The organism is Nocardioides okcheonensis (genome assembly GCF_020991065.1).
Lineage (GTDB): Bacteria > Actinomycetota > Actinomycetes > Propionibacteriales > Nocardioidaceae > Nocardioides > Nocardioides okcheonensis.
The window spans coordinates 1,756,525-1,811,845 of sequence record NZ_CP087710.1 but is presented as its reverse complement, the minus strand read 5'-3'; the positions used below and the strand labels follow the sequence as shown (position 1 = coordinate 1,811,845).

Sequence of the window (55,321 nt, the reverse complement as noted above, 5' to 3'; positions counted from 1 at the left end):
TCCCGCCCACCGAGGAGCACCCGCTCCGCGTCGAGTTCTGGGGCGACGACGTGGAGGAGATCCGCGCCTTCTCCGTCGCCGACCAGCGCACCCTCGAGACGGTGCAGCGGCTCTGGGCCCCACCGTGCCGCGAGCTCCTCCTCACCGACGAGGTGCGTCGCCGTGCCGCGGCCCTCGGCGAGGCCCACCCGCAGCTGCTCGAGCTCACCGACAAGATGGCGGCCGGCATCGCCGTCGAGGGCATGGAGTCGCTCGCCCCCGCGCTCGTCGACTCGATGGAGCTCCTCGTCGACCTGGTGCCCACCGACACCACGGTCCTCGTGCTCGACCCCGAGCGTGCCCGCACCCGCGCCCACGACCTCGTCGCGACCAGCGAGGAGTTCCTCGGGGCCTCGTGGGCCGCGGCCGCCGGCGGCGGCACCGCGCCGATCGACCTCGGCGCCGCGTCCTACCGCGAGATCGCCGACGTGCGCCAGCACGCGATCGGCCTCGGCCTGGCGTGGTGGTCGGTCAGCCCCTTCGGGATCGAGCAGGACGGGACCGGCGAGGCCACCGACCCGGTCGACGCGCAGACCGCCGGTGTCCCGAGCCGGCTGCTCCCCACCCACGCGGCCGACGCCTACCGCGGCGACCTGCAGAAGGCCGTCGACGACATCCGCACCTGGGTCACCGACGGCCTCGACGTGGTCGTGGTCCACGCCGGCCACGGCCCGGCCACCCGCTTCGTCGAGCTGCTCGGCGAGAACGACATCGCCGCGCGCGTGGTCGAGGAGGGCGACACCGCCGGACCGGGCGTCGTCACCGTCACGTGCGGCCACCTCGTGCACGGCCTGGTCGACGACTCCGCCGGCGTCGCCGTCCTCACCGGCGACGACCTGTCGGGCCAGAAGGCCTCGACGCGCGACATGCGCCGGATGCCCGCGCGGCGCAAGCGGCAGATCGACCCCCTCGAGCTCAAGGCCGGCGACTACGTCGTGCACGAGCAGCACGGCGTGGGCCGCTTCGTGGAGATGAAGCAGCGCGAGATCGGCGGCGCCGTCCGCGAGTACCTCGTCCTGGAGTACGGCCCGAGCAAGCGCGGCGGGCCCAACGACATGCTCTACGTCCCGGCCGACACCCTCGACCAGGTCACCCGCTACGTCGGGGGCGAGAACCCCAGCCTCGACCGGCTCGGCGGCGGCGACTGGACCAAGCGCAAGAACAAGGCCCGCCGCGCCGTCCGCGAGATCGCCGCCGAGCTGATCAAGCTCTACGCCGCCCGCCAGGCCACCCAGGGCCACGCGTTCGGCCCGGACACCCCGTGGCAGCGCGAGCTCGAGGACGCGTTCCCGTTCACCGAGACCGTCGACCAGCTCACCACGGTCGACGAGGTGAAGGCCGACATGCGCCGCGTGGTCCCGATGGACCGCCTCGTGTGCGGTGACGTCGGCTACGGCAAGACCGAGATCGCGGTGCGCGCGGCGTTCAAGGCCGTCCAGGACGGCAAGCAGGTCGCGGTGCTGGTGCCGACGACCCTGCTCGTCACCCAGCACCTGTCGACCTTCTCGGAGCGGATGTCGGGCTTCCCGGTCGTGATCAGGGGCCTGTCGCGCTTCCAGACCGACAAGGAGGCCGCGGAGGTCGTCGCCGGCCTCGCGGACGGGTCGATCGACATCGTCGTCGGCACCCACCGCCTGCTCAACCCCGACATCCGGGTCAAGGACCTCGGCCTGATCATCGTCGACGAGGAGCAGCGCTTCGGCGTCGAGCACAAGGAGCAGATGAAGCGGATGCGCACGTCGGTCGACGTGCTCTCGATGAGCGCGACGCCCATCCCGCGCACCCTGGAGATGGCCGTCACCGGCATCCGCGAGATGTCCACGATCACCACCCCGCCGGAGGAGCGCCACCCGGTGCTCACCTACGTCGGCGCCTACGAGGACCGCCAGGTGGTGGCGGCGGTGCGGCGCGAGCTGCTGCGCGAGGGCCAGGTCTTCTACATCCACAACCGGGTGCAGTCGATCGAGAAGGCGGCCGCACGGATCAAGGAGCTCGTGCCCGAGGCGCGGGTCGCGACCGCCCACGGCCAGATGAACGAGCGCCAGCTCGAGCAGGTCATGGTGGACTTCTGGGAGAAGCGCTTCGACGTCCTGGTCTGCACGACGCTCGTGGAGTCGGGGCTCGACGTGTCCAACGCCAACACGATGATCATCGAGCGCTCCGACACCCTCGGCCTGTCCCAGCTGCACCAGCTGCGCGGTCGCGTGGGTCGCTCGCGCGAGCGCGCCTACGCCTACTTCCTCTACCCCGCGGAGAAGCCGCTCACAGAGACCGCCCACGAGCGGCTCGCGACGCTGGCCCAGCACTCGGACCTCGGCGGCGGCATGGCCATCGCGATGAAGGACCTCGAGATCCGCGGCGCCGGCAACCTGCTCGGCGGCGAGCAGTCCGGCCACATCGCCGACGTCGGCTTCGACCTCTACGTCCGCCTCGTCGGCGAGGCGGTCGCCGACTTCAAGGGCGGCAACGACGAGGAGCTCGCCGAGGTCCGCATCGAGCTCCCCGTCGACGCCCACCTGCCCCACGACTACATCCCGTCGGAGCGGCTGCGCCTCGAGATCTACAAGCGGCTGGCCGAGGTGCGTGCCGACGCCGACGTCGACGAGGTGCGCGCCGAGCTCGTCGACCGCTACGGCACGCCGCCGGAGGTCGTGGAGTCGCTGCTGGTCGTGGCGCGGTTCCGCGCCCGCTGCCGCCAGGCCGGGGTGAAGGAGGTGACCCTCGCGGGCAAGAACGTCCGGTTCGCGCCGGTCGACCTGCCCGAGTCGCGCGTCGTACGCCTCCAGCGGCTCCACCCGCGCAGCATCGTCAAGGCACCGGTCAGCACCATCCTCGTGCCGCGCCCGCAGCCGTCGGGTTTCCCCGTGCAGCCCGTCACGGGCGTCGCCCTGCTTGAATGGGCCCGGAGTGTGATCGACGACATCATCGACGTGCCGGCGCCGGCCGCGCCCGCCACCGCGAGCAAGGAGTGACCGTGAGGCAGCAGAGCAAGGTCAGGACCCGCCTGATGACGGCCGCGACGACGGTCGTCGCCGGACTGCTGCTGTCGAGCTGTGGGAGCGCCGCACCGGGGGTCGCGGCGAAGGTGGGCGACGACGAGCTCACCGTCCGCGAGGTCGACCGGGCGGCGGGGGAGATGTGCACCGCGCTGGGCGACCAGTTCGAGCAGCAGAGCACCGTGCTGCCGATGAGCTTCGTGCGCCAGGGCACCATCCAGCTGATGATCCTGCGCGCGCAGGCGCTGCAGGTCGCCGACGACTACGGCATCGAGCCGGGTTCGGGCTACCGCAACGACGTCGCGCAGCGCCAGCGCTCGGCGGCGACGATGCCCGAGGCCGTGCGCGGCACCTACGTCGAGCTCACCTCGGCCAACGCGCTGGCCACCGACGTGGTCGACCAGGTCGGCGCGATCGTGCTGGCCGACCAGGGCGTCGCCGACCCCACCGAGGAGCAGACCACCCAGGCCGGCGTCGACGTGTTCAACCAGTGGCCCGACGCCAACGGCATCGAGATCGACCCGCGCTACGGCCTCGAGGCCGTCGACGGGGTGCTCCGGCCGATCGACACCAACACGTCGGTGGCCGTCGGCGAGCTGGCGAAGAAGGGGCTGGAGACCGAGCCCGACACCGCGTTCGCCAAGACCCTCCCGCTCAACCAGCGCTGCGGCTGAGCGTCGTGGACGCGGACGGCTCGGCGCTGGAGGCGTTCGCCGACCAGATGCGGGTGCTCCAGCGCGAGTGCCCGTGGAAGCGCCAGCAGACCCACACCTCGCTCATCCCGTACGTCCGCGAGGAGGCCGAGGAGGTCGTCGAGGCGATCGAGTCCGGCGACCCCGCCGCGCTGTGCGACGAGCTCGGCGACCTGCTGCTGCAGGTGGTCATCCACGCCGTGATCGCCGAGGAGGCGGGGGAGTTCACCCTCGACGACGTCGCGCGCGGCGTGATCGCCAAGATGGAGCGGCGCAACCCCCACGTCTTCGGCGACGCCGTCGCGACCGACGTCGCGCAGGTCGAGGCGCTCTACGACGCCGCCAAGGCCGCGGAGAAGGCGGGACGGGCGGCCGCCGCCGGACACCCCGGCGACGCCACGGCCCGACCTGACTAGGCTGGCGGACGTTCCCCGGTCGTCCCCTGTCAGGAGCCCTCCATGTCCATCATCTCTGCCGTCGGCGCCCGCGAGATCCTCGATTCGCGCGGCAACCCCACCGTCGAGGTGGAGGTGCTCCTCGAGGACGGCGCGTTCGGCCGCGCCGCGGTGCCCAGCGGCGCGTCCACCGGCCAGTTCGAGGCCGTCGAGCTGCGTGACGGCGGCGACCGCTACCTCGGCAAGGGCGTCGAGAAGGCCGTCGACGGCGTCATCGACGACATCGCGGGCGCGGTCGTGGGGCTCGACGCCGACGACCAGCGCCTCATCGACCAGGTGATGCTCGACCTCGACGGCACGCCCAACAAGGCCAAGCTCGGCGCCAACGCGATCCTCGGCGTCTCGCTCGCCACCGCCAAGGCGGCCGCGGAGTCGGCCGGCCTGCCGCTCTTCCGCTACGTCGGTGGCCCCAACGCCCACCTGCTGCCGGTGCCGATGATGAACATCCTCAACGGCGGCGCCCACGCCGACTCCAACGTCGACGTGCAGGAGTTCATGATCGCGCCGATCGGGGCGCCCACCTTCCGCGAGGCGCTGCGCCAGGGCGCGGAGGTCTACCACGCGCTCAAGTCGGTGCTGAAGAAGAAGGGCCTGTCGACCGGCCTCGGCGACGAGGGGGGCTTCGCGCCCGACCTGGAGAGCAACCGCGCCGCGCTCGACCTGATCGCGGAGGCCGTGCAGGCCGCCGGCCTCACCCTCGGCACCGACATCGCCCTGGCGATGGACGTCGCCGCGAGCGAGTTCCACGACGCGGGCTCCTACACCTTCGAGGGCGCGAAGAAGTCCACCGACGAGATGGTCGCCTACTACGCCGACCTGGTCGCGGCGTACCCGATCGTGTCGGTCGAGGACCCGCTCGACGAGGAGGACTGGGCCGGCTGGAAGGCCATCACCGACGCGCTCGGCACGAAGACGCAGCTGGTCGGCGACGACCTGTTCGTCACCAACGTCGAGCGCCTCCAGCGCGGCATCGACGGCGGCCAGGGCAACGCGATGCTGGTGAAGGTCAACCAGATCGGCTCGCTCACCGAGACCCTCGACGCCGTCGAGCTCGCGCACCGCGCCGGCTTCCGCAACATGATGAGCCACCGCTCCGGCGAGACCGAGGACACGACCATCGCCGACCTCGCCGTCGCCACCAACTGCGGCCAGATCAAGACCGGCGCGCCGGCCCGCTCGGACCGGGTCGCCAAGTACAACCAGCTCCTGCGCATCGAGGACGAGCTGGGTGACGCGGCTCGCTACGCCGGGGCGCGCGCGTTCCCGCGTTTCCAGGGCTGAACGAGGCACACTGGTCCGCATGCCTTCCCAGCGCCGTACGCCCCGGGGCGGGGCCGGCGGGAACGGCCCCCGCGGACCGGGGCAGAGCAGCTCCACGCGCCCCGGCGCGCGCGGTTCCCGACCGCGCGCGGCCGGGGTGCGTCCCGCCGCCACCCGCGCGACCGACACGTTCGCGGCCGTCCCGGGTCCGTCCCGTCCCCACCCGAGCACGCGACGGCCGCGGTTCACCGGCCGCGCCGCCGTCCTCGTCCTCGTCCTCGCCGTGCTGACCGTGTCCTACGCCTCGTCGCTGCGCGCCTACCTGCAGCAGCGCTCCCACATCGGCGACCTCAAGACGCAGATCGCCGAGCGCGAGGCGAGCATCGACGCCCTCGAGCGGGAGAAGTCGCGGTGGGACGACCCGGCCTACGTCAAGGCGCAGGCCCGTGCCCGCTTCGGCTACCTCATGCCCGGCGAGTCGGGCTTCGAGGTGATCGGACCCGACGGCAAGCCGCTCGAGGCCCAGGCCACGCTCAACGACCCCGACGACGTGATCAAGACCGTGCCCAAGGCATGGTGGACCGCCGCGTGGGAGTCGATGGAGCTCGCCGGCAACCCACCCCCGCCCGAGGAGCAGCCCGCAGACGTGATCGACGGTACGAAGCAGTGAGCCACAAGAAGGTCCCCCCGCACGAGCCGGGGGTGGTCCACCGCGACAACCCCCGCATCGACGAGGCGGACGAGCGCGTCGTCCAGGCCCAGCTCGGTCGGCGTCCGAGCGGCATCGACTCGATCGGGCACCGCTGCCCGTGCGGCAACCCGGACGTGGTGACCACCGAGCCGCGGCTGCCCAACGGCACGCCGTTCCCGACCACCTTCTACCTGACCTGCCCGCGCGCGGCCTCGCGCATCGGCACCCTCGAGGGGTCGGGCGTGATGAAGCAGATGCAGGAGCGCCTCGGCACCGACGAGGAGCTCGCCGCCGCCTACCGGGCCGCCCACGAGCGCTACCTCGAGGCGCGTGCCGAGGTCGGCGAGCGCGCCGGGCTCGACGTCCCCGAGATCGAGGGCATCACCGCCGGCGGGATGCCCGACCGGGTCAAGTGCCTCCACGTGCTCGCCGGCCAGTCGCTGGCCATGGGGCGCGGCGTCAACCCGCTCGGCGACGAGGTCCTCGACGCCCTCGGCGACTGGTGGGCGTCGGGGCCGTGCGTGAGCGTCGGGGCCGACGGGGCCGACGGGGCGTCGTGAGCGAGCCCGGGCTCGTCGCCGCGATCGACTGCGGCACCAACTCGATCAAGGTCCTCGTGGGCCGGGTCCGGACCGACGGCGGCGTCGACGTCGTGCTGCGCGACTCGCGCGTGGTGCGCCTCGGGCAGGGTGTCGACCGCACCGGCGAGCTGGCCGACGAGGCGCTGGCGCGCACGTTCGCCGCGATCGACGAGTTCGCCGCCGTGGTCGCCGAGCACGGGGTGGCGGCCGGGCGGCTCCGCTTCTGCGCCACCTCCGCCACCCGCGACGCGAGCAACGCCGCGGTCTTCGCCCAGGGCGTACGCCGCCGGCTCGGGGTCGAGCCCGAGGTGCTGTCGGGTCCGGAGGAGGCCGCCCTGGTCTTCGCCGGCGCGATCGCCGGGCGGGCCGCGGCGCCCGAGGAGCCGGTGCTGGTGGTCGACATCGGCGGAGGCTCCACCGAGCTGGTGCTCGGCGAGGCCGGGGAGCGGCAGGCGGTGTCGATGGACATCGGTTCGGTGCGGCTGCACGAGCGGCACCTGCACGGCGATCCGCCCACCGCCGACGAGGTCGCCGCCTGCGTCGCCGACATCGACCGCACGCTCGACACCTCGGGCGTCCCGCTCGACCGGGCGCGCACCGTCATCGGCACCTCGGGCACGATCAAGACCCTCGCCTGCGGCGTGCTGGACCTGCCGGCCTACGACCGCGAGGCCTTCGACGGCGCAGAGCTCTCCAACGCCGACACCTCCCGGTTCGTCGCCGACCTGATCGCGCTGAGCGTCGAGGAGCGCCGGGCGCTGCCCTACATGCACCCCGGGCGCGCCGACGTGATCGACGCCGGGGCGCTGATCTGGGACCGCGTCCTCCGTCGCGTGCCGGTGCCGGTCCACCTGGTCTCCGAGGCCGACATCCTGCACGGCATCGCGGCCGCGATCGGGCGGTGAGTCGTGACGCTCCTGCCGCACCCGGTGGTGGGCGGGGCGTTCGACAGCCCCGTGACGCCGGGGACGGGGTGGCCGGACGACCCGGCGACCGCGGCCACGCCGGTCGCGCGCGACGCCGACGACGTACGCCGCCTCGCCGCGGACGCCGACCTGGCCGGGCTCGAGGCGCGGGTCAGCGTCTGCGCGGCCTGCCCGCGGCTGGTGCAGTGGCGCGAGGACGTGGCCCGCGACAAGCGCGCGTCGTTCGCCGACCAGCCCTACTGGGGCCGTCCGATCCCCGGCTGGGGCGACCCCGACCCGTCATTGCTCGTCGTCGGGCTCGCGCCCGCCGCCAACGGCGGCAACCGCACCGGGCGGATCTTCACCGGCGACCCGAGCGCCGACTGGATCTTCGCCAGCCTGCACCGCACCGGGTGGGCGACCCAGCCCGGCAGCGAGCACGCAGGCGACGGCCAGCGGCTGCTGGGCGCGCGGATGGTCGCCACGGTCCGGTGCGCGCCGCCCGACAACAAGCCCACCGTGGTCGAGCGCGACACCTGCGCGCCGTGGATCGCGGCCGAGCTCGCGCTGCTCCCGTCGGTGCGCGCGGTGGTGGCGCTCGGCGCGTTCGGCTGGAACGGCGCGGTCCGCTCGCTGGTCGCCGCGGGCGCGCCCGCCCCGGCGCGACGACCGCGGTTCGGGCACGGCGAGGAGGTCCGCCTCGGCGACGTCACCCTGCTCGGCTGCTACCACCCGTCACCGCACAACACCTACACCGGGCGGCTCACCGCGGACATGACGGACGCGGTCCTCGAGCGGGCTCGCGCGCTGACCCGTCCCGGCGTCTGAGAAGGTGACGCCGTGACCTCCCACGCCATCACCGTCCTCGGCCACGACCGCCCCGGCATCATCGCCGAGACCACGGGTCGGCTCGCAGGACTGGGCCTCAACCTCGAGGACTCCACGATGACGCTGCTGCGCGGCCACTTCGCGATGATGCTGGTCTGCGCCGGCGAGGTCGCCGACGCCGAGATCGAGGCCGCCCTCGCCCCGCTCGCGGCCGACGGCAGCCTCACCGTCTCGGTCCGCGAGGTGCCGGCCGGGCCGGCGGTCGCCGGCGCCGGGTCGTCGTGGGTGCTGTCGGTGCACGGCGGCGACCGCCCCGGCATCGTGTCCTCCGTGGTCGGCGTGGTCGCCGGCGTCGGCGGCAACATCACCGACCTCACCACCCGACTCTCCGGCGACCTCTACCTCCTCGTCGCCGAGGTCGACCTGCCGGCGTCGGCCGACGTCGACGCGGTCGAGCGCGACCTCGCGGCCGCGGCGTCGGACCTCGGCGTCGGCGTCTCGCTGCGCCCGGCCGACACCGACGAGCTCTGAGCCCGGTGAGCGTGAACCCCACGGTCCTGGCGTGGACCGAGGCCGACCTCGGCGTGACCGGTGCGCTGCGCGAGGTCGTACGCGCCCCTGCCGCCGTGCTGTCGACCGCCGGTGCGACCGTCGACCCGACCTCGCCGGAGGTGGTGCGCCTCGCCGCCGACCTGGTCGCCACGATGCGCGTCTCGCCCGGCTGCGTCGGCCTCGCCGCGCCGCAGGTGGGGGAGGGCGTGAAGGTCTTCTGCGTCGACGTCTCCGAGCACCCCAAGACCCGCGAGCACCACGGCACGTTCGTGCTGTGCAACGCCGAGGTCGTCTCGTGCAGCCGCAACGAGAAGGCCCGCGAGGGCTGCATGTCGGTCCCCGACTTCACCGGCGACGTGAAGCGGCCCAGCCGCATCGTCGTGCGCGGCCAGCTGCCCGGCACCGGCGAGGAGGTCGAGCTCGAGGCGGACGCCTTCGAGGCCCGCGCCCTGCAGCACGAGATCGACCACTGCGACGGCCTGCTGTTCCTCGACCGCGCGGCCGGCGCCCACGCCGTCTACGCTCGCAAGACCTACCTCTGAGCCGTCCCACGGCTCGCGCCCCGGTATCCCAACCGGTAGAGGAAGCGGTCTTAAAAACCGCGCAGTCTGGGTTCGAACCCCAGCCGGGGCACCCAGGTCGACAGCCGCACGGGTGGCGCGTCCGACCCGACCGGGCAGGATGGGTGCCATGAGGCCGGGGGGTTGGTGGGTGCTGGGCGTGGCGGGGTTCGCCGTCATGGTCGCCGCCAGCGCCTGGGCGCCGCTGCAGCCGGAGCTGGTCACCGGCGGTGCCTGCCAGATCGCCCCGTGCGGCACGCTGGAGGACCCGGACAGGTGGCGCCGGGCCTGGCGCCTGTGGTGCCTCGGCGCCGCCGTCGCCGCGCTCGCTGCCGGGTTCGTCCTCGAGCCGAGGCGGCCTCGTCCGCGGGGCGTCCTGGTGCTGGTCGTGTCCGCCGTGCTGGCGGTCCTGCCCCTGGCGCTGGTGACCCTGGTGCTGTTGGTCCTCACCTCGGTGCAGGGTGTCGCCACCGCCGCGGTGCTGGTCCCGCTCGCGGGCCTCGCGGTGCTGGGGTCGTGGGTCCGCGGGCGGAGCCTGGGGCCTACCGCCCCAGGTGGTGGTCCAGGGCTGAGGCCCAGTCGCCATCCGCGAGCCCTGCGTTGACGAGGACGTCGCGCCAGTCGGTCCCGGCCAGCGCGGCCTGCCGGGCAGCTTCGCGCGCGTCGCCGGCGGCGGCGAGCACGATCGCGGCCTGCACCCGCTCGGACGTCGCCGCACGTGCCACGACGCGGGTGACCGTCTCGACGTCGTGCGGGTCGAAGTCGTGCTCGATCCGCCGGGCCAGGCGTCGCGTCATCGGGGCCACAGGTCGCCCCGCTCGCGCACCCGCCGGATGACCTCGGTCGTCGACAGGGCGCTGGTGCGTGGCACGGTCACGAAGGTGCCGGCGGCGACGGCGGGTCCGTAGACCTGCCTCGCCCCCTCGAGCGACAGGTCGTCGCCGTGGACGACCGTCGCGATCCGGTGCGCGGCGAGGAACTCCTCGGTCAGCCGGTCGGGCGCGCCGGCGACCACCTCGTCGACGTACCTGCAGGACTCGATGACGGCGACCCGCTCGGCGAGGGTCATCACGGGTCGCCGCTTGTAGGACGCTGCGGTCTCGTCGGAGAGCACGCCCACGACCAGGTGGTCGCCGTGGGCGCGCGCGGCCCGGAGGAGGTCGACGTGGCCGGCGTGGAACAGGTCGCCCACCATGTCGACATAGACACGCGCGCCGGGCGCCTGCTGGCTCAGTGGTCCCATCGACATCGCTCCCTGCTTCTGGCCAGGCGTTCCGACCCCATGTCTACCCGTGCGAGTCGCCGCGCCGCACCAGGCACGTCCGGTGGATCGTGACGATCTCTCGATGGGCGATGTCGGTGGCCAGTGTCACAATAGAACTAGTGATCGATCAAGGAGGTGGGGGGATGGCGCATCGCTCGGACTGGCCGGCGGAGGAGCTCCACGCCCTTGCCGACCTCCTCGGCGACCTGACCGTGACCGGCGGCCCGGTCGACCTGCTCGACGGCATCGAGGCCCTCGAGCGGATCAAGTCCGCCGCCGCGGGGGCCCAGGTCCTCCTCGCCGCCACCTTCGCAGACCTCGCCGACACCGACGACGTGCCGGCCACCGGCCGACGCACGCCTCCGCGGGCGATGTCCGTCGGCGCCGAGGTCGCGCGGGCGACGCTCGCCAGCCCGCACCAGGGCGAGCAGCGCGTCCTGCTCTCGCGTCGCCTGCGTGACGACCTCCCGCTGGCGCTCGCCGCCCTCGCGCGCGGCGAGCTGACCGAGGACCGCGCGTTCGCGATCGCCCGCGAGGTCGCCCACCTCGACCCCGACCAGCGCCGTCGGGTCGACGACGACCTGGCGCCCCGGCTCGCCGGGCTGGGTGACGTCCGGCTGCGCCAAGCCGTACGCCGCTCCTGCCTGACCGTCGCGGCCGAGGCGGAGGCCCGCCGCCACCGCCGCGCCCGGGCCGACCGCCGCGTCACCACCCAGCGCCTCGACGACGGCACCGGACGGCTGGTCGCCACGCTGCCCCTCGAGGACCTCGCCGCGGTCCGCGCGGCCCTCGACGCCGCCGCCGCGAGCGCCCGGTCGCACGGCGACGACCGGACCGACGGACAGGTCCGCGCCGACACCCTCGTCGCCCGCGTCACCGGGCGCGACCCCGTCACCGACGTCGCGCCGGTGCGCGTCAACCTCGTCATCGGCGTCGAGTCCCTCCTCGGCGACGGCACCGAGCCCGGGCTCGTCCAGGGCGAGGGCTTCCTGCCCGCCGCGCTCTGCACCGACCTCGTGCGTCGCGCCAGCTCCGCCGCGAAGGCCGCGCTGCGCCGACTCTTCGCCAGCCCGGCCGACCGCGCGCTCGTCGCGATGGAGTCGACCGCCCGACACTTCGACGGCGCGCTGGCCGAGCTCCTCGACCTCCGCGACGGCGGCACCTGCCGCACCTCCGGCTGCAACGCCGCCATCCGCCACCACGACCACGTCGTCCCCGTCGCGCGCGGAGGCTCGACCACCGCCGCCAACGGCCAGGGCCTGTGCGAGCGCTGCAACTACCTCAAGGAGTCGCCCGGGTGGACCTCGTGGGTCATCGAGCCGCCGGACAGCGGGCTCCACGAGGTCGGCACCGTCTCGGAGCACCTCCGCCTCGCCAGGTCGACGGCCCCACCCCTGCCCGGAGGTCCGTCGGGCGGGATCGACTACTCACCGGCCGAGCGGCGGCTCGCCAGCCTCTTCACCCTCGCGTCCTGATCGGCGCGGGGCGATGCTCCGCGGCACCCACGCGGACGCGGCGGCCGGGAAGAGCGGGAGCGGCTCGTGCCCCTCGCGTGCCCGGCCCGCGCGGCCTACTCTCGGCAGCCGAGGGGGAACCATGACCGGACGCACGACCATCACGCGCCTGCTCGCGGCGGGCACGCTGGTGCTGGCGTCGGCGACCGCGGCGCACGCGGGGAGCACACGCGCCGCCGCCACGTGCGACGGGCTCACCGCGACCATCGTCGGCACCGCTGACGACGACGTGCTCACCGGGACGCCCGGAGACGACGTCATCGCGGCGCTCGGCGGCAACGACGAGGTCGACGCAGGAGCGGGCGACGACGTCGTCTGCGGCGACGCGGGTGCCGACGTGCTGACCGGCGGCGAGGGCGACGACCGCCTCTTCGGCGGCACCAACGGCCGGGTGCCGCTCTTCGAGAGCGAGCCCGAGCCGCAGGGCGACACCGTCGTCCCGGGACCCGGCGACGACCTGGTCGACGTCGGTGTCAACACGGTGCTGCGCAGCGACGGCTACGGCAGCCCCGACACGATCGACTTCTCGCCGTCGCCAGCCGGCGTCGTCGTCGACCTCGTGGCCGGCACCGCGACCGGTGACGGCGCCGACACGGTGGTGCTGGCCCAGCCGGTCCCCACCAGCGGTGCGGTCGTCGAGGTCCTCGGGTCGACGCACGGCGACACCCTGCTCGGCACGGAGGGCCCGGACCAGCTGATCGGCAAGGGTGGCGGCGACCGGATCGAGGGCCGTGGCGGCGACGACTTCGTCGTCAACGACTGGGACGAGTACGCCCCCGCGCGCGGCGAGGACGCCGACGACGTCTTCATCGGGGGAGAGGGCGACGACTACCTCGACTCCACCGGCGGCACCGACGTCCTCCTCGGCGGCCCCGGCATCGACGGACTGCGCAAGGAGGGCGGCCCCTCGACCCTCGACGGCGGTCCCGGCCGCGACCGGCTCGAGGTCTACCTCGGCCGCGGGCGGCACGCCCTCACCGGTGGCCCCGGACGTGACGAGGTGCTGCTGGCGGTGCTCGACACCGGCCCGCTCACCCGTGGGGTCCTCGACCACGCCCGCGAGCGGTTCGCGGTGCGCTTCGGCCACCGCGACCCGGTGCGGTCGGTCGTCGCCGACGTCGAGCGGGTCGTGATGCCCCACAACCGCGGCCGCTGGACCTACCTCGGGACGCCGGGCGACGACCGGGTGGGCGGGGGAGCGCCCTACACCGCACGGGGCCGCGGCGGCGACGACGTGCTGGTCGGGTCGTACGCCGACGACGTGCTGCTCGGCGGCCCCGGCGACGACGTCGCCCGCGGCGGTGGCGGCACCGACCGGTGCCGGGCCGAGGACGCCCGGCACTGCGAGCGGCGTCGCTGAGGACCGGCGTTCCTGAGAAGTTCCTGTGACGGGAACAGTGCCCCCGCGGCGCACGTTTGACCCTGTGTCATCCCGGCTAGAGTGGGATGACATGACAGGCGCCGTCACCACGACGGCGTCGCGACCTCCGGAGACTCCGGAGGAGGCCTCCAAGGAGAGACCATGAGAAGCAACAACCCCGTGTTCGCCCGTTCGGAGGAGTTCAACCGCTCCTCCAACGCCTTCGGCAACCAGACCTACGCCGGCGGGGGCGCTGCCTACCCCGGCTACGGCGAGACCCCCGGCCAGGTCGACCAGCGCCGGATGACGATCGACTCGGTCGTGCAGAAGACCGCGATCTCGATCGCGCTCGTCTTCGCCGCCGCATTCGCCACCTGGTACGTCATCGGCGACGTCTACACCACCGACTCCTTCGGTCGGACCGTCACCGACGACGCCGCTCTCGGCACCGCGACGACGCTGATGATCGTCGGCTCCGGCGCGGCGTTCCTGCTCTCACTCGTGAACTCGTTCAAGCGCGTGATCAGCCCGGCGCTGGTGATGGCGTTCGCCCTCTTCGAGGGCGTCGCGCTCGGCGCGATCAGCAAGTTCTTCGACGCCAGCTTCGGTGACGGCATCATCACCCAGGCCGTCCTCGGCACCTTCGCGGCCTTCGCCGGCACGCTCGCGGCCTACAAGTTCTTCGACATCAAGGTCGGCGCGAAGTTCCGCACGTTCGTGATGGCGGGCGTCCTCGGCATGGTGGGCCTCGGCCTGCTGTCGCTGGTGCTGAGCTTCTTCGGCATCCAGACCGGCCTGTTCGGCTTCGGTGCCCTCGGCCTGGTGATGTCGTTCGTCGGCCTGGCGCTCGGCGTCTTCATGCTGATCCTCGACTTCGACTTCGTGGAGAACGGCGTCGCCGCCGGCCTCCCGGAGCGCGAGTCGTGGCGGGCGGCCTTCGGCCTGACCGTCAGCCTGGTCTGGATCTACACCAACCTGCTGCGCATCCTCGCGATCCTGCGCGGCGACTGACCGCAGCGACCGACCACATCTGGTCCCGAGACGGCGGCCCGCCCGAGCACTGCTCGGGCGGGCCGTCCGTCGTTCGTGCCCGGTCCGCGGGCGTACGAGCCCGGGAACCGCGCCTGGCGGTGCGCCACCCACAGTCCCGGCGCTGAGAAGGTGGGTGGGACACCGCTCGCGGGCGGGAGGCTGCGCGCGTACGACCCCGGCGGTGCGCCAGCCACGTTTCCGGCGCGCAGAACGTGGGTGGGACACCGCTCGCGGGAGGGCCCGAACCCGCCGGCGAGGGTCAGGCGGTCTCGTCCTCGACCGACAGGCCGACCTCGTGGTCCTCGTGCTCCTCGGGCGACTCGGCGTCGGTGGAGGGGCGGCGCCGACGGTGGCGCAGCTCGACCCAGCGCCCGCGCAGGCCGCGCTGGTTGCCGCCGACCTCGGTGCCGTCGACCTCCGTGCCGGGGGTGCGCGCGGCGCGGACCGCGGCGGCCGCGACCGGCAGGATGCCCTCGCGGCGCAGCGGCTCGGGCAGCGCCTCGTCGTCGGGCAGCAGGTCGAGCGCGGCGAGGCAGGACGGGACGAGCACCGACGCGAGCTGGCGGTAGCCGTCGGCGGACGGGTGGAACCGGTCCGGGCCGAACAGCACCGCGGGCGCGGCGTCGAACTCCGGACCCAGGATGTCGCCGAGCGAGACCGAGCGGCCGCCGTTCTCGACGACGGTGATGGTCTGGGCGGCGGCGAGCCGGCGCGACCACTCGCGCGCCACCTGCTTGAGCGGCGGCGGGATCGGGCGGATCGTGCCGAGGTCGGGGCAGGTGCCGACGACCACGACGACGCCGGCCTCGCGCAGGCGGCGTACGCCCTCGGCGAGGTAGCGCACCGACGCGGACGGCAGCACGGTGTGGGTGACGTCGTTGGCGCCGATGAGCAGCACGGCGAGGTCGGGGTGGGTGCCGAGCGCGGCGTCGACCTGGTCGGCGAGCGCGCTCGACTGGGCGCCCACGACCGCGAAGGAGCGCAGGTGGACCCGACGGTCGGCCTGTGCGGCCAGGCTGCTCGCGAGGTGGGCGCCCGGGGTGTCCTCGACCCGCTCCACGCCGTAGCCGGCGGCGCTCGAGTCGCCGAGCAGGGCGATCCGGATCGCCGGGCCGGGGCGGCCCCGGCCGTACCAGCCGGTGGCGTCGGGCGGGGCGTCGGTCGCGTTGCCGATGACCTTCCGAGCGAACTTCGCCTCGGCCACCAGGACGCCGTAGAGCCCGGCTCCGAGCACGGACAGTCCGCCGCCGCCCAGGGCGGCGGCCGACGCCAGCTTGCGTGCTGCTCCAGTTGCCCCCACGCCACGATGCTACGCACCCGCGGAAGCGGGTTACGGCCCGGTAGGTGGCTAGATTGACCCGGTGCAGTACGCGAACTCCGTCATCGACCTGATCGGCAACACCCCGCTCGTCCGGCTCGGCCGGACCCTGGACCTCCCCGAGACCGGCTCCGACGGTCCGCTGGTCCTGGCGAAGGTGGAGTACCTGAACCCCGGCGGGTCCGTGAAGGACCGCATCGCCACGCGGATGATCGAGGCGGCCGAGGCGTCCGGCGAGCTCCAGCCCGGCGGCACGATCGTCGAGCCGACCTCCGGCAACACCGGCGTCGGCCTCGCGATGGTGGCCCAGCAGAAGGGCTACAAGTGCGTCTTCGTGTGCCCCGACAAGGTCAGCGTCGACAAGCGCAACGTGCTCAAGGCCTACGGTGCCGAGGTCGTGGTGTGCCCGACCGCCGTCGCGCCCGAGCACCCCGACTCCTACTACAACGTCTCCGACCGCCTCGCCTCCCAGCCCGGCGCGTGGAAGCCCAACCAGTACGCCAACCCGCACAACCCGCGCTCGCACTACGAGACCACCGGCCCGGAGATCTGGGAGCAGACCGAGGGCCGGATCACCCACTTCGTCTGCGGCATGGGCACCGGCGGCACGATCAGCGGCGTCGGGCGCTACCTCAAGGAGCAGGCCGCGCTCGCCGGCCGCGACGTCCAGGTGATCGGCGCCGACCCGGCGGGATCGGTCTACTCCGGTGGCACCGGCCGCCCCTACCTCGTCGAGGGCGTCGGCGAGGACTTCTGGCCCGACACCTACGACCGCACGGTCGCCGACCGGGTGATCGAGGTCTCCGACGCCGACTCCTTCGCCTTCACCCGCCGCCTCGCCCGCGAGGAGGCGCTGCTGGTCGGCGGTTCCTGCGGGATGGCCGCGTGGGCGGCGCGGCAGGTCGCGCAGGAGCTGGCCGCCGAGGGCCGCACCGACGCGGTCGTCGTGGTGCTGCTGCCCGACTCGGGCCGCGGCTACCTCACCAAGATCTTCAACGACGAGTGGCTCGCGCAGTACGGCTTCGCCACCGGCGCGCAGGCCGACCACCGCACGGTCGGCGAGGTGCTGCGCGGCAAGTCCGGCCGGCTGCCCGACCTGGTCCACACCCACCCCGGCGAGACCATCGCCGAGGCGGTCCACATCCTCCAGGAGTACGGCGTCAGCCAGATGCCCGTCGTGCGCGCCGAGCCGCCGATCGTGGCCGCCGAGGTCGCCGGGTCGGTCTCCGAGCGCACCCTGCTCGACGCGCTCTTCGCCGGCACCGCCAAGCTCACCGACCAGGTCGAGGACCACATGTCCGGGCCGCTGCCGACGATCGGCTCGACCGAGGCCGCCACCGACGCGGTCACCCTGCTCTCCGGGGCCGACGCGGTCCTCGTCCACGAGGACGGCAAGCCGATCGGCGTGCTCACCCGCCAGGACCTGCTGACCTTCGTGGCGGCGCCGTGAGTGCCCGGCGCCGTGCCGCGGGCACCCTGGTCGCCCTGGCGGTGCTCGGTGGCACCGCGGCCTGCGGTGGCGACGACGTCGACACCAGCACCGACCCGGTGGAGGTCGAGGTCGGCAAGTCGTTCTCGTGGAACGGCTTCACCGTCGACGACGGCTGGACGCTGAAGGGCGTCGAGCGCTCGGTCAACGGCAACGCCGTGACCACGCCCAACGTCGAGGGCTCGATCACCAACACCCTCGAGGAGGAGCGCGCGGCGATCTTCGAGATGGTGTTCTCGACCGACGGCTCGCCGATCGCCACCCTCAGCTGCTCGGCGGCGACGATGGTCCAGGACCAGTCCCAGCAGTTCGAGTGCCCGGGCCTCAGCGCCACCATGCCCGACGACTACGACGCGGTCGTGGTGCAGGAGTACGTCCGCGAGGACGGCTCGAGCTCCAGCTGACCGTGGCCGACCTGTCGCTCGAGGTCGTCGGCTTCCTGGTGCTCGCCGCACTGGTGGCGGGCTTCGTCGACGCGGTTGTCGGTGGCGGCGGGCTGGTCCAGCTGCCCGCGCTGCTCATCGGGCTGCCGGGCGCCTCGGTGGTGCAGGTCGCCGCCACCAACAAGCTCGCGTCGTTCTGCGGCACCTCGATCAGCGCGGCGACGTACGTCCGACGCATCCGGCCCGACCCGCGGACCTTCCTGCCGCTGATGCTGGCGGCGTTCGTCGGCTCGGCGGGCGGCGCGCTGGTCGCCTCGCTGCTGCCGCGCAGTGCGTTCGACCCGATCATCCTGGCGGTGCTGGTGCTGGTCGGTGCCTACGTGTGGTTCAAGCCCGGAGTCGGGGATCTCACCAGGCTGCGGTTCCGGGGCGGGCAGCACCTCACCGCCGTGGTGCTCACCGGCGTCACGATCGGGTTCTACGACGGGGCGATCGGTCCCGGGACCGGGTCGTTCCTGGTGTTCGCGCTCGTGGGCCTGCTCGGCTACAACTTCCTCGAGGCCTCGGCCAAGGCCAAGCTGGCGAACTGGGCGACCAACCTCGCCGCGCTGGTGGTCTTCGTGCCCCAGGGAGCGGTCCTGTGGCAGCTCGCCCTGCCGATGGCAGCGGCCAACGTCGCGGGCGGCTACCTCGGCGCCCGCGTGGCCATGGCGCGGGGAGCGCGGTTCGTCCGGGCGTTCTTCCTGGTGGTCGTCTCCGGGTTCGTCGTGCGACTCGGCGGCGGGCTCCTGGGCTGGTGGTGACAGGCTCGGCGGGGCGCGACCGGTAGCCTCCACCTCGTGGGTGCGGTGGCGGCGGTCGACGGGTTCCAGCGGCGGCATCCCGTGCTGGGGTTCCCGATCGCGGTGATCTACAAGTACTTCGACGACCAGGGTCCCTACCTCGCCTCGGCGATGACCTACTACGCGTTCGTCGCGATCTTCCCGCTGATGCTGCTCGGCACCTCGATCCTGGGCCTGATCCTGCGCGGCGAGCCGCAGTGGCAGGAGCAGATCCTCGACTCCGCGCTCGCGCAGTTCCCGATCATCGGCGACGAGCTCGGCCGGCCCCAGGGCCTGCAGGGATCCGTCAGCGGTGTCGTCATCGGTGCCCTCGCCGCGCTCTACGGCGCGATGGGCCTGGGCCAGGCGCTGCAGAACACCCAGCACGTCGCCTGGTCGGTGCCGCGCAACAGCCGCCCCAACCCGTTCTACGCGCGGGTCAAGACGCTCATCCTGCTGCTGACCGCGGGGCTCTCGCTGCTGGCGGTGACGGTCGTGTCGACGATCGCCAGCACCACCGACGTCTTCACCGAGGTCATCGGCGGCGGGCTCAAGCAGCTGCTGCCGGTCCTCACGGTCCTCGTCGTCGGCACCGGCCTGAGCTACCTGTTCCGCTTCGCCGCCACCGGCCAGCACTCGTTCTGGCGCGCCGCGCCGGGCGGGTTCACGCTCGCGGTGATGTGGCAGCTGCTGCAGATCGGCGGCGCCGCCTACGTCGACCGCACCCTCGTCAACACCTCCTCGATGACCAAGACCTTCGGACTGGTCCTCGGCCTGATCGGCTTCCTGTGGATCGGCTCGGTGATGGCGGTGCTCGCCACCGAGGTCAACGTCGTGCTCGCGCGCCGGCTGTGGCCGCGCGCGCTGCTCACGCCGTTCACCGACAACGTCCGCCTCACCGAGGCCGACAAGCGTGCCTACGTCTCCTACGCCCGCATGCAGCGGCACAAGGGCTTCGAGAAGGTGGTCGTGCGGTGGGAGCCCGGACCCGCCGAGAAGCCCGCCGACCAGGACGAACCGGCCGAGGAACCCGCCGAGGAACCGGCCGAGGAGCCGGCCCACGAGCCCGACCGGGCGGCAGCGCAGCCGGAGCCCGAACCGGACGGCTCCGGCACCCGCGCGTGACGTCGTACGTCACCGTGGCGCGTGCCGCGCAGGCCGTGGTCGAGGACCGCGGCTCGCGGTTCCTGTGCCGCGTGCGACGGGTGGGCGACGAGGACGCCGCCCGCGAGCTGGTGGCGACGCTGCGGCGCGAGCACCCGGACGCGCGGCACCACTGCTCGGCCTTCGTGCTCGGCCCCCGCGGCGAGCTGCAGCGCGCGTCCGACGACGGCGAGCCCGCCGGCACCGCCGGTGCGCCGATGCTGGAGGTGCTGCGCGGCGCGGGGGTGAGCGACGTGGCGGCGGTGGTGACGCGCTGGTTCGGCGGGACGCTGCTCGGAGCCGGTGGGCTGGTGCGGGCCTACGGCGACGCGGTCCGCGCCGCGCTCGCGGAGGCCGGCACCCTGCGGCGCTCGCTGCTCACCGAGGTGGCGCTCGACCTCGACCACGCGGACGCCGGTCGCGTCGAGGGAGAGCTGCGGGCACGCGGGGTGAGCGTGCTCGACGTGGCGTACGACGCCCGCGTGCGGCTGCTGCTCGCCACCGCGCCGGACAGTCTCGACCGGCTCGGCCAGGTCGTGGCCGCCGCGACGTCCGGGGCGGCAGAGCCGGTCGTGGTGGGGGAGCGCTGGGTCGACGGCCCGGGTCAGTCCACGTCGCCGTCGACGTAGACCCAGCGTCCCGCGCGCCGCTCGAAGCGGCTCACCTCGTGCATCCGCCCGCCGTCCCACGAGGCCACGAACTCGACCGTGTCGCCGCTCGCCGCGAGCACCTCGAGCCCGGTCCACCGCGTGCGCGGGTCGGGGGTGACGTCGTCGGGGCGGGTGCGCGGGTGCCAGGTGCGGAAGAGGTGGTCGGCGTCGCCGCGGACGTGGGCGGTGTAGCGCGAGCGCATGAGCTGCTCGGGCGTCGCGGCCTGCACCCGGTTGTCGAGCAACGGGCGGCAGCAGTCGTCGTAGGACCCGCCGGAACCGCACGGGCAGGAAGGGGTCGTCACGGCCCCGAGGGTAGTCGGGAACAAACCTGTGGCGACCGGCGTTCAACGGTGTAATCATGTAAGTACTGCAACAGAATCCATGAGGAGACTCCATGATGACCGAGAACGATGACGAGGGCCGCGGACGCCGCGGCCGGGGCCGCAGTGACCGTGAGGGACGCGGCCGACGGGGCGGGTGGCAGGTCGCCGACCTGCCGCCGGCCGACGACGCGGGCGCCTGGTTCCGCGGGCGACTGCCCGACGGCTGGTTCAGCGAGGTGGACGTGCGCGTCGACCGCGAGGAGATCACCGTCGTGGGCACGCTGAGCGAGGAGCAGGCCGCCGGCGCCGACGGCGCGGAGGCCGAGGGCCGGATCAGCCGGTTCCGTGCCGACACCAAGGCCGAGCGGATCGAGATCGCGCTCGAGGCGCAGGGCCGCTACCAGCGCAAGGTGTCGTGGGGGGTGCGCCTGGGCGAGACCGAGGCGCTGTTCACCCACGTCTCGGCGCCGGTGATGACCCGGCTGCGCCAGCCGGAGCGGCAGGTGCTCGACACCCTGGTCGACGCCGGGGTGGCGCGCTCGCGCTCCGACGCGCTGGCCTGGTCGGTGCGCCTGGTGGGCCAGCACGCCGAGGAGTGGCTCGGCCAGCTCCGCGGCGCGATGGCCGAGGTCGACAAGCTGCGCGGCGAGGGCCCGTCCCTCTGAGCGCAGCAGACGCGCGGACAGAACCGGGTCCGGTGGTCCGCCACGAGCGTGGCGACGACCGGATATCCGGTGTTCTGTCCGCGTGTCCACGCACTACGGTGCCGGCCATGACGATCGAGCGGGCCGAGCCGCCCTACCGCACCGACGAGGTGGGCATGCTGCGCGCCTTCCTCGACCACTACCGCGCCACGATCCGGCTGCAGGCCTCCGGCCTCACCGACGACCAGCTCGACCAGGCGCTCGCCCCGAGCGACCTCACGCTCGGCGGGATGCTCAAGCACCTCGCGTTCGTCGAGGACTACTGGTTCTCCTACAACCTCGCGGCCCACGAGCCCGCGCCCCCGTGGGACTCCGCTCCCTGGGACGACGACCCCGACTGGGACTGGCACAGCGCATCGGGCGCGACCCACGCCGAGCTCGACGGCCTGCTCGCCGCGGCGATCGAGCGCTCGGACCGCTTCCTCGACGAGGCGCTGGCGGCCGACCCGGACCTCGACCGCCGTGTCGCGCGTCCGCGGCCGCCCGGGAAGGGGGAGACGGCGACGCTGCGCTGGGTGCTCGTGCACATGGTCGAGGAGTACTGCCGCCACGCCGGCCACGCCGACCTGATCCGCCAGTCCATCGACGGCGCGACCGACGTATGACCATCCGGCTCGCGACCGAGGCCGACTGGCCGGCGATCTGGCCGTTCTGGCGGGAGATCGTCGAGGCGGGCGAGACCTACGCCTACCCGCTCGGCGCGACGTCGGACCAGGCTCGCGGGTGGTGGTTCGACGGTAGCCGCGTCGTGGTGCTCGAGGACGACGGCCGGATCCTGGGATCGGCGAAGATGGGACCCAACCGACCCGGGCGCGGCGCCCACGTCGGCACCGCGTCGTTCATGGTCGACGCCGCCGCCCGCGGCCGCGGCGTGGGACGCAGGCTCGGCGAGCACGTCGTGCAGTGGCACCGCGACGAGGGCTTCGCCGCGATCCAGTTCAACGCGGTCGTCGAGACCAACACCGCAGCCGTGCGGCTCTGGGAGCAGCTCGGCTTCCGGGTCCTCGCGACGGTGCCCGAGGCGTTCGACAGCACCACCCACGGACGGGTCGGGCTGCACCTGATGCACCTCGACCTGTCCTGAGGGGGCGCCAAGCGGCGCGAGGTCTGGTGGAATGGTCCCCATGGCCGACACCATCCGCGTGTACCTCCTCGACGACCACGACGTCGTGCGCCAGGGACTGAGGTTCCTCCTCGAGCAGCAGGACGACATCGAGGTGGTGGGCGAGTCCGGGACCGCGACCGAGGCGGCCGCGAGGATCCCCGCGCTGCGGCCCGACGTCGCGGTGCTCGACGCGCGGCTGCCCGACGGCTCCGGGATCGAGGTCTGCCGCACCGTCCGCGCGGTGGACCCCTCGATCAACGCGCTCATCCTGACCTCCTACGACGACGACGAGGCGCTGTTCGCCGCGATCATGGCCGGCGCCGCCGGCTACGTGCTCAAGGAGATCCGCAGCTCCGACCTGGTCGCGGCCGTGCGCCACGTCGCGGCCGGCAAGTCGCTCATCGACCCCGCGATGACCGCCACCGTCCTCGAGCGGATCCGCAACGGCCCCGAGACCCCGGACGAGCTGGCCTCGCTCACCGACCAGGAGCGCGTCCTGCTCGGCCACATCGCCGAGGGGCTCACCAACCGCCAGATCGCCGAGCAGATGTTCCTCGCCGAGAAGACGGTGAAGAACTACGTCTCGAGCATCCTCTCCAAGCTCGGCCTCGAGCGCCGCACGCAGGCCGCGGTGCTCGCCTCGAAGCTGCTCGGCGACGCCCCCCAGCGCTGACCGGTCCGGCGCTGTCCGGCCGGGTTCGGGACCTATGGCCCGGACGTTGCGTGACCGCAGGCCCTGACCGGGCACGCTCCTCCCACGCGACTGTGGTGGTGACCCCGACTGGGGCACCACCACCGAAGGAGGGGATGACGATGAGCGTCATCCATCGCCACCGCCACGAGGCCGAGACCCGGACCCCGCCCGTGGTGGCACAGGCCGGAGCCCCGGCCGCCGAGAGCCACGACCACGACCACGGACCCTGGTTCGACCGGGCCCTGGCCACGCTGCGGATCGCCTACGGAGTGACCTTCCTGTGGGCCTTCCTCGACAAGACCTTCGCGCTCGGCTTCCACACCGGCTACGACCAGGACGGCGTCCTGGACCGGTTCGGCCCTGCCGCGTGGATCAACGGCGGCAGCCCCACCGAGGGATTCCTCTCCTTCGGTGTCCCCGCCGACAACCCGTTCCACGGCTTCTTCACCGGGCTCGCGGGCCAGGCCTGGGTCGACTGGCTGTTCATGGCCGGCCTGCTCGGCATCGGCGTGACGCTCCTGCTGGGAGTCGGCATGCGGATCGGAGCCGCGGCGGGCGCGCTGATGTACGCGTTCATGTACGCCGCGTCGCTCCCGCTCGAGAACAACCCCGTCGTCGACGACCACCTCGTCGGCATCATCGTGATGGCGGTCCTCGCCCTGGGCGCGGCCGGCACCACCTGGGGGCTGGGTCACTGGTGGAGCAGGCAGGAAGTGGTGAAGCAACACCCCGCCCTGCGCTGACACCAGGCCCCCGGAGGCCCGACGCATCCCCCGCGTCGGGCCTTTCCGGTGCTTCTGCCCCGGTCAGCCGAGCGGCACCCGCCACACCAGGAGGGTGCCGCGCTCGCCCGGCGCCGAGATCTCCAGGCTGCCGCCGAGGTCGTCGGCCCGCCGCCGGGCGTTGCGCAGCCCGCTCTGCGGGGCGTCGTCGGGCACCCCCACGCCGTCGTCGGCGACCCGCAGCTCCAGCCGGTCGGCTGTGACCGTGACGTCCACCTCCGCGCTGTCGGCCAGCGCGTGCCGGGCGACGTTGGAGATCGCCTCGCGCAGCACCGCGACCAGCTGGGAGCCGAGCTCCGGCGAGACGGCCGTGTCGACCGGGCCGGCGGTGCGCACCACGGGCGTGAAGCCCAGCACCGGGACGTACTCCTTGACCAGCTTGCGCACCGCCGCCCGCAGCGAGTCACCGCGACGGTCCTGCAGCTCGAAGATCGTGCCGCGGATCGCCTTGATGGTGTCGTCGAGGTCGGACACCGCCGCGTCGAGGCGCTCGGTGACCGCGCCGGCGCCCGACATCGACGCCACGCCCTGCAGCTGCAGGCCGGTGGCGAAGAGCCGCTGGATGACGATGTCGTGCAGGTCGCGGGCGATCCGCTCGCGGTCGGAGATCAGGGCGAGCTCCTCGCGGTCGGAGAGCGCCTGGGTCCGGTCGAGCGACAGCGCGACCTGGTCGGCGAAGACCGCGAAGAGCTCGCGCTCCTGCACGTCGAGCAGTCCAGCGCCCGGCTCGGTGACGGCCACCAGCGCGGACACCGGCGCGAGGTGCGAGCGCAGCGGCACCACGACGAGGCGGGCGTCGTCGACCTCGACGGTCGACACGGGGCTGCCGGCCCCGACCTCGGCGTGCTCCCGCGCCCGTGCCAGCAGGTCCGTGACCGGCGCGCGGTCGGCCTCGCTGACGACGCTCACGGTGTCGTGGTCCGGGCCCGCCGACGACCACAGCGCGACGGCCCGTGCGCGCGAGACCTGCCGCGCCGTCGACACGATCTGGTGCAGCGCGGACGGGACGTCGACGGGCGGCTGCAGCACCTCGGAGAGGTAGCCGGAGGCCTCGAGCCACTGCCGCCGCCGCTCGCTGATCGCGAACGAGCGGGCGTTGCTGACGACGTAGCCCGCGGTGCGGGCGAGCTCCTCGACCAGCAGCTCGTCGGTCTCGGTGAAGGGTCCGCCGCCCTCCTTCTCGGTGAGGTAGAGGTTGCCGAAGACGGTGCCGCGGATCCGCACCGGCATGCCGAGGAAGCTGCGCATCGGCGGGTGGTTCGGCGGGAAGCCGACCGACCTGGGGTGGGCGCCGAGGTCGCTGACGCGGAGCCCGGAGGGGTCCTCGATGATGACGCCGAGGATGCCGCGCCCGCGCGGGAGGTCGCCGATCAGCCGACGGGTGTCGTCGTCGATCCCGGTGGTGACGAACTCCGCGAGGAGCCCGTCGCGACCGAGCACCCCGAGGGCGCCGTAGCGGGCACCGGTGAGGACCGTGGCGGCCTCGATGATGCGGGTGAGGGCGAGGTCGAGGTCGAGGTCGCTGGCGATCGCGCTGACCGCCTGGAGCAGCGAGCGCGCGTCGGCGCCCAGGTCCGGTGCGCCCGGAGTCCCCGGTCCGCCCCGGTCGCTGGTGTGCGTCACGTGGCCAGTGTGGCCCACGCCCCGAGCGGGTGCCACGACCTTCAGGCGAGGCGACGCACGGGCAGGTGGTCCCAGGGCGCCCAGCCGTCGCCGATCTGGCGTCCGGTGACCTCGGCCCAGGGGATCCGGACGACCAGGTTGCGCTGGCCCGACGCCCACGGCTTCGGCTCCCAGGTGCGGGCGATGTGCGCGAGCTCGGACTGGTCGTCGACGAACACGGCGCGGCCGCGCACCGCCACGCTCCACCCGCGCTTGTTCTCGTAGTCGAACTGGTCGATCTCGAAGCACAGCTGGGCGTCGCGGCCGTAGGTGCCGAGCAGGCTGTAGGCCGTCGTGCGGAGCAGCACCGACTCGCCGTCGACGGAGTAGTTGACGGGGAGGATGTGGGGTCCGGTCGGGGTGCTGAGCGCCACCCGGCCCGCGACGCCGGCGGCCAGCAGGCGGGCGCACTCCTCCCGGGACAGGTCGTGGGTGGACTGCATGCGGGCCTCCTTGTGCCGAGGCTCCCACCTTCCCCGAGGCCGGTCGGCGAGAGCAGGGTCCAAGGTCCCGACCGCCGCGGGTCGGTGGACCGTCGTGGCGGGCTTCGAGTGCGCTCCACGTTGACGGGCCGGTCTAGCGTGGAGACGTGAGCGACGCCAGCCAGACCCCGCACCCCGAAGCCAGCACCCTCGGCCAGCTGCGCGCCAGCGGCCACGAGCTCAAGCCGCTGCGCGTGGAGCTGCGCGACAACCTGCTCGCCCTGCTCGCGAGCGGCGAGGACCCGTGGCCCGGGCTGCACGGCTTCGGGGACACCGTCGTCCCGCAGGTCGAGCGGGCGCTGCTGGCCGGACACGACATCGTGCTGCTCGGCGAGCGGGGGCAGGGCAAGACCCGCCTGCTGCGCTCGCTGGTCGGGCTGCTCGACGAGTGGACCCCGGTGATCTCGGGCTCGGAGCTCGGCGAGCACCCCTACGAGCCGATCACCGTCACGTCGCAGCAGGCGGCCGCGGCCCACGGCGACGACCTGCGCATCTCGTGGCGCCACCGCGACGAGCGCTACGCCGAGAAGCTCGCCACCCCCGACACGTCGGTCGCCGACCTGATCGGCGACGTCGACCCGATGAAGGTCGCCGAGGGACGCCACCTCGGCGACCCCGAGACCATCCACTTCGGGCTCATCCCGCGCAGCCACCGCGGCATCGTCGCGATCAACGAGCTCCCCGACCTCGCCGAGCGGATCCAGGTCGCGATGCTCAACGTGATGGAGGAGCGCGACATCCAGATCCGCGGCTACGTCCTGCGCCTGCCGCTCGACGTGCTGGTGGTCGCGAGCGCCAACCCGGAGGACTACACCAACCGCGGCCGGATCATCACCCCGCTCAAGGACCGCTTCGGTGCGGAGATCCGGACCCACTACCCGCGCGAGGTCGAGAAGGAGATCGCGGTCATCGAGCAGGAGGCCGACCTCGTCGCCGAGGTGCCGGCGTACCTCCTCGAGGTGCTGGCCCGCTTCACCCGCAACCTCCGCGACTCCCAGTCGGTCGACCAGCGCTCCGGCGTCAGCGCCCGCTTCGCGATCGCCGGCGCGGAGACCATCGCCGCCGCCGCGCTGCACCGCGCCACCACCCAGGGGGAGGAGGAGGCCGTCGCCCGCGTGGTCGACCTCGAGACGGCCGTCGACGTGCTCGGCGGCAAGATCGAGTTCGAGACCGGCGAGGAGGGCCGCGAGACCGAGATCCTCACCCACCTGCTGCGCACCGCCGTCGCCGAGACCGTCCGTGCCCACCTCGCCGGCATCGACCTGCGGCTGCTCGTGGAGGCGATCGAGGAGGGCGCGATGGTCGCCACCGGCGCCCGCGTCGGTGCGCGCGACTTCCTCGCCGGCCTGCCGGTGCTGGGCGAGTCGGACCTCTACGACCAGGTCTGTGACCGCCTCGGCGCCACCAACGACGGCGAGCGCGCCGCGGCGGTCGAGCTCGCCCTCGAGGGGCTCTACCTCGCCCGCCGGATCGGCAAGGACGCCGACGCGGGGGAGACCGTCTATGGCTGAGGCCGCGGTCGGCGCCGCGGTCACCGTCCGCGCCGGCACCCACGCCGACATCCCCGGGTTCCGGGACCTCGGCGAGGCCGTCGTGCCGCCGACCTACGGGCCGATCGACGAGGCCTACGCCCAGCGGATGCTCGACGAGTGGTGGGTGGCCGAGCGCTTCGAGGCTTCGCTGGCGGTCAACACCCACCTGGTCGCCGAGTGCGACGGGCAGGTCGTCGCGATGGCCGCGTTCGGGCTGCTGTCGCGCTCGCACCGCGACTTCCCCCACGTCACCGGCGAGCGCGAGGTGATGTGGAAGCTCTACGTCCACCCCGACCACCACGGTCGCGGGATCGGCAGCCGGCTGCTGGCCGAGGTCGAGGCCCTCGTCGAGGGCGACGAGCTGTGGCTCGAGGTCGTCGACGGCAACGAGCAGGCCTTCGCGTTCTACCGCGCGAAGGGGTTCGTCGAGGTCGAGCGGGTCGGCGACGGGGTGTGGCCCGACGACGTGTGGCTCCGCAAGGACCTGCGCGGGACGAGGCGGCGATGACCCGGTTCCGCAAGTACGACGGCGGCGACCCGCTCGCCCCGCCGGTCGACCTCGCCGAGGCGCTCGACGCGATCGGGCAGGACGTGATGGCCGGCTACAGCCCCGAGCACGCGATGCGCGAGTTCCTGCGCCGCGGCGGCAGCGACCAGACGGGCCTCGACGAGCTCGCCCGCCGGGTCGCTGAGAAGCGGCGCGAGATCCTGCAGCGCAACAACCTCGACGGCACCATGCAGGAGGTCCGCGAGCTCCTCGACAAGGCCGTCCGCGCCGAGCGCGGCCAGCTCGCCCGCGACATCACGATGGACGACGGGGACCGCGCGTTCCGCGAGCTCATGCTCGACAACCTGCCGTCCTCGACGCCGGCCGCGGTCAGCGAGCTGTCGTCCTACGACTGGCAGTCGTCGGAGGCCCGCGAGGCGTTCGAGCAGATCAAGGACCTGCTCGGCCGGGAGCTGCTCGACCAGCGCTTCGCCGGCATGAAGCAGGCCCTCGAGGGGGCGACCGACGAGGACCGGCAGGCCGTCCAGGACATGCTGTCCGACCTCAACGACCTGCTCGAGAAGCACGCGTCGGAGGGGGTCACCGACGAGGAGTTCGCCGACTTCATGGACAAGCACGGCGACTTCTTCCCCGAGCGCCCGAAGGACATGGACGAGCTGCTCGACTCGCTCGCGCAGCGCGCCGCCGCGGCCCAGCGGATGCTCAACTCGATGACGCCGGAGCAGCGCCAGGAGCTGATGGAGCTCTCGCAGCAGGCGTTCGGCTCGCCGCAGCTGATCGAGCAGCTCGCCCGGATGGACGCCAACCTCCAGGCGCTGCGCCCCGGCGAGGACTGGTCGGGCTCGGAGTCCTTCGAGGGCGAGGAGGGCATGGGCCTCGGCGACGGCACCGGCGCGCTCCAGGACCTCGCCCAGCTCGACGCGCTGGCCGACCAGCTCGCCCAGTCGCACCGCGGCGCGCGGATGGACGACGTCGACCTCGACGCGCTCGCTCGCCAGCTCGGCCAGGACGCCGCGGTGGACGCGAAGACCCTGCAGGACCTCGAGCGGGCGCTGCGCGACAGCGGCTACCTCAAGCGCGGCTCCGACGGCGAGCTGCGGCTGTCGCCCAAGGCGATGCGACAGCTCGGCAGGGCGCTGCTGCGCGACGTGGCCGAGCGGATGAGCGGGCGCTCCGGTGCGCGCGAGACGCGTACGACCGGCCTCGCCGGCGAGCCGACGGGCTCGAGCCGGCGCTGGGAGTTCGGCGACACCGAGCCGTGGGACGTCCCGCGCACGATCGGCAACGCGGTGCTCCGCGACGGCGGGACGCGACCGGTGCGGATCCGGGTCGACGACATCGAGGTCACCGAGACCGAGGCCCGCACCCAGGCGGCCGTCGCGCTGCTGGTCGACACGTCGTTCTCGATGGCGATGGACGGGCGGTGGGTGCCGATGAAGCGCACCGCGCTCGCGCTGCACCAGCTGGTCCGGTCGCGCTTCCGCGGCGACGACCTGCAGCTGATCGCCTTCGGCCGCCACGCCCAGGTGATGGAGGTCGAGGAGCTCACCGCGCTCGACGCCCGCTGGGACAAGGGCACGAACCTGCACCACGCGCTGCTGCTGGCCAACCGGTTCTTCCGCAAGCACCCCAACGCCCAGCCGGTGCTGCTGGTCGTCACCGACGGGGAGCCGACGGCGCACCTCGAGGCGGACGGCGAGGTGTGGTTCTCCTACCCGCCGCACCCGCTGACCATCGCCCACTCGGTGCGCGAGCTCGACGCGGCCGCGCGCCTGGGCGCCCAGGTGACCTTCTTCCGGCTCGGCGACGACCCCGGGCTGGCGCGCTTCATCGACTCGATGGCGCGCCGCGTCGACGGCCGGATGGTCAGCCCCGAGCTCGACGACCTCGGCGCCGCGGTGGTCGGCTCGTACCTCGGCTCCCGCGGACCCGCGTCGTCCTACCGCGAGCACTTCGGCGACTGGTACGGCGGTGGGCGCGGCTCCTGGGTCTAGGCCACCGCGCCCGCCGGGAGAATCCTGGAGAAGATCCTTCCCCGGCTGTCGATCCGGGGGCAGGGTGTTCGTCGTCGTTGATGACGGCGCCGGACAGGCCGGCCCGCGACCCAGTGCAGGAGACACCCGATGGCCAAGTACGCAATCCTCATCTACGAAGACCAGGCCCGCTACGCGACCATGTCGCCCGAGGCCTGGGGCGCGCTGGTCGACGCGCACGGCACGTTCGTCAAGCAGGTCTTCGAGCTCGGCGGTTCCCTCGCGGGCGGCGAGGCGCTCGCGGCCACGACGACGGCCACCTCGGTCAAGGGTGGCGGCACGGTGACGGACGGCCCGTTCGTCGAGACCAAGGAGGCCCTCGGTGGCTTCTACGTCGTCGAGGCGCGCGACCTCGACCACGCCGTCGAGATCGCCAAGCTGTGCCCGGCCCCCTTCGGTGGCGTCGAGGTCCGCCCGGTCGTCGACCCGACGACGAACCCGTTCTGAGCCCGCTCTGAGCGCTCCCAGCGACGAGCCGACCGCGTCCGCCGCACAGGCGGACGCGGTCGCCGCCGCGCTGGCGCAGGCCCACCGCTCCGAGTGGGCGTTCGTGCTGTCCGCCACGGTGCGTGTCACAGGCGACCTGGACGTCGCGGAGGAGTGTGCGCAGGAGGCGTACGTCAGGGCGCTGCAGGCCTGGACCCGGGACGGCGTCCCGGAGCGACCGGGTGCGTGGCTGACCACGGTGGCGCGGAACCACGCGCTGGACCGCATGCGTCGCGAGGTCACCCTCCGGCGCAAGCTCCCGCTGCTCGTGGAGCCGGCGACCGTCGACCCGAGCGACCCGGCCGACCTCGACCCCTCCGACGCCGCGGTGCCGGACGACCGGCTCCGGCTGGTGTTCACCTGCTGCCACCCCACCCTCGCCCCCGAGGCCCGCGTCGCCCTCACCCTGCGCCTGGTCTGCGGCGTCCCCACCCCCGACGTCGCCCGGGCCTTCCTCGTGTCCGAGTCCACGATGGCGGCGCGGATCACCCGGGCCAAGAAGAAGATCTCCGAGGCGCGGATCCCCTACCGGGTCCCGGACCGGGCCGAGCTGCCCGAGCGCCTGGACAGCGTGCTGACCGCCGTCCACCTGCTCTTCAGCACCGGCCACACGGCCGGCGCGGGGGACGCGCTGGTCCGTGAGGACCTCTGCGACCGTGCCCTGCACCTCGCGCGCACCCTGGCCGCCCTGCTCCCCGAGCAGGCCGAGACCGGAGGCCTGCTGGGCCTGCTGCTGCTCACCGACGCGCGACGTGCCACCCGGACCGACGAGCAGGGCCGGCTGCTCCTGCTCGCCGACCAGGACCGGACGCGCTGGGACCAGCGCGCGATCCTGGAGGGCCTCACGGTGACGGCCGGAGCGCTGGCGGCGGGCCCACCGGGGCGGTTCACCCTGCAGGCGGCGATCGCCGGCGTGCACGCGATGGCGCCGTCCGTGGACCAGACGGACTGGCCGCGCGTGGTGCACCTCTACGACCGGCTGCTGGCGGTGTGGAGCACCCCGGTGGTCGCGCTCAACCGGGCCGCCGCCGTGGCGTTCGCCGACGGACCGGCCGCCGCGCTGCCGCTCCTGGACGAGCTGGCGACGGATCCCCGGCTCGCCGACTACCCCTACCTCCCCGCCGCCCGCGCCGACGTGCTGCGCCGCCTCGGTGACGCGGCCGGTGCCGCTCGGTCGTACCAGCGCGCGATGGAGCTCACGGCGAACGCCGCGGAGCGTGCGTTCCTGGAGCAGCGCCTGGCCGAGGTCAGCCGCGCCGACGGGGCCGATGCTGCGCCCGGCTGAGTCCGGCGGGCCCGTCGCCCACGCGGCGTGGTTGGCTGGGTCCATGGACGACCAGCTGACCGCCCGCCGCTTCATCGAGGCCGACCCGGCCGCCGTGTTCGCCGTCCTGCGCGACCCCGCGGGGCACGTCGAGATCGACGCCTCGGGGATGCTGCAGGAGGCCACCGGGGGACCGGTGGGTGCCGTCGGCGACCGGTTCACCGTGCAGATGGACCGCGAGGCCAAGGGCGACCTCCCGATGGGTCGCTACGAGGTCGACGTGGTCATCGACCGCTACCGGCCCGACCGCGAGATCGCGTGGTGGATCGACGGGACGGTCAAGCCGCCGATCGGCCACACCTACGGCTACGTCCTCGAGCCCGACGAGGTCGACGGACGCCCCGGCACGTGGGTGACGTCGGTCTACGACTGGTCGCAGGTCAGCGAGGAGTGGCGTCCGGTCTTCCCGGTGGTCGGCCAGTCCGAGCTGCGCGCCACGCTCGGCATCCTCGACCGGGTGGTGCGTCGCCGGGCGCGCGGCGTCACGGCGTAGGGCCGGCCGCCTCGAGCATCCGCAGCAGCTCGGCGCCCATGTGCTCGATGACGGCGTCGAGCGCCTTCTTCGGGCGCACCATGACGGTGAAGTCGACGATCTGCCCGTCGGCGTCCCAGGTGATCATGTCGATCCCGGAGACGTCGTAGCCGCCGACGGTGGTGCGGAACTGCAGCACCGCCGAGTCGTCGCCGAGCCACTCGCGCTCGTAGACCAGGTGAGGCCCGAGCACGGTGAACGCGGCGGTGAGGTAGCCGACGACGGCGTCGCGGCCCTCCTGCGGCGCGTGCACCGCCGGGCTGCGGAAGACGGCGTCCTCGGCGACCAGCCCCGGGAGACCTGCGGGATCGCGGCTCTCGACGACGGCGTGCCAGCGGGCGAGGGCGTCGGCTGCGGTGCTCATGCGCGGGCGAACCCCGGCAGCGACTCCTCGAGGATCTCGCGGAACGGCACGGAGGCGCCGAGCTGGCTGAGCAGGCCGAGCGACCCGAGCCAGGTGCGGTGGATGAGCAGGTACGACGTCGGCAGGTTGAGCTTGGTCGCCAGCGTGAACGACTCCGCGCGCGGGTCGTTGATCCGCTCGAACTGCTCGCGCATCCAGTCGCGGGTGAAGCCGAAGCGCTCCTGCGCGGCCGGCTCGACGAAGGGGGAGAGGTAGTTCAGCAGCATCGCCGGGTCGACGGTGATCCGGTCCTTGATGAAGCCCTCCGCGCGCAGCCCGGCCACGAGCGACTCCTCGTCGGAGTCGATCGCGATCCGGATCAGCCGGCCCATCGCCGGGGGGAGCTGTCCGTCGGGGAGCCGGGCGACGGCGCCGAAGTCGAGCACGCCGAGCCGGCCCGGGGAGCCGTCGGCGCCGGGGATGACGCGGAAGTTGCCGGGGTGCGGGTCGGCGTGGAGCATGCCGGTGCGTCGCGGGCCCTCGAAGAGGAAGCGGACGAAGAGCTCGCCGTAGTGGTCGCGCTCCTCCTGCGTCCCCTCGCGGATGACGTGGGCGAGCGAGTGGGCGGAGTCGAGCCACTCGCTGACCAGCACCTCGGTGCCGACGGCCACCACGCCCGGCACGACGATGTCAGGGTGGTCGGCGAACGCCTCGGCGTAGGCCGCCTGCGCGTCGGCCTCGAGGTGGTAGTCGAGCTCCTCGGCCGCACGGTCCTGCAGCTCGGCGACCAGCGGCTTGATGTCGATCCCGGGGAAGACGGGGGCGACGCCCTTCGCCACCCGGGCGATCTGGCGCAGGTCCGACATCAGCGCCTCGCCGGCGCCGGGGTACTGCACCTTGACGGCGACGTCGAGCTCCTCACCGGAGTCCTCGACGCGCCAGCGGCCGCGGTGGACCTGGCCGATCGAGGCGGCGGCGGTGGGCGCGCCGTCGAGCCACACGAGGTGCTGGTCCCAGTCCGGGCCGAGCTGCTTGGCCAGCTGCTCGCGGACCGTGGACGTCGGCATCGGGGGCGCGGAGTCCTGCAGCGCGGTGAGGTGCTCGCGGTAGGGCGCGGAGACCTCCTCGGGCAGCGCCGCCTCGAGGACGCTCAGCGCCTGCCCGAACTTCATCGCCCCGCCCTTGAGCTCGCCCAGGGTGCGGAACAGCTGCTCGGCGGTGCGCTGCTGGACCTCGGTGAGCACCGCCTCGGCCGGCTTGCCGCCGAGCCGCTTGCCGAGCCCGACCGCCTGCCGTCCGGCGTACCCGAGGGGCAGAGCGGCGAGCCGGGCCGTACGAGCGGCAGCCTTGCGGGGGAGCTCGGTCATGTCCCCATCATCGCCGATGGCTGGTGACCGGGGGCAGGTCCGAAGGAGTGGGGCTCAGGCCCAGCGGCGCGTGGCCCACCGCTCGACGATGCCGAGGACCGCGTCGCTCGCCTTCCCGAGCACCGCCAGCAGCACGATCGCGAGCAGCAGCCGGTCCGTCCGGCCGTTGTTCTGCGACTCGATCAGCAGGAAGCCGAGGCCCTGGGACGACGCGATCAGCTCGGCCGCCACGAGGAACAGCCACGACTGCGCCAGCGCGAGGCGCAGGCCGGAGAACAGCGCCGGCACGACGGCCGGCAGCTGGACGGTCGTCAGCAGCCGCCACCCGTGCAGGCCGAACGAGCGCGCCGCCTCGACGAGCTGGGGGTCGACGTGCCGCAGGGCCTGGTGGACGGTCGTGAAGACCGGGAACGTCGCCCCGATCGCGATCAGCGTGACCTTGGAGTCCTCGCCGATGCCGAGCCACAGGATCAGCAGCGGCACCCAGGCCAGCGACGGGACGGCGCGCACCGCGCCGACCGTCGGCGACACCAGGCGGTCCGCGGTGCGGGACAGCCCGAGCGCCGCCCCGAGCAGGAGTCCGACCGCCGACCCGGACAGGAAGCCGACCAGCACCCGCTGGGCCGAGATGTGCACGTGGGGGAGCAGGTCGCCGCGCTCCCACAGCCCGCGTGCCGCGTCGAGCACGGCCGTCGGCGGCGGCAGCTGGACCGGCGAGAAGGTGCCGGACGCGGCCAGCAGGTGCCACCCCAGGACGAGGGCCGCCGGCAGCAGCGCGCCGGCGAGCCAGCCGAGGAGCGGCACGCGCCGCCGGGCGTCGTCGGGGGCCTCGGCCGTCGGGCCGGGGCCGGCCCCGACGAGGTCCGCCTCCGCCTGCGTCACGACACCCTCGTCGCGTCGGCCTTCTCGGCGAAGGTGGTGTCGAACAGCTCCTCCAGCGCGGTGTCGATGCTCGCCTGCTCGTCGACGTCGCCGTTCTCGACGAAGACCGGGCCGACGCGCTCCAGCACGGCGAGCTGGTCCGCGCCGGGCACGTGGTCGCCGTCGAGCGTGGTCCGCTCGGTGAGCACGGTCCGGGCGACCTCCTCGTCGATGGCGGCCTCCTCCGCGAGGATCGCGACGGCCTCGTCGGGGTTCTGCGCCACCCACTCGCGCGCGTGGTCGTAGACGTCGACGATGAGCTGGACGGTCTCGGGGTCGTCGGCGAGGAAGTCCTCGGTGACGTTGAGGAAGCCGTAGGTGTTGAAGTCGACGTTGCGGTAGAGCAGCCGCGCCCCGTCCTGCTCGGCCGCCGCCATCATCGGGTCGAGGCCGGCCCACGCGTCGACGCGTCCCGCGGCGAGCGCCGCGGCGCCGTCGGCGTGCTGCAGGTTCTCCACGGTGACCGTGTCCGGGTCGACCCCGGCCTCGTCGAGCGCCTGCAGGAGGAAGAAGTACGGGTCGGTGCCGAGCGTGGCGGCGACGGTCCCGCCCTCGAGGTCGGTGAGGTCGTCGACCCGGGAGTTCTGCGGCACGACGATCGCCGACCACTCGGGCTGGGAGAACACGTCGACGGTGTGGATCGGGGACCCGTTGGCGCGCGCGAGGAGGGCGGCCGAGCCGGCGGTGGACCCGACGTCGATGGCCTCGGCGCGGAGCTTCTCGTTGGCGTCGTTGGAGCCCTCGGACTTCACCCACTGCACCGACGTGCCGTCCTCGGCCAGCGCGTCGTCGAGCCAGCCCTGGTCCTTGATGACCAGGCTGAGCGGGTTGTAGGTGGCGTAGTCGACCACGACCGTGTCGTCGGCGGCCTGGGCCGCGTCCTCGCCGGCGGCGCAGCCGGTGAGGGTGGTGGCGGCCAGCAGGAGGGTGCCGACGGCGGCTCCGCGCAGGCGGAGGGACGGGGCGTTGACGGGCATGCGGGGTTCTCCTCGGGAGGACGGGTGGGTGGGACGGTGCTGACAGGCGGGGGCGCCGCCCGGGTGGCTCCGGGTGCGGCGCGCGGGACGGGCTCAGGCGTGGTGCGGGGCGACGCCGAGGCGCTCGAGCAGGACGGTGCGGAGCCGGGCCAGGTCGGCGCTCTCGCGGTCGCGCGGGCGCTCGCCCGGGACGTCGACGACGTCCAGCACCCCTGCGGCCTCCTCGCCCGGACGGCGGCCGAGGACGACGACCCGGTCGGCGAGCTGCAGCGCCTCCTCGACGTCGTGGGTGACGAGCAGGACGGTGGTCGGGTGGGCCCGGTGGACGTCGAGCAGCAGGTCCTGCATCCGCAGGCGGGTGAGGGCGTCGAGGGCGCCGAACGGCTCGTCGAGCAGCAGGACGCCCGGCCGGCGCGCGAGGGCGCGGGCGAGCGAGGTGCGCTGCGCCATGCCGCCGGAGATCTCGCGCGGACGGTGCCCGGCATGGGCGGCGAGCCCGACGAGGTCGAGCAGCTCGTCGACGCGGCGGCGTCCCTCGGCGCGGGGCGTGCCGCGCGGCAGCCCGAGCGCGACGTTGTCGCGCACGGTGCGCCACGGCAGCAGCCGCGGCTCCTGGAAGCCGACGGCGCAGCGGTCGTCGTGGGCGCGGACCGGGGTGCCGTCGACCAGCACCCGGCCGCGGGTGGGGCGGTCGAGCCCGGCCCCCTGGCGCAGCAGGGTCGACTTCCCGCACCCCGAGGTGCCGAGCAGGGCGGTCACCGACCCCGGCGCGAGCGCGAGGTCGACCGACGCCAGCACCGGGCGTGGCCCGTCGGCCGTGGGGAAGGAGCGGTGCACGGACTCGAAGCGGACCGCGAGGGCGGGCGTGCGGGAGGCGTCGCCGCCGAGCGTCCCGCTCGGGGTGGTGGGCACCGTCAGGGTCACGCTCTCTCCTCCGGGGCGACGTTCTCGGCACGAGAAGCCATCAATCTAGAGTAACTAGGTCGAGATTGTTGCACATGGTGCGGCGCGGAGGCGTGACCCCGGTCCCGGTCGGTCGTTGGACGGTCACCGTTCCCACCACTCCCGGGAGGCACCAGTGCGTACGAAGTTCCTGCTCGCCCTCGCGGCGACGACCCTCGCCGCGTCGGCGACGGGCGTCGGCGGCGTCGCGTCCGCCGCACCGGACCGCGCGGCCGGTGCCGCGTCGGCGCCGGCCGACGTCTCCGACTTCCTCGCCGGGCAGCTGACCCGGCTGACCGGCCCGACCGCGGTGATGGTGCACGGCACCTCGATCGCCGCCGCGCGCGACGCCGTCGCCGCGACCGGGATGACGAAGAAGGGCGAGTTCCGCTCGATCGGCGTGGTCATCGCCAAGGCCACCCGCGCCCAGGTCGAGGCGGTCCGCACCCAGCCCGGCGTGACCTACGTCGAGGGCGGCGCCCAGCCGATCTCGTTCTTCCAGGAGACGTCGAACGTCGCGACCCGCGGCGCCGAGGCCGCCGCCACCCTCACCGGCGCCGACGGCACCCCGCTGACGGGCCGGGGGGTCAGCGTCGCGGTCATCGACTCCGGCGTCGACCCGACCCACCCGTACCTCCGCGAGGCCGACGGCTCCTCCGCGGTCGTCGCCAACCTCAAGGCGCTGTGCGAGCCGCTGACCGAGACCTGCAGCGTGCAGCGGCTCCCGAACGTGGTCGACACCGACACGCTCTCCGTCGGCGGCCACGGCACGCACGTCAACGGCATCGTCGCCGGGCGACCCACCACGCTCACCGACGGAGGCAAGGTGCAGGGCGCCGCGCCCGGTGCGAAGCTCGTCTCGATCTCGACCGGCGCCGGCATCGTGATCCTCGGTGCCGACTCCGCCCTCAACTGGGTGCTGGAGAACCACGAGGCGCCGTGCGGCGCAGGCGTCCCGGCGGCGACCTGCCCGCCGATCAAGGTCACCAACAACTCCTACGGCCCCACCGGCGGCGGGGCCTTCGACCCCGAGTCCGCGACGGTCAAGCTCCAGCGTGCGCTGGCCGCCGAGGGTGTCGTCACGGTGTGGGCGGCCGGCAACGACGGGGGCGACGGCTCGCAGAGCCTCACCAACCCGCCCGGCCAGGACCCCACGGGCGGCATCCTCTCGGTCGCCTCCTACAACGACGGCGACACCGGCACCCGCGACGGCACCGTGTCCGACTTCAGCTCGCGCGGCCTCGCCACGGACCCCTCGACCTGGCCGGACCTCTCCGCGCCCGGCGAGAACATCACCTCCTCGTGCCGCCCGTACCTGGTGATCTGCGCGACCGGGCTGGACTTCCGCAACGGACCGGGGCCGCTCGACCTCGGCACGTTCAACACGATCAGCGGGACCTCGATGGCCGCGCCGCACGTCGCGGGCATCGTGGCGCAGCTGTTCCAGGCCGACCCATCCGCGACCCCGGGTGACATCGAAGAGGCGTTGAAGGTCTCGGCCCACACGTACGCGGACGGAGCGGCCTACCAGGCCGGTCCGCTCGGACCCACCTCGTACGACAAGGGCCACGGCCTCGTCGACGTCGTCGCCGCCGTCGCCGCCCTCGGCTGAGGGAGGCGCGCCGGACCGGCGCCACAGACCCCCTCCAGGGGACACCGCCGCGCGACAGGGGTGCGGCGGACGGGGTGGGCGGGAGATACAGGGCTCCCGCCCGCCCCCTCGGTCTGCTTGGGTGACGACCGTGGACATGGACTTCAGCGGGACCCTGGTCGAGTGGCGCGGTCCCGCGCCCTACCACTTCGTGCCGCTGCCCCCCGACGAGGCCGACCTCGTCGACGAGGTGAAGGCGGAGGTCGTCTACTGGGGCGTCGTCCCGGTGCGCGCCCGGATCGGGTCCACGACGTTCACCACGTCGATGTTCCCGCGCGAGGGCACCTGGTTCCTGCCGGTCAAGGACGCCGTGCGGCGGGCCGAGGGGCTCGGGCTCGGGGACCCCGTCGAGGTCAGCCTGTCGGTCGGCCGCGACTGATCCGCGTCGGGGAGCAACCTCCCGTGCGGGTGGTGCGTCTCCTGAGTGCCTCCGACCGGAGGCGGACCACACGAGAACGGACACCATCATGCGCAGGACCATCCTGGGCGCCGCGACCCTGGCGGTCGCCGCCCTCGCCTCCCTCCAGACCGCCCCGGCCTTCGCCGACAGCCTGACCGTCGACGACGCGCAGGACCTCCGCCACGGGGTCGACCTGCGCTCGGTCGAGGTGAAGCACGGCGGCCGCAACGTGGTGGTGACCACCACCCACGCCGACCTGCAGGAGTCCTTCCGCAGCGGCTCCTCGGGCTCGGTCTTCCTCGACACCGACCCGGACGACCCGGGCCCGGAGTACGTGTTCTCCGGCGGCTACTTCAGCGGCACCGACTACGTCCTGCTCACCACCGACGGCTTCGCGACCTCCACGTGGGGCGAGCCGGTCGAGGGGTCGTACCGGATGAGCATCGACTACGACACCGAGCAGGTGCGGATGCGGATCGCCCGCGACGCGATCGGCACGCCGGAGCAGGTCCGGGTCGCCGTGCGGGTCGCCGGCACCCGACCGGGCGGCGGCGACACCCGCACGGACTGGCTCGGCGACCCGCGCAGCTTCACCGACTGGGTCGCGCGCTGAGCGGCAGCCCCGGGGGGTCTACTTGATCTCCCGGGCCTCCTGCGGCCAGCCGCACCCCTCGGCCACCTTCGCCGCCCACGCCTTCGCGGTGTCGACGTCAGGGACCTCGATGACCGTGATCCCGCCGAGGTACTCGGTGACCTCGGTGTAGGGGCCGTCGGTGACCACCATGGTCCCGCTCGTCCCGTCGGCGCTGAACGCGAGGTCCATCTCCTCGACGAGGCCGCCGGCGAAGACCAGCACGCCGGCCTCCTCCATCTCGCGCACCACGGCGCGGGACGGCTCGACGCGTCCCTCGTACCACTCGGCCGGGTGGTCGCCCACCCACTGCTGCATGAAGTAGATCGCGTAGCGCGCCATCGTCGTCCCTCCGTCGTGGGCCGCCCCGTGCGGCCCTCACCACTGTGACGGACGAGCGGGGCCCGGATCGACAGCCGACACGTCGTCTCCCGGAAGTCCTCAAGACGGCGCCGTCGCTGCCGATCGGAGCGTCGACACTTCGCGGGGGACACACGAGGGGATCCACATGCTGCTGACCCGCAGGAGGCCTGACGGTGCCGACGCCGTCGCCGCCGGACGGCTCGACCGTGCCCGGTCCGAGGCGCGCGCGGTGACCGAGGTGCTCGGCGTGCTCGCCGGGAGCGCCGACACCGCCGACCCGGACGCGGCCGTGCGCGCAGCGCTGGGCGCGGTGCGCGAGGCCTTCGGCTGGGCGTACGGCTCCTACTGGCGCGTCGACGAGGAGACCTCGGTCCTGCGCTTCGTCACCGACTCCGGCGAGGTGAGCCCCGAGTTCACCGCGGTCACCATGAGCGCCACCTTCGCCCAGGGGGTCGGCCTCGCCGGCCGCGCCTGGCAGCGACGGGAGCTGGTGTTCGTCCCCGACCTGGCCGAGGTCGCCGACTGCGTCCGCGCGCCGGTCGCGCGGCGGGTGGGCGTGCGCAGCGGGGTCTGCTTCCCGCTGCTCGACGACCAGGGGCACGTCGTCGGCACGATGGACTTCTTCACCACCGACACCCTCAGCCCCGACGACGACCAGCTGACCACCCTGCGGGCCGTCGGGCTGCTGGTCTCCCAGGCGCTCGGTCGCGTGCGCGAGCGCGCCCGGCAGGCCGAGGTGGCCCGCGACATGGCCGCCGTGACGTCCGTCCTCAGGCGCCTGGTGGGCGCCCAGTCGCCCGACGAGGCGGCGCGCACCGCGCTCGACGTGATCCGCGAGGAGTTCGGCTGGGAGTACGGCTCCTACTGGGCGCTGGACGGCGACCGGACCGCGCTGCGGTTCGTGCTCGAGTCGGGCTCGGCGAGCGAGGAGTTCCGCCAGGTCACGCTCGCCGCGTCCTTCCGTGAGGGTGTGGGGCTCTCCGGTCGGACGTGGCGCGCGCGGGACATGGTGTTCGTGCCGGACCTCGGCGAGGTGACCGACTGCGTACGGGCGCCCGCCGCCCAGCGGGCCGGGGTGAAGTCCGGCGTCTGCCTGCCGATCGTCGTGCGAGGGCAGGTCATCGCCACGATGGACTTCTTCGCCACCGAGCGCTTCGACCTCCCGCAGAGCCGCGGCGACGCGCTGCGCAACACCACGTTCCTCGTCTCGCAGGCCATCGAGCGGACCGAGGCCGCCGAGCGGCTGCGCACCGCGGGCACCGAGATCCTGAGCGGCATCGGCGAGGTCGAGCGCAACGTCCAGCTCGCCACCACCGTCTCCGAGGACGCCGCCGAGGCCACCCGCCGGGCCGGCGAGCTCGTCGCGCGCCTGGAGTCCAGCAGCCAGGAGATCGGCAAGGTCGTCAAGGTGATCACGCAGATCGCCGAGCAGACCAACCTGCTGGCCCTCAACGCGACCATCGAGGCCGCGCGTGCGGGCGAGGCCGGCAAGGGCTTCGCCGTCGTCGCCAACGAGGTCAAGGACCTCGCCCAGGAGACCGCCCGTGCGACCGCCGACGTCAGCGGTCAGGTCGGCGCCATCCAGTCCGACGCTGCCGGCGTCGTCGCCTCGCTCGCCGACATCGAGCAGGTCGTGACGCGGATCAACGAGACCCAGACCCTCATCGGCGGCGTGCTGAACGAGCAGACCGCGGTGACCCGGGAGATCCTCAACGGCTGACGTCCGCCGGCTCCTCGGCGCCCGGGGCACACTGGCGGGGTGACGTCCCCCGACCTCGCCCTCCGCCTGCACGACGCCGGCCTCGTCTGGTCGCCCGCCAACGGCGACCGGTTCTGGCTGCCGGACCGCGACCTCGACGAGGCGGTCTTCACCGTCAGCGACATGGTGGTCGAGGTGCGCGAGCGACCGTCCGGTCGCGTGCTGGCCTTCAACGGCACGACCGAGTGGGCGCTCGACGACGTCGAGGAGGCCGAGGCGGTGTGGCTGCCCCGCCTCGACCAGCTGCTCGCCGTGCTCGGCGACCGGTTCGTGAGCCTGACCGCGCGCTCGGGCGGCCACGTCGTACGCGTCGTGGTCGGGGAGCGCGAGGAGGAGCACGTCGACCTCGCCGCCGTCGACGCCGCCGCGCGGGCGGTGCTCAGCGGGCTGGAACGGGACTGATCCCTGCGGACGTCATGGGTCTGCGCGGTCCTGACCGCGGAGACTCGGGGTAGCCCGCAGCGGCAAGGTCGCAGTTCACACGTGCATGGCACGAGCGAACTTCGACCCAGCGTGCGTCCGACCCTCAGGCGGTCTCGGGGAACGCCACGCCGGTGTTGGCGTGGCAGCGGTAGCCGAACGGGTTCTTGGCGAGGTACTGCTGGTGGGCGTCCTCGGCGTAGTAGTACGGCGTCTCGCTCGCCGGGCGGATCTCGGTGGTGATCTCGCCGAGACCGCGGCGGGCGAGCTCGTCGCCGTAGACCTTGGTCAGCTCGCGGGCGGTCTGCTCCTGCTCCGGCGTGGTCCAGTAGATCGCGGAGCGGTACTGGGTGCCGACGTCGTTGCCCTGGCGCATGCCCTGGGTCGGGTCGTGGATCTCGAAGAACTTCTTGAGCAGGTCGGCGTAGGAGACCACCGCCGGGTCGAAGACGACGCGGATCGCCTCGGTGTGCCCGGTGCGGCCGCTGCAGACCTCCTCGTAGGTGGGGTTCGGGGTGCTGCCACCGGCGTAGCCGACCGAGGTCGACCAGACGCCCGGGACCTGCCAGTAGATCTCCTCGGCGCCCCAGAAGCAGCCGAGGCCGAGCAGGGCGACCTCGTGGCCGTCGGGGACCTCGTCGGTCACCACGGGGGCGTCGAGCACGACGTGCCGCCCCAGCTGCCACATCGGCTCCGCGCGGCCGCGGAGGGCCTCGTCGGGCGTGGGGAGGGTGGTGGGCTTGCCGAATCCGAACATGGCTCCATCCTCCCTCGCAGGGCAAACAGCGCCGGCGGTGTCTGGCAGGTGGACAGGGGCGGGCATAGGTGGAATTACGCGGTCTAGACGTCGTGCTTGCACCGATGCGCCGGGGGCGTCCCGGGAGGACGGTGGTGGACGCACGCACCACTCGTCCGAAGGGGAAGCACATGTCGTCACGTCGCCCGGTCCGCCAGCTGCTGGTGGCCGTCCTGCTCGGGGTCCTGGTCGGTGGAGGCCTGATGGCCGTCACGCCCGCCGGCGCCCAGGTCTCGCAGGCCGCCGCCACGAGCTGGAAGAAGATCTGGAAGAAGGAGCTCAAGCCGCTCGCCGCCAAGACCTTCTACACCAAGAAGAAGTCGGACAGGCGGTACTACACCAAGGCCCAGAGCGGCGCGGCCTTCCAGCCCAAGGGCTCCTACGAGACGGCCGGGTCGGGCTACACCAAGGCGGAGAGCGACGCGAAGTACGCGCCGTACCCGACGACCCTGCGTGGCACCTACCTCGCGTCGAACAACGCGGCCGGGGCCGGCGAGTTCGCGTTCAGCAGCATCGAGTTCGGCGCGACGCTGACGGCGGCGCCCACGGTCGTGTTCGTCCCGAGCGGCGGGCCGGCCAACCCGAGCTGCACGGGGACCGCGGCGGCACCGGCCGCAGCAGCGGGCTTCCTGTGCATCTACGAGGGCGCGGCCAACAACGCCAGCGCGTTCACCTTCGCCAGCGCGACGGGGTCGACGGGCGCGTCGTCGCCGTTCGGCATCGTCGTCCGGTTCACCTCCGGGGCCGCCGGCCTCTCGGCCAGCCTCGGGGGCTGGGCGCTCACGCCGGCCGGAGGGGTGACGGGTGACGTGACCGCGCCGAAGGGCGCGACCGGGGCCGGGGCGATCCTCGGGCGCTGACCGGGCGGCTCGTCGCCGCGCAGGACCCGGGGGGATCGTGGGGATCGGGGGATCACCGGGGGACCAGGGGAGGAACGGCCGCCACGCCCCATACGTGGCGGCCGTTCCGCTGTGACCGGCGCGGCACCCGGGGTCTACGCTCGCCACGTGACCCAGGAACGTGCCAACAAGGTCGGTTTCGAGACGCGTGCGATCCACGCCGGCTACGAGCCCGACGCGATGACCGGGGCGGTCATCCCGCCCATCTACGCCAGCAGCACCTACAAGCAGGACGGCGTCGGCGGCCTGCGCGGCGGCTACGAGTACAGCCGCTCGGCCAACCCGACCCGCACCGCCCTCGAGGGCGCGCTCGCGGCCGTCGAGGAGGGCGAGCGCGGCTTCGCCTTCGCCTCCGGGCTCGCCGGCGAGGACGCGATCATCCGCGCCCTGACCCGCCCCGGCGACCACGTGGTGATCCCCGACGACGCCTACGGCGGCACGTTCCGCCTCTTCGACAAGGTCGCGAAGGTCTGGGGCCTCGACCACAGCCCCGCCGCGGTCGCCGACACCGACGCCGTGGCCGCCGCCATCGAGCCCGGGCGCACCAAGCTGGTCTGGGTCGAGACGCCCACCAACCCGATGCTGACCATCGGCGACATCGAGGCCCTGGCCACGGTCGCCCACGACGCCGGCGCACTGCTCGTCGTCGACAACACCTTCGCCTCGCCGTACCTCCAGCAGCCGCTCACCCTCGGCGCCGACGTGGTCCTGCACTCGACCACCAAGTACGTCGGCGGGCACAGCGACGTCGTCGGCGGCGCGGTCGTCGTGCGCGACCTCGACCTCGCCGAGAAGATCGGGTTCCACCAGAACGCGATGGGAGCGGTCGCCGGCCCGTTCGACGCCTTCCTCACCCACCGCGGCCTCAAGACGCTGGGCGTGCGGATGGACCGCCACTGCGACAACGCCGAGCGGATCGCCGCCTTCCTCGACGGCGACGCCCGCGTCACCGAGGTGATCTACCCCGGGCTCGCCGCCCACCCCGGCCACGAGGTCGCGGCGCGGCAGATGAAGCGGTTCGGCGGGATGATCTCCTTCCGCGTCGCGGGTGGCGTCGAGCGGGCGCTCGCGGTCTGCGAGCGCGCCGAGGTCTTCACCCTCGGCGAGTCCCTCGGCGGCGTCGAGTCGCTCATCGAGCACCCGGGGCGGATGACCCACGCCAGCGTCGCCGGCACCGACCTCGAGGTGCCCGACGACCTGATCCGGCTCAGCGTCGGCATCGAGAGCGTCGACGACCTGCTCGCCGACCTCGACCGGTCGCTGGGGTGACGGTGGCCGACGCCGACCGGACGGACCCGCGCTACTCGCTCGCCAACGAGCGCACCTTCCTCGCCTACGAGCGGACGGCCGTGGGCCTGCTGGTGGCCGCCGTCGGCGCGCTCAACCTGCTGCGCGACTCGTGGGCCGAGACTCTCCTCGGCGTCGCGCTGCTCGCCGGGGCGGCGCTCACCGCGACGCTGGGCATGGGGCGCTACCGCCAGGCCGACACGGCGATCCGCGAGGGTCGCGAGCTGCCGCCGAGCACGGCGGCGCCGGCGGTCTTCGCGACCGTCGTGGTCCTCGTGCTCCTCGTCGCGCTCTCGGTGGTCGCGTGAGCCGCGACTGCGTGGTCTGCGTCGACTTCGGCTCGACCTTCACCAAGGCCGCCCTCGTCGACCTCGGCACCGGCGACCTGCTCGCCACGGCGAGCCACCCGACCACGCTCCCCGACGCCGCGGGGCATGGTGACGTGCTCGAGGGGTACGACGCCTGCGTGAACGCCCTCGTCGAGCAGGACCCGCGAGCACGGGACGCCGACGTGCTGGCGTGCTCCAGCGCCGGCGGCGGCCTGCGGATCGCCGTCGTCGGCAACGAGGAGCTCGTCACCGCCGAGGCCGGCCGCCGGGTCGCGCTGTCCAGCGGCGGCAAGGTGGTGCTCGTGCTCCACGGCGGCCTCGACACCACCAAGCTCGCCGAGCTGCGGGCCGCCGAGCCGGACGTCGTGCTGCTCGTCGGCGGCACCGACGGCGGCAACTCCGAGGTCCTGGAGGGCGACGCCGCGTTCCTCGCCGCGACGCCGTGGCCTGGCCCCGTCGTCGTCGCCGGCAACGTCGACTCCCGGCCGGCAGTGTCCGCGCTGCTCGCCGGTGCGGGCACCCCCCACGTGGTGGCCGACAACGTGGTGCCGCGCATCGGCGTCCTCGCCCCCGACAGCGCCCGGCGGGCGATCCGCGAGATCTTCCTGTCCCACGTCATCGGTGGCAAGCACCTCAGCAGTCGCGCCGACGCCGCGGGCAGGACCTTCACCGACATGGTCCGGGGAGCCACCCCGGACGTCGTGCTGACCGGCGTCGAGCTCCTCGCGCACGGCCTCGACGAGCAGCACCCCGGCGCCGGTGACGTGGTCGTCGTCGACGTCGGCGGCGCGACCACCGACGTGCACAGCGTGGTCGAGGTCGACCCGGAGACGGCGTCCGTCGACGGGGCTGGCCTGTCGCGCGAGGTCGTGGGCGTCACCCCCGTCACGCGGACGGTCGAGGGCGACCTCGGCATGCGCTGGTCGGCGGTGTCGACGGTGGAGGCGGCCGGCCTCGACGACCTGCACGACGCGGCCGCGCGCCGGCACGCCGACCCCGACCTGCTGCCCGACCACTGCTCCGACCCGGCGGCCGAGCAGGACGCCGACCTCGCCATCGCCGCCGCGGCCGTGCGGATCGCGCTCGAGCGCCACGCCGGGCGCAGCAAGGTCGTGGTCAGCCCGGAGGGCCGGGTCGTCGAGCGCAGCGGCAAGGACCTGCGCGAGGTCGACCTGATGGTCGGCTCCGGCGGCGTGCTGCGCCACGGCGGCCCGGACGCGGCCGACCGGGTGCTGCGGCCCGCCACCGGCGACGCGTTCGAGGGCGGGTGGCAGCTCCCGCGCGACCCGGTGGTCGTCGTCGACCACGACTACGTCCTCGCCGCCGCCGGCCTGCTCGCCGAGGACCACCCGGTCGCCGCCCACCGGCTGCTCGCCGGGCTGCGCACGGCAGGGGGCCGCTAGCGTGGCCGACGTGAGCCAGCAGCCGACGCCCGAGCCCGGCGAGACCGAGGACGAGACCGTCCGACGACGCCTCTTCGCCGCGCTCGGGCGCAGCGACGACGACGACCGGCTGGGGGAGCGGATCCTCGGGCAGTGGGCGCAGATGCGCGCCGAGCGCGAGCGCCGCGACCAGCCGGCGTTCACCACCGGGCCCTCCAACTTCAGCCGCGCCCAGGTGCCGTGGGGCCTCGACCTCGCGGCCGCGTGGTCGTGGCGGCTGATCGTCATCGTCGTCGCCGGCCTCGGCCTGCTGTGGACGATGCGCTACTTCGCGGTCATCACCCTGCCGCTGGCCGTGGCGCTGCTGATCACCGCGCTCGTCGCGCCGCTGGTCGCGTGGCTGCGTCGGGTCGGCCTGCCCCGCGGACCCGCCACCGGGATCGTGATGGTCCTCGGGATCGGCACCGTCGCCCTCCTGCTCACCTTCGTGGGCCAGCAGGTGGCGCAGGGTGCCAGCGACCTCGCCGACTCGGTCGTCACCGGTCTCGGCCAGGTCCGCGACTGGCTGCGCACCGGCCCGCTCAGGGTGTCGGACTCCCAGCTCGACGGCTACATCAAGGAGATCCAGGGCGCGGTCTCCGACAGCACCCAGACCGGCGGCGTGGTCACCCGCGTCACGGAGGTCGGCACGGCGGTCGGCCACGTCGTGGCGGGCTTCTTCATCGTGCTGTTCTCCACCTACTTCTTCCTCGCCGACGGTGACCGGATCTGGTCGTGGCTGGTCCGGGTCGCCCCGCGCGCGGCCCGCGAGCGCGTCGACGCCTCCGGCCGGGTCGCCTGGATCTCGCTGACCCAGTTCGTCAGGGCCACGGTCCTCGTGGCGCTCGCCGACGCGATCGGCATCATGATCGTGGCGGCGATCCTCGGCGTGCCGTTCGTCATCGCGATCGGGGTGCTGGTGTTCCTGGGCGCGTTCGTGCCGATGATCGGCGCCACCATCGCCGGCACGGTCGCGATCCTCGTCGCCCTCGTCGACCAGGGCCCGTTCACCGCGGTCCTCATGCTCGGCGGCGTGATCCTGGTCCAGCAGATCGAGGGCCACATCCTGCAGCCCTTCCTCATGGGCCGCTTCGTCTCCATCCACCCGCTCGGCGTGATCGTCGCCATCGGCTGCGGCGTGCTCGTCGCCGGCATCGCGGGCGCGCTGATCGCGGTCCCGCTGGTCGCCGCCGGCAACGCCGTCGTGCAGCACCTCGCGTCCTACACCGCGATCGGTGAGGGCGACCCGGACGAGGCGCTCGAGGACGACCTCGAGCACGACGGCACACCCCCCGACCCCGTCCCCGAGGACGACGGCCCGCTCGCCGGGCCGGACGCAACCGACGACACCCAGGAGGACGCACGATGACCGAGCAGGTCACCCTGGCCGACGTCGAGGCCGCGCGCGAGGCGCTGGCCGAGGTCACCGTGGTCACGCCCATGGAGGAGTCGCGCTGGCTCTCCGCCCTCGTCGGCGGGCCGGTCTCGCTGAAGTGCGAGAACCTCCAGCGGACCGGGTCGTTCAAGTCCCGCGGGGCCTACGTCCGGATCGCCCGGCTCTCCGAGGACGAGCGCGCCCACGGCGTCGTCGCGGCGTCCGCCGGCAACCACGCGCAGGGCGTCGCCCTCGCGGCGTCGACCCTCGGGATCCGCTCGACGGTCTTCATGCCCGAGGGCGCGCCGATCCCGAAGGAGAAGGCCACCCGCGGCTACGGCGCCGACGTGGTCTTCCACGGCCGCTACCTCGAGGACTCCCTCGCCGCGGCCCGCGAGTTCGCCGACCAGACCGGCGCCGTCCTCATCCACCCCTTCGACCACGTCGACATCGTCGCCGGCCAGGGCACCCTCGGCCTCGAGGTGCTCGAGCAGGCCCCCGACGTGCGCACCGTGCTGGTGCCGACCGGCGGCGGCGGGCTGCTGGCGGGCGTCGCGGTCGCGATCAAGGCGCTGCGCCCCGACGTGCGCGTGGTCGGCGTCCAGGCCGAGGGCGCGGCGGCGTACCCCGGGTCCCTCGCCGCCGGGCACCCGGTGCCGCTGGAGTCGATGAGCACCATGGCCGACGGCATCGCGGTCGGTCGCCCGGGCGACATCACCTTCGCCGCGGTCCGCGACCACGTCGACGACATCATCACCGTCTCCGAGGAGTCGCTCTCGCGGGCGCTGCTCGCCCTGGTCGAGCGCGCCAAGCAAGTCGTGGAGCCGGCCGGCGCCGCCGCGGTCGCCGCGATGCTCGACGACCCGACCGGCTTCGAGACGCCCGCCGTCGCGGTGCTCTCGGGAGGCAACATCGACCCGCTGCTGCTGAGCAAGGTGATCCGCCACGGCCTCGCCGCGGCCGGGCGCTACCTCTACCTCCGCGTCTGCATCCCCGACCTGCCGGGCGGCCTCGCGTCGCTGCTCGCCGAGGTCGGCGCGGCGGGCGCCAACGTCCTCGAGGTCGCCCACGAGCGGATCTCCCCGTCGCTGACCCTCAACGAGGTCGAGGTCCGCATCCAGCTCGAGACGCGCGGCGAGGCCCACGCGGAGCTGCTGATGGCGCGGCTGCGCGAGCGCGGCTACCGGCTCCCCGACTGACGACCGGCACGCCCGTCAACGCCGAGGAGCGGTGCGTGAGGGGCATTCCCGAGGTCGGGAATCCTCCTCACGCACCGCTCCGGGGTGCGGGTCGCCGGGTACGCCGTCAGGCGCGGTAGGGCTCCGCGTCGACGATGGTGACGCTGAGCTCCTTGCCGTTGGGCGCGGTGTAGGTGACCTCGTCGCCCTTGGTGCGGCCGTTGATCGCGGCGCCCATCGCCGACTCGGGGGAGTAGACGTCGAGGTCGTCGCCCTCCATGAGGTTCTCGCGGGCACCGAGGAGGAACTTCTCGGTGTCGCCGCCGCCGAAGTCGACCGTCACGACCATGCCGGGCTCGACGACGCCGTCGTCGGCGGGCGTCTCGCCCACCTCGGCGCGGCGGAGCATGTCCTCGAGCTGGCGGACGCGGGCCTCCTGCTGGCCCTGCTGGTCCTTGGCCGCGTGGTAGCCGCTGTTCTCCTTGAGGTCGCCCTCGTCGCGGGCCGCGGCGATCTTCTCGATGATCTCCTGGCGCCGGGGGCCCCGGAGGTCGTCGAGCTCGGCCTGCAGCTTGTCGTAGGCCTCCTGGGTCAGCCAGATGGTGCCCTGGTCGGTCATGTCACTACTCCTGCTTCAACGTGAGTACTTCTGGTGGTGCGGGGTGGTGTGCGCCGGGATGTGTCTCAGCGCCCCCGCACGGGGTGGGTGGTTCGTCCTCCGTCCGATCGAGGTCGGCGCGGCGTGGGACTGGGCCAGCGCTCCCGGACGGGCGAACCCACAGGTTAGCAAGCGCGGCGCCGGAGCGCAGGTCCCCCGCACACGGAGGGGTGGGCGTACGCCGCTCAGCGCGGGCGGGTCTGCCCGTCGGTCGTGCACCCGAGCTTCTCCACCGAGGTGGCGCGGCGCTCGGTGCGGATGGTCACCGAGTTGGCCCCGTCGACGGGCTCGAACGCCAGCTCGCCCACGGTGGTGTGGTCCTCGGCGTAGGCCCGGACCCGGCAGCTGGCGGTGACCCCGTCGGCCAGGTCGACGTCGAGGCGGGCGTCGGTGGCGTGGTCGCTGACCACCTCGTAGGTGACGATCTCCGAGGTGACGTCGGGCGTGCCGTGGAACCAGGCCGCCCACGCCAGCCAGGTGAGCCCGACCGCGGCCACGGCAGCGGTCACCGCGACGACGACCGGGCGACGCCAGCGCGCGGGCGTGCCGTAGCGGTCGGCGAGGTCGGTGGTCACGCACGAAAGCCTAAGCGGCACCTCCTAGACTCGCGCCCATGCCCCAGCCCTCCGCAGACCGGCCCCGCCGCGGTCTCCGACTGATGCACGTCCACGCCCACCCCGACGACGAGTCGAGCAAGGGGGCGGCGTCGACCGCGAAGTACGTCGCCGAGGGGGTCGACGTCCACGTCGTCACCTGCACCGGCGGCGAGCGCGGCTCGGTCCTCAACGCGAAGATGGACCGGCCCGAGGTCTGGGAGAACATCACCGAGATCCGCCGCGAGGAGATGCACCGCGCCCGCGACATCCTCGGCATCCGCCAGGACTGGCTCGGCTTCGTCGACTCCGGCTGGCCCGAGGGCGACCCGCTGCCGCCGCTGCCCGAGGGCTGCTTCGCGCTGGTCCCGCTCGAGGAGGCGACCGAGCGCCTGGTCCGGCTGATCCGGGAGTTCCGGCCGCACGTGCTGACCACCTACGACGAGCGCGGCGGCTACCCCCACCCCGACCACATCCGCTGCCACGAGGTCTCCGTCGCCGCCTACCACGCGGCCGGCGACCCCGAGCGGTTCCCCGACGCGGGGGAGCCCTGGCAGCCGCTCAAGCTCTACTACCACCACGGCTGGAGCTGGGCGAAGACCAACGCCCTGCACGAGGCGATGCTCGCCCACGGCCTCGAGTCGCCCTACGAGGAGCGGCTCGCGAAGTGGGAGCGCGAGCCGGAGTGGGACGACCGGATCACCACCCGCGTGCCGTGCGGCGACTACTTCGGGGTCCGTGACCAGGCCCTGCTGGCCCACGCCACGCAGATCGATCCCGACGGCATGTGGTTCGCCATCCCGCGTGAGGTCCAGCAGAAGACCTGGCCGACCGAGGACTACGAGCTCGTCGACTCGAAGGTCGAGAGCTCCCGGCCGGAGGACGACCTGTTCGCCGGGATCCCGACCCCCGCGCCCTGAGGGGGAAGTGGGAGGATGGGGCCATGCAGACGCTGGTGACCATCCTGGCCGACACCACGCCCGAGGACAGCGAGGTCGTCGCGGGGCCGCTCGGCTTCGCGATCTGGATCTTCCTGATCCTCGCCGTCGTCGTGCTGGGCTTCAGCCTGGTCAAGCAGCTGCGCAAGGCCGAGGCGGCCAAGGCGGCCGGGCTCTACGGCGACGAGCCGGTCACCCGCGACGAGCCCGAGGACGGGGCCGCGGGCGAGGCGCCCCAGCAGCAGAAGTCCGAGGGCTGACCTCAGCGGCGCACGACCCGGACCAGGCAGTCCCAGGCGGTGCGCGCGGCGTCGCCCGCGTGCTCGTGGTGACCTGACGCGGCGGTGACCTCCCGGGCGACCCGCCCGGCCCGCACCACCTCGACCTCGATCCCCTCGAGGTCGTCCAGCACGTCCTCGGCGCTCATCAGGACCGCCGGGTCCTGCGGTCCGCCGGTCCCCTCGGTGAGGTTCGTCGTGTCGTGCGCGACGAGCAGCAGGGTGCCGCCCGGGCGCAGCATCTGCACCGCGCTGCGGATCGCGAGCCGGCGCTGGGCGGCGGCCAGCTGGAGGTACGCGACGACGACCAGGTCGACCGGCCGGTCCGGCCGCCAGGTGGTGGCGTCGGCGCAGACCCAGTCGAGTGCGAGGTCGCCGGCGAGCCGGCGTCCCTTGTCGAGGGCGACCTGCGAGAAGTCGACGGTGGTCGCCGACCAGCCCCGCTCGGCGAGCCAGATCGCGTTGCGGCCCTCGCCGCCGCCGAGGTCGACCGCGATGCCCGGCTCCAGCTCGGCGAGCTCCTCGGCGACGAAGCGGTTGGGCCCGCGCGACCAGACCAGCTCGCTCGCGGCGTACCTCTCGTCCCAGGCGTGGGCGTCCATGCGGCCAGCCTAGGCCGCGACCACCCGCAGCACCCGGGCCTCCTCGGGGCGGAGGACCGGTAGGGCGATGCCGGCGGTGGCGAGCACCCGCCCGGGCAGCGTGGTGCCGACCGCGGACCAGCCCTCGCTGAGGTCGCCGGCGGCGTGGGGCGGCGCCAGCTCCTCGACGAGGCGGTAGGTGGTGTCGGGGTCGAGCCCGGTGAGGCGCAGCGGCGCGGGGTGCTGGGTCGCGGGCGAGGCGACCGACGCGACGACGTAGCAGGCCTCGGACCGGTCGGCGCCGACGACGCCGGTGACCAGCACCCCCGGGTCGGGGTGGTCGGGGTGGACGAGGGTGCCGCTCCCGATCAGCGGCCGCACCCGCTTGTGCAGGTCGACCCACTGCGCGAGCTCGGCGAGCCCGGCCGCGTCGAGTCGCGACATGTCCCACTCGATGCCGAACCAGTGCAGCAGCGCCGTGGCCGCGCGGTAGCGCAGCGCGTGGGTGCGGCCGGTGGTGTGGGCGGTGGGGCCGCCGACGTGCGAGCCGATCAGCTCCGGCGGCACCAGCAGCGAGGTCCAGCGCTGCAGGTGCTGGCGCTCGAGCGGGTCGATGGTGTCGCTCGCCCAGATCCGGTCGGTGCGGCGCAGCACCTCCGCGTCGACCCGGGCGCCGCCCGAGGCGCACGACTCGATCTCCAGGCCGGGGTGGGCGGCGCGCAGCTCGTCGAGCAGCCGGTAGGCGGCCAGGGTCTGCCCGTGGACCGCGGGCCGCCCGTCGTGGGTGGCGTCGGTGAGGTCGCGGTTGTGGTCCCATTTGAGGTAGGCGACGTCGAGCACGTCGAGCAGCGCGAGCAGGGCGTCGCGCAGGTCGGCGTACGCCTCCTCGTCCTGCAGGTCGAGCACCTGCTGGTGGCGCCACGACAGCGGGTCGGCCGCCCGTCCGCGCAGCACCCGCTCGGGGTGCGCGCGCGCCGTCTCGGAGTCGAGGTTGACCATCTCGGGCTCCACCCACAGGCCGAACTGCAGCCCGGCGGCGGTGACGTGGTCGACGAGCGGGCGCAGGCCCTCGGGCCACACGGCCGCGTCGACGGCCCAGTCGCCCAGCCCGGCGGTGTCGTCGCGGCGGCCCAGGAACCAGCCGTCGTCGAGCACGAAGCGCTCGACGCCGACCGTGGCGGCGACGTCGACGAGCTCGGTGAGCCGCTCGAGCGAGTGGTCGAAGTAGACCGCCTCCCACGAGTTGGCGATGACGGGGCGCTCGGAGCGGGCGAGCGGGGTGACCGCGCGCAGGTGGGCGTGGAAGCGGTGGCTCAGCGGGTCGAGGCCGGCCGGCGACCACGACCCGAGCAGGGTGGGGGAGCGGTAGGCCTCGCCGGGGGCGAGGACCACCTCGCCGGGGGCGAGCAGCTCGCCGCCGCCGAGCAGGCAGTCGCCCTCGGGGGTGCGCTCGGCGTAGGTCGTGTGGTTGCCGCTCCACGCGGTGTGGACCGCCCAGACCTCGCCGGCGCCGAACGCGAAACCGGGCGTCCCGGCGACCAGGAGCAGGGTGGCGTCGTGCCCGGTGCGGCCGTGGCGCGCGTCGCGGCGGTGGGTGCCCTGCACCCAGGGATGACGCTGCGGGGAGCGCTCCTTGCACCAGCGGCCGGTGAGGTCGAGGAGCTCCGTGGCGTGGGCGGCGACCGGCAGCGCGCACAGGACGGCGGACAGGTGGAGGTCGCCGTCGGCGGAGTTCGTGACCGTGGTGGCGGTGTGCAGCAGGCCGGACGCGTCGAGGCCGAGCTCGACCGAGACCGTCCAGCCGGCCTCGGCGTCGACGGACGTGCAGGTGACGCCGCGGGCGCCGTCGGCGTCGTCGGCCACGCGCACGTCCCAGTCGACGAGGCTCGGCGCGGCCGCCGTCGCGGTGCCACCGACGCGGTGCCCGCCGAGGCCGGGCGTGCCGGAGTAGCCGCGGGTGCCGTCCGGCACCAGGCCGGTCAGCCGCCTGGCGTCGAACGCCGAGTGCGACACCCCGGGGCGGCGGGCGGCCACGAGCCCGGCCAGGGCCGCCTCGTCGAGGTCGCCGAGGGCGGCGCCCCAGTGCAGGACGGTCGGGATCCCGGTGTCGTCGTGGCCGAGCACCACGCTGACGCCGCCCCGGCTCAGGTGGACCGGGGAGGGGGTGGGGGTCATGCGTCGGCCTCCGTGGTGGCGTCGTCGAGTGAGTCGGTGGGGGAGTCGGCGAGCGGGTCCACCACGACGAGCTCGCCGACGTGGTCGGCCAGCGCGCCGCTGGCCTGCGCGGAGAGGCCGGAGTCGGTGACCAGCACCGCCGCCTCCGACAGCGCGGCCATGCTGCTGAGGCCCACCACGCCCCACTTCGTGGAGTCGGCGCAGACGATGAGCCGGCGCGAGCGCTCGATCATCGCCCGGTTGGTCTCCGACTCGAGCAGGTTGGGGGTGCTGAAGCCGGCGCGGACGTCCATCCCGTGCACGCCCATGAAGAAGGCGTCGACGTGGAGGCTGCGC

General features: G+C 73.7%; 60 protein-coding genes, 1 tRNA gene and 1 pseudogene (2 of these 62 running past the window's edge). 44 read left to right on the top strand and 18 right to left on the bottom strand.

Features of this window, described 5'->3' with window-relative positions:
* From mfd to LN652_RS08755, 12 genes are all read left to right on the top strand, one after another.
* On the top strand, positions 1-3,011 hold the 3' portion of the coding sequence (gene mfd, locus LN652_RS08810; protein ID WP_230444289.1) for a transcription-repair coupling factor. 574 nt of this gene lie to the left of the window's left edge; the window shows 3,011 of its 3,585 coding nt (coding positions 575-3,585); its start codon lies beyond the left edge, outside the window; the stop codon is at positions 3,009-3,011.
* 2 nt (positions 3,012-3,013) lie between these two features.
* Positions 3,014-3,709: a SurA N-terminal domain-containing protein gene (locus tag LN652_RS08805; protein WP_230444288.1), complete on the top strand. Its 696-nt coding sequence runs from the start codon at positions 3,014-3,016 to the stop codon at positions 3,707-3,709.
* 5 nt (positions 3,710-3,714) lie between these two features.
* Entirely contained in the window at positions 3,715-4,143 is a 429-nt protein-coding gene (locus LN652_RS08800; protein WP_230444287.1) for a MazG nucleotide pyrophosphohydrolase domain-containing protein, read from the top strand.
* 42 nt (positions 4,144-4,185) lie between these two features.
* Positions 4,186-5,463 carry a phosphopyruvate hydratase gene (gene eno, locus LN652_RS08795; protein ID WP_230444286.1) on the top strand — a complete coding sequence of 426 codons (1,278 nt, stop codon included), beginning with the start codon at positions 4,186-4,188 and terminating at the stop codon, positions 5,461-5,463.
* A 19-nt stretch (positions 5,464-5,482) separates the two neighbouring features.
* A complete protein-coding gene (locus tag LN652_RS08790; RefSeq protein WP_230444285.1) occupies positions 5,483-6,112 on the top strand; it encodes an FtsB family cell division protein in 630 nt (209 codons plus the stop codon).
* 56 nt (positions 6,113-6,168) lie between these two features.
* Positions 6,169-6,693 carry a DUF501 domain-containing protein gene (locus LN652_RS08785; RefSeq protein WP_230444713.1) on the top strand — a complete coding sequence of 175 codons (525 nt, stop codon included), beginning with the start codon at positions 6,169-6,171 and terminating at the stop codon, positions 6,691-6,693.
* A complete protein-coding gene (locus LN652_RS08780; RefSeq protein WP_230444284.1) occupies positions 6,690-7,619 on the top strand; it encodes a Ppx/GppA phosphatase family protein in 930 nt (309 codons plus the stop codon). The genes LN652_RS08785 and LN652_RS08780 overlap by 4 nt, the downstream gene beginning before the upstream one ends.
* A gap of 3 nt (positions 7,620-7,622) precedes the next feature.
* The gene (locus LN652_RS08775; protein WP_329958476.1) at positions 7,623-8,447 is read left to right on the top strand and encodes a uracil-DNA glycosylase; all 825 of its coding nucleotides are present in this window, start codon (positions 7,623-7,625) and stop codon (positions 8,445-8,447) included.
* Between the two features lie 12 nt (positions 8,448-8,459).
* Entirely contained in the window at positions 8,460-8,978 is a 519-nt protein-coding gene (locus LN652_RS08770) for a glycine cleavage system protein R (RefSeq protein ID WP_230444283.1), read from the top strand.
* A gap of 5 nt (positions 8,979-8,983) precedes the next feature.
* A complete protein-coding gene (locus tag LN652_RS08765; RefSeq protein ID WP_230444282.1) occupies positions 8,984-9,541 on the top strand; it encodes a peptide deformylase in 558 nt (185 codons plus the stop codon).
* Between the two features lie 17 nt (positions 9,542-9,558).
* A tRNA-Leu gene (locus tag LN652_RS08760) sits at positions 9,559-9,632 on the top strand.
* A gap of 57 nt (positions 9,633-9,689) precedes the next feature.
* Positions 9,690-10,163 carry a hypothetical protein gene (locus tag LN652_RS08755; RefSeq protein ID WP_230444281.1) on the top strand — a complete coding sequence of 158 codons (474 nt, stop codon included), beginning with the start codon at positions 9,690-9,692 and terminating at the stop codon, positions 10,161-10,163.
* On the opposite strand, the gene LN652_RS08750 is transcribed toward LN652_RS08755, so the two are convergent.
* Both LN652_RS08750 and LN652_RS08745 read right to left on the bottom strand, forming a co-directional pair.
* Entirely contained in the window at positions 10,102-10,356 is a 255-nt protein-coding gene (locus LN652_RS08750; protein WP_230444280.1) for a hypothetical protein, read from the bottom strand. The genes LN652_RS08755 and LN652_RS08750 overlap by 62 nt on opposite strands.
* Positions 10,353-10,808: an adenylyltransferase/cytidyltransferase family protein gene (locus LN652_RS08745; RefSeq protein WP_230444279.1), complete on the bottom strand. Its 456-nt coding sequence runs from the start codon at positions 10,806-10,808 to the stop codon at positions 10,353-10,355. Before LN652_RS08745 ends, LN652_RS08750 begins: the two co-directional genes overlap by 4 nt.
* A gap of 158 nt (positions 10,809-10,966) precedes the next feature.
* Here LN652_RS08745 and LN652_RS08740 point away from each other — a divergent pair, with 158 nt between their 5' ends.
* The 3 genes from LN652_RS08740 (at position 10,967) to LN652_RS08730 (ending at position 14,708) form a co-directional block, all read left to right on the top strand.
* Positions 10,967-12,298 (top strand): HNH endonuclease signature motif containing protein, encoded by a 1,332-nt coding sequence (locus LN652_RS08740; RefSeq protein ID WP_230444278.1) that lies wholly within the window; start codon positions 10,967-10,969, stop codon positions 12,296-12,298.
* A 121-nt stretch (positions 12,299-12,419) separates the two neighbouring features.
* Positions 12,420-13,697, top strand: a complete 1,278-nt coding sequence (locus LN652_RS08735) for a calcium-binding protein (protein WP_230444277.1) — start codon at positions 12,420-12,422, stop codon at positions 13,695-13,697.
* Between the two features lie 162 nt (positions 13,698-13,859).
* On the top strand, positions 13,860-14,708 hold the full coding sequence (locus tag LN652_RS08730; RefSeq protein WP_230444276.1) for a Bax inhibitor-1/YccA family protein: 849 nt from the start codon (positions 13,860-13,862) through the stop codon (positions 14,706-14,708).
* A gap of 280 nt (positions 14,709-14,988) precedes the next feature.
* Here LN652_RS08730 and LN652_RS08725 read toward each other — a convergent pair whose 3' ends face one another.
* Positions 14,989-16,029: an SGNH/GDSL hydrolase family protein gene (locus tag LN652_RS08725; protein WP_230444275.1), complete on the bottom strand. Its 1,041-nt coding sequence runs from the start codon at positions 16,027-16,029 to the stop codon at positions 14,989-14,991.
* A gap of 61 nt (positions 16,030-16,090) precedes the next feature.
* Between LN652_RS08725 and LN652_RS08720 the strand changes: the two genes are divergently transcribed.
* Genes LN652_RS08720 through LN652_RS08700 form a run of 5 tightly spaced genes read left to right on the top strand, consistent with a single transcriptional unit; the run spans position 16,091 to position 20,512 of the window.
* Positions 16,091-17,497: a cystathionine beta-synthase gene (locus LN652_RS08720; protein ID WP_230444274.1), complete on the top strand. Its 1,407-nt coding sequence runs from the start codon at positions 16,091-16,093 to the stop codon at positions 17,495-17,497.
* Positions 17,494-17,940, top strand: a complete 447-nt coding sequence (locus LN652_RS08715) for a hypothetical protein (protein WP_230444273.1) — start codon at positions 17,494-17,496, stop codon at positions 17,938-17,940. Before LN652_RS08720 ends, LN652_RS08715 begins: the two co-directional genes overlap by 4 nt.
* A 2-nt stretch (positions 17,941-17,942) precedes the next feature.
* Positions 17,943-18,722 (top strand): TSUP family transporter, encoded by a 780-nt coding sequence (locus LN652_RS08710; RefSeq protein WP_230444272.1) that lies wholly within the window; start codon positions 17,943-17,945, stop codon positions 18,720-18,722.
* A 36-nt stretch (positions 18,723-18,758) separates the two neighbouring features.
* A complete protein-coding gene (locus LN652_RS08705; RefSeq protein WP_230444271.1) occupies positions 18,759-19,865 on the top strand; it encodes a YihY/virulence factor BrkB family protein in 1,107 nt (368 codons plus the stop codon).
* Complete coding sequence (locus LN652_RS08700) at positions 19,862-20,512, top strand: YigZ family protein (protein ID WP_230444270.1); 651 nt, start codon at positions 19,862-19,864, stop codon at positions 20,510-20,512. Before LN652_RS08705 ends, LN652_RS08700 begins: the two co-directional genes overlap by 4 nt.
* Here the strand turns inward: LN652_RS08700 and LN652_RS08695 are convergent.
* Positions 20,488-20,838 (bottom strand): YchJ family protein, encoded by a 351-nt coding sequence (locus LN652_RS08695; RefSeq protein WP_230444269.1) that lies wholly within the window; start codon positions 20,836-20,838, stop codon positions 20,488-20,490. The two genes, LN652_RS08700 and LN652_RS08695, sit on opposite strands and share 25 nt — an antisense overlap.
* A gap of 95 nt (positions 20,839-20,933) precedes the next feature.
* Between LN652_RS08695 and LN652_RS08690 the strand changes: the two genes are divergently transcribed.
* From LN652_RS08690 to LN652_RS08670, 5 genes are all read left to right on the top strand, one after another.
* The gene (locus tag LN652_RS08690) at positions 20,934-21,524 is read left to right on the top strand and encodes a hypothetical protein (protein ID WP_329958475.1); all 591 of its coding nucleotides are present in this window, start codon (positions 20,934-20,936) and stop codon (positions 21,522-21,524) included.
* Positions 21,525-21,631: 107 nt separating this feature from the next.
* Positions 21,632-22,168: a DinB family protein gene (locus tag LN652_RS08685; protein ID WP_230444268.1), complete on the top strand. Its 537-nt coding sequence runs from the start codon at positions 21,632-21,634 to the stop codon at positions 22,166-22,168.
* The gene (locus LN652_RS08680) at positions 22,165-22,647 is read left to right on the top strand and encodes a GNAT family N-acetyltransferase (RefSeq protein ID WP_230444267.1); all 483 of its coding nucleotides are present in this window, start codon (positions 22,165-22,167) and stop codon (positions 22,645-22,647) included. The genes LN652_RS08685 and LN652_RS08680 overlap by 4 nt, the downstream gene beginning before the upstream one ends.
* A gap of 31 nt (positions 22,648-22,678) precedes the next feature.
* Entirely contained in the window at positions 22,679-23,341 is a 663-nt protein-coding gene (locus tag LN652_RS08675; protein ID WP_407941536.1) for a response regulator, read from the top strand.
* Positions 23,342-23,481: 140 nt separating this feature from the next.
* Positions 23,482-24,105: a hypothetical protein gene (locus LN652_RS08670; protein WP_230444265.1), complete on the top strand. Its 624-nt coding sequence runs from the start codon at positions 23,482-23,484 to the stop codon at positions 24,103-24,105.
* 63 nt (positions 24,106-24,168) lie between these two features.
* On the opposite strand, the gene LN652_RS08665 is transcribed toward LN652_RS08670, so the two are convergent.
* Positions 24,169-25,767 carry a GAF domain-containing sensor histidine kinase gene (locus LN652_RS08665; protein ID WP_230444264.1) on the bottom strand — a complete coding sequence of 533 codons (1,599 nt, stop codon included), beginning with the start codon at positions 25,765-25,767 and terminating at the stop codon, positions 24,169-24,171.
* A 41-nt stretch (positions 25,768-25,808) separates the two neighbouring features.
* Positions 25,809-26,249 (bottom strand): pyridoxamine 5'-phosphate oxidase family protein, encoded by a 441-nt coding sequence (locus LN652_RS08660; RefSeq protein ID WP_230444263.1) that lies wholly within the window; start codon positions 26,247-26,249, stop codon positions 25,809-25,811.
* 146 nt (positions 26,250-26,395) lie between these two features.
* Here LN652_RS08660 and LN652_RS08655 point away from each other — a divergent pair, with 146 nt between their 5' ends.
* From LN652_RS08655 to LN652_RS08630, 6 genes are all read left to right on the top strand, one after another.
* The gene (locus LN652_RS08655; RefSeq protein ID WP_230444262.1) at positions 26,396-27,799 is read left to right on the top strand and encodes a sigma 54-interacting transcriptional regulator; all 1,404 of its coding nucleotides are present in this window, start codon (positions 26,396-26,398) and stop codon (positions 27,797-27,799) included.
* The gene (locus LN652_RS08650) at positions 27,792-28,328 is read left to right on the top strand and encodes a GNAT family N-acetyltransferase (RefSeq protein WP_230444261.1); all 537 of its coding nucleotides are present in this window, start codon (positions 27,792-27,794) and stop codon (positions 28,326-28,328) included. Before LN652_RS08655 ends, LN652_RS08650 begins: the two co-directional genes overlap by 8 nt.
* Positions 28,325-30,322 (top strand): VWA domain-containing protein, encoded by a 1,998-nt coding sequence (locus LN652_RS08645; RefSeq protein ID WP_230444260.1) that lies wholly within the window; start codon positions 28,325-28,327, stop codon positions 30,320-30,322. Before LN652_RS08650 ends, LN652_RS08645 begins: the two co-directional genes overlap by 4 nt.
* Before the next feature lie 129 nt (positions 30,323-30,451).
* Positions 30,452-30,808: a YciI family protein gene (locus LN652_RS08640; RefSeq protein ID WP_230444259.1), complete on the top strand. Its 357-nt coding sequence runs from the start codon at positions 30,452-30,454 to the stop codon at positions 30,806-30,808.
* Between the two features lie 118 nt (positions 30,809-30,926).
* Positions 30,927-32,132 (top strand): RNA polymerase sigma factor, encoded by a 1,206-nt coding sequence (locus LN652_RS08635; RefSeq protein ID WP_230444258.1) that lies wholly within the window; start codon positions 30,927-30,929, stop codon positions 32,130-32,132.
* A gap of 43 nt (positions 32,133-32,175) precedes the next feature.
* Entirely contained in the window at positions 32,176-32,664 is a 489-nt protein-coding gene (locus LN652_RS08630) for an SRPBCC family protein (protein WP_230444257.1), read from the top strand.
* Here the strand turns inward: LN652_RS08630 and LN652_RS08625 are convergent.
* The 5 genes from LN652_RS08625 to LN652_RS08605 form a co-directional block, all read right to left on the bottom strand.
* Complete coding sequence (locus LN652_RS08625) at positions 32,654-33,067, bottom strand: nuclear transport factor 2 family protein (protein WP_230444256.1); 414 nt, start codon at positions 33,065-33,067, stop codon at positions 32,654-32,656. The two genes, LN652_RS08630 and LN652_RS08625, sit on opposite strands and share 11 nt — an antisense overlap.
* Complete coding sequence (locus LN652_RS08620; protein ID WP_230444255.1) at positions 33,064-34,413, bottom strand: ABC1 kinase family protein; 1,350 nt, start codon at positions 34,411-34,413, stop codon at positions 33,064-33,066. Before LN652_RS08620 ends, LN652_RS08625 begins: the two co-directional genes overlap by 4 nt.
* Positions 34,414-34,467: 54 nt before the next feature.
* On the bottom strand, positions 34,468-35,295 hold the full coding sequence (locus LN652_RS08615; RefSeq protein ID WP_230444254.1) for an ABC transporter permease: 828 nt from the start codon (positions 35,293-35,295) through the stop codon (positions 34,468-34,470).
* A complete protein-coding gene (locus tag LN652_RS08610; protein ID WP_268932244.1) occupies positions 35,292-36,311 on the bottom strand; it encodes an aliphatic sulfonate ABC transporter substrate-binding protein in 1,020 nt (339 codons plus the stop codon). Before LN652_RS08610 ends, LN652_RS08615 begins: the two co-directional genes overlap by 4 nt.
* Before the next feature lie 93 nt (positions 36,312-36,404).
* Positions 36,405-37,235: an ABC transporter ATP-binding protein gene (locus LN652_RS08605; protein ID WP_230444252.1), complete on the bottom strand. Its 831-nt coding sequence runs from the start codon at positions 37,233-37,235 to the stop codon at positions 36,405-36,407.
* Positions 37,236-37,389: 154 nt separating this feature from the next.
* On the opposite strand from LN652_RS08605, the gene LN652_RS08600 reads away from it, so the two are divergent.
* From LN652_RS08600 to LN652_RS08590, 3 genes are all read left to right on the top strand, one after another.
* A complete protein-coding gene (locus LN652_RS08600; RefSeq protein ID WP_230444251.1) occupies positions 37,390-38,865 on the top strand; it encodes a S8 family serine peptidase in 1,476 nt (491 codons plus the stop codon).
* 121 nt (positions 38,866-38,986) lie between these two features.
* Entirely contained in the window at positions 38,987-39,283 is a 297-nt protein-coding gene (locus tag LN652_RS08595) for a DUF1905 domain-containing protein (RefSeq protein WP_230444250.1), read from the top strand.
* A gap of 88 nt (positions 39,284-39,371) precedes the next feature.
* Positions 39,372-39,917, top strand: a complete 546-nt coding sequence (locus LN652_RS08590; RefSeq protein WP_230444249.1) for a hypothetical protein — start codon at positions 39,372-39,374, stop codon at positions 39,915-39,917.
* An 18-nt stretch (positions 39,918-39,935) separates the two neighbouring features.
* Here the strand turns inward: LN652_RS08590 and LN652_RS08585 are convergent, their stop codons facing one another.
* The gene (locus LN652_RS08585) at positions 39,936-40,277 is read right to left on the bottom strand and encodes a YciI family protein (RefSeq protein WP_230444248.1); all 342 of its coding nucleotides are present in this window, start codon (positions 40,275-40,277) and stop codon (positions 39,936-39,938) included.
* Between the two features lie 166 nt (positions 40,278-40,443).
* Here LN652_RS08585 and LN652_RS08580 point away from each other — a divergent pair.
* Together LN652_RS08580 and LN652_RS08570 are read left to right on the top strand one after the other, a co-directional pair.
* Positions 40,444-41,907, top strand: a pseudogene (locus LN652_RS08580) (GAF domain-containing protein); the annotation flags it as partial.
* Positions 41,908-42,057: 150 nt separating this feature from the next.
* Positions 42,058-42,459 carry a pilus assembly protein CpaE gene (locus tag LN652_RS08570; RefSeq protein WP_230444247.1) on the top strand — a complete coding sequence of 134 codons (402 nt, stop codon included), beginning with the start codon at positions 42,058-42,060 and terminating at the stop codon, positions 42,457-42,459.
* Positions 42,460-42,583: 124 nt separating this feature from the next.
* On the opposite strand, the gene msrA is transcribed toward LN652_RS08570, so the two are convergent.
* Positions 42,584-43,234 carry a peptide-methionine (S)-S-oxide reductase MsrA gene (gene msrA, locus LN652_RS08565; protein WP_230444246.1) on the bottom strand — a complete coding sequence of 217 codons (651 nt, stop codon included), beginning with the start codon at positions 43,232-43,234 and terminating at the stop codon, positions 42,584-42,586.
* A gap of 170 nt (positions 43,235-43,404) precedes the next feature.
* Here msrA and LN652_RS08560 point away from each other — a divergent pair, with 170 nt between their 5' ends.
* From LN652_RS08560 to ilvA, 6 genes are all read left to right on the top strand, one after another.
* Positions 43,405-44,133 (top strand): hypothetical protein, encoded by a 729-nt coding sequence (locus tag LN652_RS08560; protein ID WP_230444245.1) that lies wholly within the window; start codon positions 43,405-43,407, stop codon positions 44,131-44,133.
* 147 nt (positions 44,134-44,280) lie between these two features.
* Positions 44,281-45,441: a cystathionine gamma-synthase gene (locus tag LN652_RS08555; protein ID WP_230444244.1), complete on the top strand. Its 1,161-nt coding sequence runs from the start codon at positions 44,281-44,283 to the stop codon at positions 45,439-45,441.
* Positions 45,442-45,443: 2 nt separating this feature from the next.
* Positions 45,444-45,767 carry a DUF202 domain-containing protein gene (locus LN652_RS08550; protein ID WP_230444243.1) on the top strand — a complete coding sequence of 108 codons (324 nt, stop codon included), beginning with the start codon at positions 45,444-45,446 and terminating at the stop codon, positions 45,765-45,767.
* Positions 45,764-47,191 (top strand): glutamate mutase L, encoded by a 1,428-nt coding sequence (locus tag LN652_RS08545; protein ID WP_230444242.1) that lies wholly within the window; start codon positions 45,764-45,766, stop codon positions 47,189-47,191. The genes LN652_RS08550 and LN652_RS08545 overlap by 4 nt, the downstream gene beginning before the upstream one ends.
* 10 nt (positions 47,192-47,201) lie before the next feature.
* Complete coding sequence (locus LN652_RS08540; protein ID WP_230444241.1) at positions 47,202-48,578, top strand: AI-2E family transporter; 1,377 nt, start codon at positions 47,202-47,204, stop codon at positions 48,576-48,578.
* On the top strand, positions 48,575-49,783 hold the full coding sequence (gene ilvA / locus LN652_RS08535) for a threonine ammonia-lyase (RefSeq protein WP_230444240.1): 1,209 nt from the start codon (positions 48,575-48,577) through the stop codon (positions 49,781-49,783). The genes LN652_RS08540 and ilvA overlap by 4 nt, the downstream gene beginning before the upstream one ends.
* Before the next feature lie 106 nt (positions 49,784-49,889).
* Here ilvA and greA read toward each other — a convergent pair whose 3' ends face one another.
* Together greA and LN652_RS08525 are read right to left on the bottom strand one after the other, a co-directional pair.
* Entirely contained in the window at positions 49,890-50,381 is a 492-nt protein-coding gene (gene greA, locus LN652_RS08530) for a transcription elongation factor GreA (protein ID WP_230444239.1), read from the bottom strand.
* A 224-nt stretch (positions 50,382-50,605) separates the two neighbouring features.
* The gene (locus LN652_RS08525; RefSeq protein ID WP_230444238.1) at positions 50,606-50,995 is read right to left on the bottom strand and encodes a DUF4307 domain-containing protein; all 390 of its coding nucleotides are present in this window, start codon (positions 50,993-50,995) and stop codon (positions 50,606-50,608) included.
* A gap of 38 nt (positions 50,996-51,033) precedes the next feature.
* Here LN652_RS08525 and mca point away from each other — a divergent pair, with 38 nt between their 5' ends.
* Together mca and LN652_RS08515 are read left to right on the top strand one after the other, a co-directional pair.
* A complete protein-coding gene (gene mca / locus LN652_RS08520; RefSeq protein ID WP_230444237.1) occupies positions 51,034-51,933 on the top strand; it encodes a mycothiol conjugate amidase Mca in 900 nt (299 codons plus the stop codon).
* A gap of 23 nt (positions 51,934-51,956) precedes the next feature.
* Complete coding sequence (locus tag LN652_RS08515) at positions 51,957-52,211, top strand: hypothetical protein (RefSeq protein WP_230444236.1); 255 nt, start codon at positions 51,957-51,959, stop codon at positions 52,209-52,211.
* A gap of 2 nt (positions 52,212-52,213) precedes the next feature.
* On the opposite strand, the gene LN652_RS08510 is transcribed toward LN652_RS08515, so the two are convergent.
* The 3 genes in view from LN652_RS08510 to LN652_RS08500 are tightly spaced (at most 9 nt apart) and all read right to left on the bottom strand, a layout consistent with a single transcriptional unit that may run on beyond the window.
* Positions 52,214-52,831 carry a class I SAM-dependent methyltransferase gene (locus tag LN652_RS08510; RefSeq protein WP_230444235.1) on the bottom strand — a complete coding sequence of 206 codons (618 nt, stop codon included), beginning with the start codon at positions 52,829-52,831 and terminating at the stop codon, positions 52,214-52,216.
* Between the two features lie 9 nt (positions 52,832-52,840).
* Entirely contained in the window at positions 52,841-54,985 is a 2,145-nt protein-coding gene (locus LN652_RS08505; protein WP_230444234.1) for an alpha-galactosidase, read from the bottom strand.
* Positions 54,982-55,321: the final stretch of a DeoR/GlpR family DNA-binding transcription regulator gene (locus LN652_RS08500; RefSeq protein ID WP_230444233.1), read on the bottom strand. The gene runs 488 nt beyond the window's last position; 340 of the gene's 828 nt are visible here — the last part of the coding sequence; its start codon lies off the right edge, out of view; the stop codon is at positions 54,982-54,984. Before LN652_RS08500 ends, LN652_RS08505 begins: the two co-directional genes overlap by 4 nt.

What these genes read in the sequence shown, in the direction of transcription:
- LN652_RS08645 (WP_230444260.1), top strand. Translation starts at nt 28,325, where the DNA reads ATGACCCGGTTCCGCAAGTACGACGGCGGCGACCCGCTCGCCCCGCCG.
- LN652_RS08585 (WP_230444248.1), bottom strand. Translation starts at nt 40,277, where the DNA reads ATGGCGCGCTACGCGATCTACTTCATGCAGCAGTGGGTGGGCGACCAC.
- LN652_RS08675 (WP_407941536.1), top strand. Translation starts at nt 22,679, where the DNA reads ATGGTCCCCATGGCCGACACCATCCGCGTGTACCTCCTCGACGACCAC.
- LN652_RS08790 (WP_230444285.1), top strand. Translation starts at nt 5,483, where the DNA reads ATGCCTTCCCAGCGCCGTACGCCCCGGGGCGGGGCCGGCGGGAACGGC.
- LN652_RS08610 (WP_268932244.1), bottom strand. Translation starts at nt 36,311, where the DNA reads ATGCCCGTCAACGCCCCGTCCCTCCGCCTGCGCGGAGCCGCCGTCGGC.
- eno (WP_230444286.1), top strand. Translation starts at nt 4,186, where the DNA reads ATGTCCATCATCTCTGCCGTCGGCGCCCGCGAGATCCTCGATTCGCGC.
- LN652_RS08750 (WP_230444280.1), bottom strand. Translation starts at nt 10,356, where the DNA reads ATGACGCGACGCCTGGCCCGGCGGATCGAGCACGACTTCGACCCGCAC.
- LN652_RS08510 (WP_230444235.1), bottom strand. Translation starts at nt 52,831, where the DNA reads ATGGACGCCCACGCCTGGGACGAGAGGTACGCCGCGAGCGAGCTGGTC.
- LN652_RS08640 (WP_230444259.1), top strand. Translation starts at nt 30,452, where the DNA reads ATGGCCAAGTACGCAATCCTCATCTACGAAGACCAGGCCCGCTACGCG.
- LN652_RS08670 (WP_230444265.1), top strand. Translation starts at nt 23,482, where the DNA reads ATGAGCGTCATCCATCGCCACCGCCACGAGGCCGAGACCCGGACCCCG.
- LN652_RS08690 (WP_329958475.1), top strand. Translation starts at nt 20,934, where the DNA reads ATGACCGAGAACGATGACGAGGGCCGCGGACGCCGCGGCCGGGGCCGC.
- LN652_RS08560 (WP_230444245.1), top strand. Translation starts at nt 43,405, where the DNA reads ATGTCGTCACGTCGCCCGGTCCGCCAGCTGCTGGTGGCCGTCCTGCTC.
- LN652_RS08515 (WP_230444236.1), top strand. Translation starts at nt 51,957, where the DNA reads ATGCAGACGCTGGTGACCATCCTGGCCGACACCACGCCCGAGGACAGC.
- LN652_RS08735 (WP_230444277.1), top strand. Translation starts at nt 12,420, where the DNA reads ATGACCGGACGCACGACCATCACGCGCCTGCTCGCGGCGGGCACGCTG.
- LN652_RS08740 (WP_230444278.1), top strand. Translation starts at nt 10,967, where the DNA reads ATGGCGCATCGCTCGGACTGGCCGGCGGAGGAGCTCCACGCCCTTGCC.
- LN652_RS08620 (WP_230444255.1), bottom strand. Translation starts at nt 34,413, where the DNA reads ATGACCGAGCTCCCCCGCAAGGCTGCCGCTCGTACGGCCCGGCTCGCC.
- LN652_RS08660 (WP_230444263.1), bottom strand. Translation starts at nt 26,249, where the DNA reads ATGCAGTCCACCCACGACCTGTCCCGGGAGGAGTGCGCCCGCCTGCTG.
- LN652_RS08730 (WP_230444276.1), top strand. Translation starts at nt 13,860, where the DNA reads ATGAGAAGCAACAACCCCGTGTTCGCCCGTTCGGAGGAGTTCAACCGC.
- LN652_RS08755 (WP_230444281.1), top strand. Translation starts at nt 9,690, where the DNA reads ATGAGGCCGGGGGGTTGGTGGGTGCTGGGCGTGGCGGGGTTCGCCGTC.
- LN652_RS08625 (WP_230444256.1), bottom strand. Translation starts at nt 33,067, where the DNA reads ATGAGCACCGCAGCCGACGCCCTCGCCCGCTGGCACGCCGTCGTCGAG.
- greA (WP_230444239.1), bottom strand. Translation starts at nt 50,381, where the DNA reads ATGACCGACCAGGGCACCATCTGGCTGACCCAGGAGGCCTACGACAAG.
- mca (WP_230444237.1), top strand. Translation starts at nt 51,034, where the DNA reads ATGCCCCAGCCCTCCGCAGACCGGCCCCGCCGCGGTCTCCGACTGATG.
- ilvA (WP_230444240.1), top strand. Translation starts at nt 48,575, where the DNA reads ATGACCGAGCAGGTCACCCTGGCCGACGTCGAGGCCGCGCGCGAGGCG.
- LN652_RS08745 (WP_230444279.1), bottom strand. Translation starts at nt 10,808, where the DNA reads ATGTCGATGGGACCACTGAGCCAGCAGGCGCCCGGCGCGCGTGTCTAT.
- LN652_RS08590 (WP_230444249.1), top strand. Translation starts at nt 39,372, where the DNA reads ATGCGCAGGACCATCCTGGGCGCCGCGACCCTGGCGGTCGCCGCCCTC.
- LN652_RS08630 (WP_230444257.1), top strand. Translation starts at nt 32,176, where the DNA reads ATGGACGACCAGCTGACCGCCCGCCGCTTCATCGAGGCCGACCCGGCC.
- LN652_RS08685 (WP_230444268.1), top strand. Translation starts at nt 21,632, where the DNA reads ATGACGATCGAGCGGGCCGAGCCGCCCTACCGCACCGACGAGGTGGGC.
- LN652_RS08650 (WP_230444261.1), top strand. Translation starts at nt 27,792, where the DNA reads ATGGCTGAGGCCGCGGTCGGCGCCGCGGTCACCGTCCGCGCCGGCACC.
- LN652_RS08680 (WP_230444267.1), top strand. Translation starts at nt 22,165, where the DNA reads ATGACCATCCGGCTCGCGACCGAGGCCGACTGGCCGGCGATCTGGCCG.
- msrA (WP_230444246.1), bottom strand. Translation starts at nt 43,234, where the DNA reads ATGTTCGGATTCGGCAAGCCCACCACCCTCCCCACGCCCGACGAGGCC.
- LN652_RS08505 (WP_230444234.1), bottom strand. Translation starts at nt 54,985, where the DNA reads ATGACCCCCACCCCCTCCCCGGTCCACCTGAGCCGGGGCGGCGTCAGC.